Genomic DNA, 57,671 nt, shown 5'->3' with positions numbered 1-57,671 from the left:
CTTCTGCGGCAGGCGCAGCGCGGCGGCCCCCTCGTGGCGCCCGAGCGGGAAGGCCGGGATGGCGCCGCCGGCGTCGAGTCGGCGCAGACACTCGCGCAGGTCGGCCGCGAGGCCGCTGGCGCTCTGGTAGCGCTCCTCGGGCGCCTTGGCCAGGAGCCGCATCACCAGCGCCGACACGACCTCGGGCACGTCGACGAGCTGCCGCGGCGGCGTGGGCACGCGGGCGATGTGGCCGTGCACGAGCTCGAGCGGGTCGTCGCCGGGGAACGGCGGGGCGCCGGTGAGCATGTGGTAGAGCGTGGCGCCGAGCGAGTAGAAGTCGCTGCGCAGGTCGAGCGAGCGGTTCATCCGCCCGGTCTGCTCGGGCGACATATAGGCGAGGGTGCCCTCGAGCGCGTCGAGGCTGGTGGGCCGCTGGGCCTCGACCGACAGCCGCGTGGCCAGGCCGAAGCCGATCAGGTGGACCGCGAGCGGCTCGCGGCGGACGACGAGGTTGGCCGGCTCGACGTGCTTGTGGATGATGCCCCTGGCGTGGACGCCGACGAGGATGTCGGCGACGGCGGCGGCGATCGCCAGCGCCTCGCGCACGGGCAGCCGACCCTCGCGCAAGACAGCATCGAGGGGCTCGCCGGGCGGCGAGGCGAGCACGAGCGCGAGGCGGTCGCCGTGGTGCTCGAGCGCGTGCGCAGCGACGACGCCGGGGACCGCGAGGCCGCGGAGGATCGTGTATTCGTGCTGCAGCCGGGCCAGGTCGCGGGCCGTCGGCGGCGAGCGCCGCAGCAGGCGGAGGGTGACCGGGGCGCGGTCCTCGGTGCGAAACCCGCGATACAGCGCGGTCTCGGCGTCCTCGTGCATCGGTTCGACGATCGTGTATTGACCGAATGTGGGCATGCCGGCTCGTCTCACCGAGGCGCGCTCCGAGGGAGCGCTCGCAATAATGCCAGGACCCTACTCGTCATCCTCGGGCTGAGTCAAGCCTCGGGGGCGAGGGCCGCGCCGGCGGCCGGTGCCGAGATTGCTTGTCGGTCCGTCGCGGATATCATGGCACTCGTCGCCGCCGCGCCGGCCCCGCTGCGGCCGCGCAGGCGCCAGGAGGGCCGCTACGCGGGCTCTGCAGCCGCGACGCCGGACCGGCGCCCGGCCGCGCCGGCCGGCTCGCGCGGACCAGGTCGGCCCGCGCCGCGAGGATTGTCGAGCTCCGTATGCTGCCACTCCTCCCAGTCGGGCGGCGTCGGATCGCGCGCCCGCGGCAAATCACGGCGGGCCTGGAAGACAGGGGCACGGATCGCGAGGCGTCGGGCGACGCAATTGGGGGTGGACCGGATAGCAGGTTGCCGCGCGGTGGATCGCGGGCCGCCCGTGTCGGCGTCTGCAGCGGGTCACGGGTTTGCGGGCGAGGTCGCGCGAACGTGCGGCCTCGGGCCGAGCCTTCCGGCGATCGGCGAGGGTTGCCCTGCGGTCCCGCCCTCGCGGGTCCGGCGAATCCTCGGGAGCTCGGGCGGACGCGCGTCGCGAGATCGTCGCGACTCCGACGAATCAATGGGCGTAGCCGCGCGGGTGGCCGCGCAGCCACGTCCACGCCGATTCGACGATCGTCGCCAATGCGCCGAGTCGCGGCTGCCACCCGAGGTCGTGCTGGATCCGCGCGGAGCTGGCCACCAGGACAGCCGGGTCGCCGGCCCGGCGCGCGCCCAGTCGCACCGGGATCGCCGCGCCCGTCACCGCGCGCGCGGTGTCGACGACCTGGCGCACGCTGTAGCCGGCGCCGCCGCAGCCGAGGTTGTAGATGCAGCTGCCGCCGTCCAGGCCCGAGAGCGCGAGGACGTGGGCGCGGGCGAGGTCGACGACGTGGATGTAGTCGCGGACGCAGGTGCCGTCGGGGGTCGGGTAATCGTCGCCGTAGAGCGTGACGTACGGGGCGCGGCCGAGGGCGACCTGCAGCACCAGCGGGATCAGGTGGGTCTCGGGGTCGTGGCTCTCGCCGCAGCGGGCGCTGGCCCCGGCCGCGTTGAAGTAGCGCAGCGAGGCGGAGCGCAGGCCGTAGGCGCGCTCGTACCAGGCGAACGCCCGCTCGAGGGCGAGCTTGGTCTCGCCGTAGGGGTTCGTCGGCCGCGTCGGCGCGGTCTCGTCGATCGGCTGGGTCTCGGGCTCGCCGTAGACCGCGGCGGTCGACGAGAACACCAGGCGATGCACGCCGACCTCGACCATGGCGTCGAGCAGGCCGAGCCCGGCGACCACGTTGTTCTCGTAGTATTTGGCCGGGCTCTGCACCGATTCGCCGACCAGCGAATCGGCGGCCATGTGGACCACCGCCTCGACGCGGGCGTGGCGGAGCAGCCGGCGCACCAGGTCGGCGTCGCGCAGGTCGGCGCGGACCAGCTCGACCCCGGCGGGGACGGCGTCGGCGTGGCCCTTGCTCAGGTTGTCGATCACCGCGACCTCGTGGCCCGCGGCCAGGAGCTCCTCCACGACCACGCTGCCGATGTAGCCGGCGCCGCCGGTGACGAGTACGCGCATTGGTTCACACTCCTCGCGGGACGGCCGCGTCGATGGGGCCCGGGCAGGGGCCGCTGGGGTGGCGACGCGCCCGCGCCGGCGGGTAGTGCAGGCGCGACGCCTGGCGCCACCAGCCGGGCGCGGCCAGGGCCGGGTGGCGGGCCGCGGGCGCGGCGGCGAGGCCGGCGAGGTAGCGCGCGAGCTCGGTGGGGCGCGGGCTGCCGTCGCGCACGTCGAAGGCGCCGGGCTCGTATCGACCTGTCTCTTGGGTCACGAGGCAATGCCAGTCGTAGGCGCCGAACAGCGACCACGCAGTGACCGCGCGGACGTCGATCCCGGCGGCCCGGCAGCGCTCTGCGGCCCGCCACAGCTCGTCGAACCAGCGGATCTGCTCGTCGACGTCGCAGGCGAGGTGGGCCTCGGTGACCGCGACGGGCAGCCGGTAGCGACTGCCGAGCTCGTGGAGCAGCTCGTAGGCCCACGGCATGCCGTCGTCGCACACGCGGACGGCCTCGACGTCGACGTAGCGGTGGCGGCCGTTGCCGCCGGCGGGGAGGTGGGGGTAAAACTCGAGGCGGTCGTCGAGGAAGCGGACGCTGGTGATGTAGTGATTGGCGCCGAGCAGGTCGGGCGGCGGATGATCCCGCAGGACCGCCAGCTCGTCGTCGGCGATCCCGGACGCCCGCAAATAGGCGTACATCGGGTGCTCGCGGTCGACCCGGCCGCACAGCAGATCGTGCGAGAGGAAGCGGCGCTCGTTCTCGAATTGGGCCTGGTAGAGCAGCGCGGGGGCGGCCAGGACGGCCCCGAGGTCCTCGGTGTGGACCAGGCGCGCGCCGGGCTGGACGCGACGGATCTCCCGCATCGCCGCCTGGGTCGCCAGGCATTGATTCACCAGAGCGCGGCAGAACGACGCGTCGCTGCGGTGATGCGGGTACCAGTGGCCGTACAGCCCGCTGAAGCGGGCGGTCGTCAGCGGCTCGTTGACCGGGGTGTAGAGCTCGACCCACGGGTAGCGGCGGGCCACCTCGCCGGCGAAGCGGGCCAAAAGGCGCGGGAATTCGCGGTCGAGCAGGTCGGTGTGCGGCGGCCCGCTGCCGTGGTGGAGCAGGCCGACGATCGGGGTCAGGCCGCGCGCGCGCAGCAGCGCGAGGCGGCGGTCGGGCCAGGCGAAATCGTGGCACCCCGGCGAGCGCTCGGTCCGCTCCCACAACACGGGGTAGCGGACGACGCGGACGCCGAGGTCGGCGATCGCGTCGATGTCGGCGTGGCGGTGGTGATGGCCGCTGGCGACGAGCTGGTCGTGGAAGCGGTCGCCGACGCGATTGACGGTGCATTCGACGCCGCCCCACAATTCCAGGGGGGCCGGGGTGGGCGTGGGCTCCATGGCGTCCTCGTCACCCGCGCAGCCGGGCGTAGAGCGTCAGCGCCTGGGCGACGACCTGGTCCATGTTGTAATAGCGGTAGGTGCCGAGCCGGCCGGCGAAGTGGACGCCCGGGGTGGCGTCGGCGAGGGCCTTGTAGCGGCGGTACAGCTCGGCGTTCTCGGGCCGCGGGACCGGGTAGTACGGGTCGCCGTCGTCGCACGGGTACTCGTAGACGACGCTGGTCTTGGCGTGCTCTTGCCCGGTGAGGTACTTGAACTCGGTGATCCGCGTGTACGGCTGCTCGTTGGGGTAGTTGACGACCGGGGCCGGCTGGAACACCGGGCGGTCGTGGGTCTCGTGCTGGAACCGCAGCGAGCGGTACGGCAGCGGGCCGAATCTGTGGTCGAAGAACTCGTCGACCGGGCCGGTGTAGATCATCTCGCGGTAGGCGACCTCGCCGACGACGTCGCGGTAATCGGCGCCCAGCAGCACCTTGATGCCCGGGTGGGCCAGCATGCGCTCGAACATGCGGGTGTAGCCGTGGCGCGGCATGGCCTGGTAGGTGTCGCTGAAATAGCGGTCGTCGCGGCCGAGGCGGACCGGCACCCGCGCGGTCACCGAGGCGTCGAGCTCGCCGGGGTCGAGGCCCACTGCTTGCGCGTGTAGTTGCGGAAGAACTTGGTGTAGAGGTCGCGGCCGACCCGGCTGACGATCACGTCCTCGGAGGTGCGCACCGCCTCGACGGGCTCGGCGCGGGCGGCGAAGAACTGCTCGAGCTCGAGCGAGGTGAGGCTGAGGCCGTACAGGCGATTGACGGTGTCGAGGTTGATCGGGATCGGCAGCAGCTGGCCCTCGACGCTGGCCAGGACGCGGTGCTCGTAGGGCCGCCAGGCGGTGAAGCGGCCGAGGTAGTCGAACACCTCGCGCGAATTGGTGTGGAAGATGTGCGGGCCGTACCTGTGCACGAGCACGCCGGCGTCGTCGTAATGATCGTAGGCGTTGCCGCCGATGTGCGACCGCCGATCGACCAGGAGCACCCGCTTGCCCGCGCCGGCCGCCAGCCGCTCGGCGAGCACGCTGCCGGCGAAGCCCGCGCCGACGATCAGGTAGTCGAACATGATTCGATCCTCGGGGCGCCGGTCGCCCAATTGGCACGCACTGCGGCGCCGATCAGCGACTCCATCTGCGCCCACGTGTGATCCCACGAGCCGCTGGCGAGGAAGGCGTCGACCTGCTGCAGCCACTCGCCGCGCCGCGTCGATTCGAGGGCGCGACAGGCGGCGGCGACGAAGTCGGCCGGCGCGTCGGCGATGGCGACCAGGCCCTCGCGGCCGTAGGGCTCGACGACGTCGCGGATCGAGGTGGACACGACCGGCCGTCCCGAGGCCAGGTACTCCGGCGTCTTGGTCGGGCTGATGAAGCGCGTCGAGTCGTTGCGGGCGAACGGCATCAGGGCGACGTCCCAGCCGGCGATGTAGGCCGGCAGCTCGGCGTACGGCTTCTGCCCGAGGTAATGGATGTTGGGCCGGCGCGGCAGGGTGGCACGATCGATCTTGGCGACCGGGCCGACCATCACGAAGGTGAAGTCCGGGCGCAGGTCGGCGGCGGCCGCCAGCAGCTCGAGGTCGAGGCGCTCGTCGATGACGCCGAAGTAGCCGAGGCGCGGCCGGCCGAGACCCGCCTGGTCGGGCGGCTCGGGCTGCAGGCCGCGGGCCTGGCGGAAGTGCGAGGCGTCGATGCTGCTGGGGAACAGGTGCGCGCTCGGCCGCAGCGCCCGCTTGGCCTCGTAGAGGCTGCGGCCGCCGGTGAACACCAGATCGGCGCTGCGCAGCAGATCGCGCTCTCGCTCGCGCAGGGCCCGGGGGGCGCCCCAGAAGCCCGACAGCTCGTCCATGCAATCGTACACGGTGGCCGCGGGCACGAGGTGGCGCGTGAAGCCGAGGGCCATCGGCGTGTAGTACCAGAGCACATAATTGCCGAGCCGCTGATCGCCGATCAGGTCGTCGACGAGGCTGCTCAGGATCATCTCGGTCTCGTCGTCGTCGAGGTCGCGCGGCACGTGGGGGACCACCACGGTCACGCCGCAGTCGCGGCGGCTGCACTCCAGCCGCGGCAGGGCGTCGCCGCGGACCGGCTCCTCGACGAAGAAGACCCGCCGCGCCCGGGCGCAGCGCGACAGCAGGTGCTGCGGGCGCTGGTAGACGAAGTCCCAGCGGAGGTGCGACAGACACACTAGATCGTAATCGTAGTCGGTCGCTACCCAGGCCGGGTCGACGCCGCGCCGCGGTGCGGTCCGGTCTTGGTCGAGAGCGCTCATGATTCGAGGTTCATGGGATGGTTTTGTTGAGCGTGCAACCATGGGAGAATGACCACTGGCTCGCGGGGCAGGATCGCCGAGTACGCGGCGACGACGTCGAGCGCGACCGCGGCGGTGTGGGCGTGTGCGGTGAGGATCACGACCGCACCGCCGAAACCACCGCCGGTGAGGCGCGCGCCGAAGACCTCGGGGTGGCGGCGGGCCAGGGCCACCAGCAGGTCGATGGCGGGCAACGAGACCTCGAAGTCGTCGCGCATCGATCGGTGTGATTCGTCGAACAATCGCCCGAGCGCGGGCAGGTCGCCGGCCGTCAATGCGCGTACGGCGTCGAGGACCCGCTGGTTCTCGTGGACGACGTGGCGGGTGCGCCGCGCCAGCGGCTCGGGGAGGCCGGCGATCCGCGGGTCGCTGGCGTCGACGTCGCGGAGCTGCCAGACGCCGAGCAGCGCCGCGGCCTGCTCACATTCGGCCCGGCGGGTCTTGTAATGACCGGTGCTGTGATCGTGCGGCACGCCGGAGTCGATGACGACGAGGCCGAGCTGCGGCGGCAAGGCGATCGATTCGACGACCCGAGAGCGGGTGTCGATGAACAGCGCGGAGCCCTCGTCGCCGCGGCTGCAGACCAACTGGTCCATGATGCCGACCGGCGCGCCGACGAATTCCGTCTCGGCGCGGTGGGCCAGGGCGGCCAGGACGTCGTCGTCGAACGCCAGCGAGAACAGCTTGCGCAGGCCGCGGAGCAGCGCGACCTCGAGGGCGGCGCTGGACGACAGGCCGCTGCCGACCGGCACGTCCGAGTCGACGTGGAGCTCGAAGCCGGCCAGCGGGCGCCCCTCGCCGGCGAGGATGGCGGTGACGCCCTGCACATAGTCGACCCAGCCGCCGGTCTTGCGCTCCGCGCCGAGCTCGTAGCCGACCACGCCGGGGCGCTGGGCGCTGGCGGCCCGCACGGCCCGATCGGCGCGCCGCTTCAGCTGCACGCGGGTGCGCTGCGGCAGCGCGGTCGGCAGGACGAAGCCGCCGTTGTAGTCGGTGTGATCGCCGATCAGGTTGACGCGACCGGGGGCGCTGGCGCAGACGTCGCTGCCGTGGCCGAACAGCGCGGCGAAGACGTCGCGGCCCGTCATTCGAGCTCCACCTCGACGGCCCGCAGCTCGGCGGCCTTGAGTTCGGGCAGGGTCTCGGCGGTGAACACCCCGGCGCCGAGCTCGGTGCCGGCGAGGTACTTGAGCCGGCCGGGCATGCGATACGGCGGGTAGAACTCGATGCGCAGCTGGGTCTCGGGGTGCAGCTCGCCGTCGCTCGGGGCCTGGTAGCAGGCCATCACGTAGGGGAAGGGGCGGCCCCACAGGCCGTCGTACTTGAGCAGCGTGGTCTTGAGCGCGCGCGCGAGGTCGGCCCGGATCTCGGTGTCGAGCGCGAGGAGGGACGGGCAGGGCACACGCGGGGTGACCCACACCTCGTAGGCGTAGCGGGCGCACACGGGCACGAGGGCGACCGCCCGCGGGCCGCGGTAGAGCACCCGCTCGTCGGCCGCGAGCTCGGCCTCGAGCAGCTCGAGCGCGAGGGGGCGGCCGTGCAGGGCGTGGTAGCGCTCCTCCTGCGCGAGCACGCGGGCGGGCAGCGGCGGCACGAAGGGGTAGGCGTAGATCTGGCCGTGCGGGTGGTGCAGGGTGACGCCGACCTCGACGCCGCGGTTCTCGAACGGGAACACGTAGGCGAGCTCGCCGCGGCGGCCGAGGTCGGCGGTGCGGTCGGCCCAGACGTCGAGGATGAGCTCGATCTGCGCCAGCGGCAGGGTCCCCAGCGATTGCCCGGGGTCGCGCGAGAACACCACGACCTCGCAGGCGCCGACGCCCGGGGCGGTGTCGACGATCTGCGGCGGGGGGGCGCCCGCGTCGGCCGACAGCGAGGGGTACAGGTTGTCGAACACCGCGACGTCCCACGCGCTGCCGGGCACCTCGGTCGACTGATGGGGGTCGCTCGAAGGCAGCAAGGGGTTGTACTCGGGCGGCGGCAAGAAGGTGCGGGTCTGGCGATGGGTGGCGTACACCACCCATTCGGCGCGCAGCGGGTGCCAGCGCATGTGCGAGCCGCCGTGCCCGCCGCGCGGCCCTTCGACGTCGCACTCGGGCGGCGGCGAGGTGCGGCCGTAGAGGTGGAGCAGGCGACCGTCGGGCTTGACGAGGCTGCGCTTGAACACGCTAGACCTCCTGCCCGTGGTGGCCGTGGTCGTCGTGCGGCGTCGGCGGCCCGAGGCCGTTGAGCGCGGCGATCCGCTCGATCGGCAGCTTGGGCGTGCGGTCGGCGAACAAGAGGCCGTTGGCCTCCTGATAGGTGTCGGCGAACTGCGTATAACAATAGCCGGCGAGGATGTCCTGGGCGCGCACGACGGTGAAGAGCGCGTGCAGGCGGCGCTCGAGCTCGCCGACGTCGTTCGAGCGGCTGTAGCCCCAGGTGCCGCGGCGGTCGTCCGAGAAGGCGATGCCGCCGAACTCCGACAGGACCACGGGGTGGTCGAAGGACTGGAAGTTGCCGAGGACGAGCTCGCGGCCGCCGAAGCGCTCGCGCTCGTAGAGGTTGTTGCGCACGTTCGGGGCCTGGTAGCGCAGCAACATCCGCGCCGGGTCGACCTCGTAGTCGTGGATGCCGATGATGTCGGTGGCGACGCTCTCCCACCCGTCGTTGCCGACGACCGGCCGGTTGGGGTCGAGGGTCTTGGTGAGGTGATACAGCGCGGTGACGTAGTGCCGCTCGGACGGGTTGTCGGGCAGGTTCGGCACGCCCCACGACTCGTTGAACGGCACCCACGCGACGATGCAGGGGTGGCTGCTGTCGCGCGTCAGCACCTGGATCCACTCCTGGATGAGGGCCTGCACGGACCGCCCGGTGAAGCGGTAGGCGCTCGGCATCTCCTCCCACACCAGGAGGCCGAGGTGGTCGGCCCAGTAGAGATAGCGCGGGTCCTCGATCTTCTGGTGCTTGCGCACCGCGTTGAAGCCCATGGCGAGGACCAACTCGACGTCGCGCCGCAGCGCGGCGTCGTCAGGGGCGGTGATGCCGGTGTCGGGCCAGTAGCCCTGATCGAGGATCATGCGCAGGCGGATCGGCCGGCCGTTCAGCAGGATCTGGTCGCGGTGGACCGCGATCGTGCGCAGGGCGGTGTAGCTGCGCACCGCGTCGACGACGACGCCGTGGTCGTCGACGAGCTCGAGTTCGGCGTCGAGCAGGTTGGGCGAGCCCGGGCACCACAGCAGCTCGTTGCGCGCGTCGTCGATGCCGGGATCGGAGAGGGGGATCCGCCGGTGCAGCTCGTTGTGGGTGCACTGGTACTGATCGTCGACGAGAAGGCGGCTGCCGCTGAACAGCCGCAGCCGCAGGCTCAGGGTCGCCGGCACGAGGCCGGCGAGCTGCGCCGAGAACCCGATCTCCCAGCGGAAGAGGTTCGAGGTCCAGCGCAGGTGCGCGACGTGGACGTGAGGCACGCGCTCGAGCCAGACGCTCTGCCAGATGCCGGTGGTGCGCGGGTACCAGATCGAGTGCGGCTGCTCCTGCCAGTCCTGCTTGCCGCGCGGCTTGGCGAGGTCGTGCGGGTCGTCGATGGCGCGCACGACCAGCTCGATCGGCTTGCCGGCGCCACCCATTCGCGTGACCTCGACCGAGAACGGGGTGTAGCCGCCCTCGTGGGTAGCCACGTGGGCGCCGTCGATCCACACGGTGGCGGCGTGGTCGACCGCGCCGAAGCGGACGAACAGCCGCTCGCGCGGCGAGGCGGCCGGGAGGATCAGGTGGCGCCGGTACCAGCAGGCGACGAAGTAGCCGCGCTCGCCGACGCCGCTGCGCTCGGTCTCCGGCGCGAAGGGGACCTCGATCGAGCCCTTCCAGGCGACCTCTGCGGGGTGCCGCCATTGGCCCGTGCGATCGATCGCAAAGTCCCACGCGCCGTCGAGGCTGACCCAGCTGTCGTCGGCCCGCCGCAGCAGCGGGCGCGGATAGCCGCGGCCCGTCGGCGTGAGGTCGGAGTTCGTATGCGGGGGGCCGGGCACGTTACGCTCGTCGACAGCACGGGGCGGATCTCGAGGCGCGCCGCGCCGGGGCTGCGCGGACGGCCGCTCGCCGCGGCGCTCGCAGTCTTGCTCGCTCGGCGCCGCGGTCCGCCGAGCATGGGCCAGCTTCGCGCGCTGACAAGCGAAGCCGGGCGTAAAAAAGTGCGACGAGGAGCGAGCTCCAGGGTAAGTCCCAGGGCGCCGCGGACGCGACGATTGGCGCCTGTCATGACAATCGCAGTCATTCATGGGTGCGACGGATCCAGCGACGAATGATGCCTGGCCGCCGCCGCGAGCATCGCGGCCTCGGCGGCGGCGAGGGTGCGATCGATGTCGTCGTCGGAGTGGGCGGCGCTGACGAACCAGAGGTGGCGCGGGTGCAGCAAGATCCCGCGCTGCAGCATCTCGGTGTAGAAGGTCGCCGCGGCCGCGTCGCGCACGCGCGGGTCGGGGTGGGTGAAGCGCAGGAACGGCATCGGCGGCAGCGGCTCGCCGTAGGCCACGGCGGGCACGCGGTGGCGCTCGGCGGCGGCCTGCAGGCCGGCGATGAGGCGCTCGCCGAGGCGCCACACGTGGCCGGTGACGTCGGAGCGGTCGAGGACGTCGAGGACGGCGAGCGCGGCGGCGAGGCCGGTGGTCTCGCCGTGGTAGGTGGCCGACATGTGAAGCTCGGCGCCGTGGCGCATGACGTCGCGGCGGCCGACTACCGCGGCGACGGGCCAGCCGTTGCCGAGCGCCTTGCTGAGGGTGGTCAGATCGGGGACGACGCCGGCCCACTGTTGAAAGGAGCCGGGGCGAATGCGCAGACCGGTCTTGATCTCGTCGAGGATGAACACGGAGCCGTGCTCGCGCGCGAGCTCGGCGAACCGCTGGGCGAGCTCGGGGCGCGAGGACGGCATCATCTCGGGCGCGAGGATCACCGCGGCGACCTCGCCGGGGTGGGCCCGCAGCAGCTCGCGCAGCGACTCCGGCTCGTCGGGCCGGAACTCGAGGACCTGGCGGTCGAGCCCGTCGGGCACGAAGTCGGCCAGCGGGAGGCACCAATCGTGCCACCCGTGATAGCCGCAGCGTGCGACGCGGCGCCGACCGGTGGCCCGCCGCGACAGTCGCAGCGCGGCAGTGGTGGCGTCGGACCCGGTCTTGAAGAAGGCGCCCATCTCGGCCCCGGGCAGCCGCGCGACCAGGCGCTCGACGAACTCGAGGTGCAGCGGGTGGTTGAGCGTCAGCAGGTTGCCGCGACGGGCCTGCGCGAAGGCGGCGCGGTCGACCTCCTCGTGGGCGTAGCCGAGGAGGAGCGGGCCGTATGCCATGACGTAGTCGATGTATTCGTGGCCGTCGACGTCCCACACGCGACTGCCGGCGCCGCGCTCGAAGTACATCGGCGAATCGGCGGGGGTCACCAGCGGCCGACCGGACAGGTGATAGCCGCCGGGGATCAGGGCCCGCGCGCGCGTCAGAAGTTGTTGCGAGGTCGTGAACGTGCGCGACGATGACGAGAGGGCGAGGTCGTGGTGATTCACGGCGACGGGGTGTGTCAGCGATCGCGCGCGACGCATCCCGGGCGCCGCCACACGCCGATGCACGCCGCGGACGCCCCGCGCACCCGTGAGCCCGGCCGCGTGCGCGGGCCCGCCGCCGTCGGACCAGAAGGCTTGCGCCCGCCGAGCGGCCCGGCGCGGGGGTCGCTCGAGCCGGCCGACGACCCGTGACTCGCGTCGCAGTTCGGAGCGACGCGAGTCCGGTGTCGCCGAGCTCGATGAGGATCGACGAGGCCGAGGGGTCTGCCCAGGTCGTCGCTGCGGTCCGGAGGGCGCCGCGGTCCGGGCGAATCGGCGCACACGCTCGATATCGATGCTCGCGCTGCAGCGATAGCGAAGAGCGGGCTCTCCGCACGAATGGTGGCAGTCGGGGGCGAAGCCGGCGCGACGATCGGGGACGGGCTACAGCGCTGCAGGGAGCGAGCGAGTGGCGGCGGCGAGGGTCGGTGTTACCGGATCGAACGCTCCCCACGACGCGCGGTGCGAAACAGCGCGTCCACAGCGGGGATGAAGGAGAGTCTCCATGGGCTTCAATCCGCTCGCCGAGAAAGGGATCCCGCTCGAGAAGCAGATCCGCAACTGGTCGGAGCTCAACGTCCAGCCGTTCGACAAGCGCGAGGTGCATCCGTACACGCGCGCGCGCGTGATCGTGATGAACGGCATCGAGGTCGAGTCCGTCATGTTCTCCCACCAGTTCGCGCGCCACACCGACGACTGGGCGGTCAAGCGCCAACTCGCGCTGGTGCGGCGGGTCGACCAACAGCAGCAGAAGGCGGTCAACTGGCTGCTCCCCGGGGACCAGAGCGTGCTCGAGACCACCCTGGCCTACGAGCAGGTGGCGATCGATCTGACCGCGTGGCTGGCCCGCACCGAGCCGAACCCGTACCTGCAGCAGGTGCTGCACTTCGGCCTGCTCGAGGACTTCGATCACCTGTACCGCTACGCCAACCTCATCGACCTCGTCGAGGGGCCCAAGCGGGTCCACGAGATCGTCGGCAACCTGACCGAGGTGATGCCGGGGCGGCCGACGGTGGTCGAACACCGCCACCCGTACGACGAGGTCCGGCGCCACTTCGAGACCCACACCGTCGACCCGCTGTCGCGGCTGCACTCGATGACGATCGTGGCGGCCGAGCAGCAGACCATGAACTTCTACATGAACGTCGGGCCGACCTACGTGCCGCCGCTGGCGCGCGGCCTGTACCTCGAGATCGCGGAGATCGAGGAGCAGCACGTGACGCAGTACGAGTCGCTGCTCGACCCGCTGGACTCGTGGTTCGAGCGCGAGCTGTTCCACCACTACAACGAGTGCTACCTGTACTGGTCGTTCATGAAAGACGAGGTGGACCCGCGGATCCGCAAGCTGTGGGAGCTGCACCTGGCGATGGAGATCGAGCACGTCCGGGTGGCCGGCGAGCTGCTGCGCCGCCACGAGGGCACCGATCCGGCGGAGCTGCTGCCGGCGGAGCTGCCCGAGCCGACGCGCTTCCAGGAGAACAAGCAGTACATCCGCAAGGTCCTGGCCGCGGAGATCGACCTCACCTCGGTGGGGCTCGACTTCGTCCCGCTGACGGCGCTGCCGACGGACGCGCGCTACTTCAAGTACCAGGCGGCGGTGAACGGCGGGATCAAGGTGCCGAGCGAGGAGGTCATCGATCGCCACGTGGAAGAGTTCGGCGACGACTTCCGCCTGACCACCGAGGGCCCGCACCCGATCCCCGCGCTGCGCTCGCGCCCCCACGCCGATATCGAGGACGTCGCCGACGAGGCGGAGGAATAGGAGGACCCATGGCAACCTTGACGGTCACGAAGGACAAGGGCGGCGTCAGTCGACGCGAGGGCATGACTGTGATCGAGCCGGCGCTGGTGGTGCCGCTGGCGAAGCTGAAGGCGATCGGCAAGCAGGCCGGGCTCGACGGGGTGTTCGTCGCCGACTTCGTCAGCGCGCTGGCGATGCACGAGCGGCACGCGGCCCGCGTGGCGATGGCGGCGGCGGAGCAGACCGAGCGGCCCAAGCGGCGCAAGACTTACGAGAAGCTGGCGCAGCTGCACGCGGAGCGCACGGGGGCGTTAGAGGCGCTGCTGGCCAAGCTCAAGCTGCCGGCGCTGTACGTCAGCCCGGCGAGCCGCGCGGCCGGGCACATGGTGGCGGCGCTGGCCCAGGCGCCGCTGCTCGCGGGCTCGGTCGACGCCGAGGGGCGCGAGTGCATGCTCCTCGACGTCGCGTTCTTGCTGGCCGAGCAGTCGCTGGCGAACACCGAGGCGCTCACCGCAGTGGCGGCCGCGGCCGCGGCCTCGACGACGCGGACGACGCTGGTGAAGACGGCCAAGCTGCTGGCGGCGAACGTGGCGCTGTTCGAGAAGGTGCGGGCGCTGCGGAAGGCGTCGATCGTGCAGGCGGCGCGCAAGAAGTAGGCGCGTCAGGGCCCGGCGACGAAGTCGACGTCGACCGCGTCGCCGGCGGTGATGTCGACGGCCTGGCTCTCGGAACATGTGAGAATCGCGTGGGTGCACGCGACCTCGCGCGGGCCGGGGAGCAGGCCGAGGAGCGCGTAATAACCGTGCGCGTCGGTGCGGGTGACGTGCAGGCCCGAGGCGACCGCCGCGTCGGCGACGCCGTGGCCGGCGCCGTCGACCACCCGGCCGCGGATCGCGTGCGTGCCCGGTCGCGCGGCCACCGTGGCGAACAGCCACTGCTGCGCGGCCTGGCGCGAGGCGGCGTCGTCGGCCATCCAGGCGTCGGTGTGACCGACGCCGGGGACGGCGAGGCTGGTCACCGGATAGCCGAACCCGGTGAGCAGCTCGACGCCCTTGAGGCTGTTGGCCGCGCCGCCGTCGTCGACTGCGCCCCACGACAGCCAGGCGGCCCGGCCGCGCACGCGCTGCATTCGCGTCGCCGAGCCTGCGCCCTGGTCGGGGGTCAATGGCGTGACCACGTCGGCGTGGCTGTGCATCACGAAGCCGAGCCAGGCGTCGGCGATGGTGGCGTCATTCAGGCCGACGAAGCTGGTGCCGATCGCGCCGCGCGAGAAGCCCGCGACCACCACCGCGCCGGGATCGAGGCCAAAGGCGTCGACCGTGCGGCCCAGCTGGGTCTGCCAGTAGGCGATCGTGGCCGGCACGTCGCCCCAGCCGTAATCGAGGTTGGCGCCGCCCTCGATGTAGGGCAGGACCAGCCAGGCGTAATGACGACAGCCGGCGAGGTAGTAGCCGAGAGTGGCGTCGTCGACCTTGCCGGTGAAATCGCCGTACTTGTTGCACGGCGACTCGACGATCACGGGGTAGCGCCGTCCAGGCTGCCAGTCGGGCGGCAGATAGAGGCCGTGGTAGATGCCGGTGCCGCGGTGCTCGGGGGCGACGACCTTGACGAAGGCGCCGGGGGCCGGGTCGCCGTCGGTCAGCGGCGGGCGCGGCGGACAGCTCGGCGCGTCGTCGACGAGCTCGACGGTGAGCTGCGCGGTGGCCTGCAGGCCGGCGGCGCTGACGAGGATGTTCGCGGCGCCGGCCGCCGTGTTGCTGGCCTGGAAGGTGCCGCCGTGGCGCGTGATCGTGCCGAGCGCCGGCTCGGCGAGGCTCCACTCCGCCTCGACCGGGACCTCGTGGCCGCGCTCGTCGAGGCCGACCGCCGTGAACTGCGCGGGAAACGACCAGCCGCTGGCGACCGTGACGACGACCTGCGGTGGATCGATCTGCAGCGCGACCACGGCCCCGTCGGGCCCCGTCGAGGTGTCACCGGTGACGCTGCTGTGGTGCTCGAGGTCGTCGAGGTCGTGGCGGTCGTCGTCGAGGTCGTCGTCGAGGTCGTCGTCGAGGTCGTGGGCTCGGGGGCGAGCGAGCCGCCGGTGGTGCTCGTGCTCGAGGTCGTGTTCGCGGCGGGCTCGGTCGCGGTCGCGGTCGGGTCGGCCTCGCTGGTCGGGCAGCCCGTGAGCGCCTGCAAGGCGACGCCGCCGATCGCCCACCACCCGGATGCTCGCATGTCCGGCATCGTACATCAGGGCGGGCGCGGCCGGTGACATGTCCTCTGGGACATGTGCATTTGCGGGCGCTCAGCGCCGGCGGCGGAGGCCGGGGACGAGCAGGAGCGCGAGCGCGAGGCCGAGGACGTCGGGGCCGCTCGCACCGGTGCTACAGGCGCAGCCCTTGTCGCCGTCGGCCGGGTCGCCGCCCGACGCGGACGGGTCGTCGCCGGTGGTGCTGCCGGTCGAGTCGGTGCCGGGGCCGTCGCCGGTCGCGGAGCTGGTGGGGGCGCTGCCGGTCTCGCCGGTCTCGCCCTCGGTCGCAGAGCCGCTGGCGTCGGTGTCGGTCGCCTCGCCCTCGACGACCTCGATGATGACGACCGACTGCTCGAGGGCGCCGCCGGGCCCCTCGCCCTGGGCGCTCAGCATGTACTTGTCGGGCGCCAGGGACAGGTCGAGCATGCACGGCGACGGTCCGGCGGCGCACACGTCGTCCTTGACCTCGGTCCACGGGCCGTCGCCGTCGAGCCGGGTCTTGCTGACCAGGTGAATGTCGGCGCCGTCGAAGGTGGGGTCGAACTCGATGATGACCTGGACCTTGGCCTCGGGGGCGCCGACGAAGACGTCGTTGGTGGCGGGCTCGACGATGGTGATGAGCTGCGGCGCCTCGCCGGTGGTCTCGGGGAAGGTGTCGGAGTCGGATTCGCTGGTGGTGACCGCGATCGAGGCGGCCGCCGCCGGGGCGACGCCGAGCAGCGAGACGACGAGGGCAGAAATGCGCAAGCCAAGAGACGACATGAAGAGGGGCTACCAACCCGCGCAGGCCCGGTCAACCGCGACAGCGCTGTCACGCTCACGACGGCGCTGTCAGCGGGGCAGCGAGAGAATTCATGGACATGTCCGAAAGGACATGTTTTCGCAAAGGCGCGACGATCGCCGGGGGGCTCGTGCTGCCGGGGGGCGGGTGCGAGCCGCGGCGAGTTGGTCCGACAATTGCTGGATGCAGCGGCATGCCGATTGCTCGTGTCGTCTGCGGTTTTTTGTGCGTCCTGTCGCTCGTGCTCGCCTGCACCGAAAAGAACGACGGCTCGACCGACGGCCCCGAGGACGAGACGACAGGCACCGCGACGACCGAGCCGCAGTCGACCGCGGGCGACTCGACGACCGCGGGCGATTCGACGACCGCGGCGCCCTCCGGGAACTGTGAATGCAGCGAGGGCGATCCTTGCGCGGTGGCGCTGTGCGAGACCGTCGCGTGGACCGACGACGAAGAGGCCGGCGACGACGCGCAGCTCGTTGCGAACCTGAAGTGCGCGCTGGAGGCCCTGCGCGATCGCAAGGTCGGGACCGTCCGCTGGACCTTTCAGGCCGGCAGCGGCCAGTTCGACGAATACGGGCACTACCAGATCTTGGCGGACGGGACCGCCATCGAGTCCCGGGGCGGGGTGGGCGACCTGTGCTGGTGGGTCGAAGACCCGGTCACCCTCGTGACTCTGAAGAGCCCCGCGACGTTCACGGAATGTCTGGCGATGCCGGATCCCGCCGAACACTTCCACTGCCTCCGACTCGCCTCGGAGGCCGACCAGGAGACCTGCATCGAAGGCGAGACGGACTGCGGCGTGTGAGCCGCGGGACCGCGCGCCGGGCTCAGCCGGCGACGAGCGCCTTGAACAGCGGGACGAGCAGCTCGTCGGTGCCCGACGGCGCGACTACGTCGATCCACGGCGCGGGCTGGAACGACGCGGTGGTGCCGTCGCGCACGCCTGTGCCGCCGAGGACCAGCTTGAGCTGCGGGTGACGGCGCTTGAGCCGGCGACCGACGGCGAGGGCGGCATTGGTCTGGAACGATTCGCAGGCGAACCCGATCACCGCGGGGACGCCCGCGAGCTCGACGCGAGCGCAGGCGTCGCGCAAAAACTCGGGGACGACCTCGTCGCGGATCCGCCGCAACCAGCGACGCGGTTCGCCGAGCACCCGCAGGGGACCGAGGTCGGCCGCGAAGCGCTCGAGAAACGCGTCGTCGCCGGGACCGACGCGATCGCCGTAGGCATGGCTCGAGAACAGCCACTCGCCGAACTTGCCGACCCCGTCGTTCTCGCTGAGCTCGCGGTAGGCGCCGCGGCCGATCTTGGCGACGAGCAGGGGCTTCAGATCCAGCACACGGGCGGTGAGGCCGGCGGCCCGGAGCCGCGCGCCGAGGCGATAGGGAGCCAGCGGGACGGGACCTAGCACCCGAAATGGCACGTCGAGCAAAGTGACGGTCCGAGCTGCTTGCATATACCCCCATGGTACCGAATCCACGGGGCGAGCGCTCGGCGTCGACCCTGTCTTCGTAATGAGGAATCGGTCGCGCGGGCGCCCGCGGGCGCCCGTGGGCGCCCGCCCGCGGGGCTCGCTCCATTGGAGGGCGCCCGGCACCTCGCAGGTACGGCCATTGCGGCCCTCACGCCGAGACGCCCTGGTCGGTCGCAAATCCGTCCTCTGCGCAGCTCGCTGGATCGGCCGCGGCGCGCCGGGGGCTGCGGGGCCGGAGGTGGGGCGCGCGGCCCTCGGTGCTCTCGCACCCGCGGCGCGGGCGAGAGCGCCGCTGCGCAGGCGACGAATCATCGGCTCGGATCCAAGGCCGACTCAAGACTCCGATCCATGGCGCGGCCAGACGAGCCCGAGCTTGACGATGCGGCGCTTGAGGGAATGCCGCGTGATGCCGAGAGCGGCCGCGGCGTGGACGAGGGAGCCTGCGGTCGCTAGCGCCTGCTCGCAGAGGCGGCGCTCGGCGGCCTCCAGGTTGAAGCTGTCGAGCACGACCGGCTGCGAGGCCCGGCTCGCCGCATTCGCCGCGGCCGGCGGCGAATGTCGTGAGGACCCCGCGGCGGGCCGGCGCGAACGACCGGGCAGGAGACCGGCCGCCGCCCATTCGTGAATGATCCGAGTCGCCACCTCGGCCGCCTGCACAGGCGGGTGGGGGATGCTCGTGTACTGCATGTTTGTGCAGTACCATGGCGCGTCGGACGCTGGAAGCGTGAGCGCGCCTCTGCCTGCACAAACGTCGACTGGACGCATCTACAGGCCGCGCCGGGACCGCCGCGCCCGGGCAGCCGGCGAAGTTCGCCCGCGGCGCCGACCGGCGCGGCGGGCGGCAGGCCGTCGCCGAGCTTCGCGGCGCCGACCTCGATTGCATCTTCGCCGCCTGTGACGACGGCCTCATCCACAGCGCCGCGGGCGAGCACGGCAACTCGCCCGAGATGACGGCTGCAGCTCGAGCCGGGCACGTGCGGCCCGCGGGGCGACCCTGTCGACGCGGGCTCTGCCGTCGACGGGGCCGACTCAGCGTTCGTAGGGGCCGACGTCCGGCGCCACGCCCTTCGGGCGGGACTTGCCGTCGAAGTCGAAGGCCGGGGCGTATTCGGGGCTGCCGGCGTCGATCATCGGGCTCGTCGGGCCGAGGTGGAAGTCGCCGTCGGGGTCGAGCGCGTAACCGACGAGCTGCGGATCGTCCGTCGTGGGGTTGTCGCCGCTCGGCTCGGTCAAATAAAAGTTGTTGTGGGAGACCAGGTGATTCGGCCCGTCGTACAGCACGATCCCGACGCGGTCGTCGTACAGGATATTGTTCGTCACGTAATAGTCGGTGAACTCGCAGGTGATCTGGCCGCACGGCGAGTCGCCGTTGCCGAGCACGATCCCCTCGGTGTTCGAGGTCAGGTTGTTGGAGACGGTGACGTAGTTGGCGTTGTGCCAGCCGTGGATGCCCCAGCCCGAGACGTTGTAGACGATGTTGTTGTAGATCTTCGCGTGCGGGTGCGAGACGTAGATGCCCTGGACGAGCCCGGCGTTTTCGCCGGGGTTGCCGATGTCGTGGACGAAGTTGTTGAAGATCTCGACGTCCTCGCCCTGATACGGCTTCTGCGACACCCAGCCGGCGGAGAGGATGCCCGCGCCGCCGCTGCCGCCGCGGGTCTTGGCGACGATCCCGTACACGTGGTTGTTGAAGATCCGGCAGTGGTTGGCGAGCTGTCCGTCTCCGTTGGAGATGCCGAGGCCGATGCTCTCGTCGGTGGTGGTGACCTCGAAGCCGTCGATGTCGACGTAGTCGCCGACGTTCTGCAGCGGGATCGTCGGGGCGGAGACCTTGGCCTGCCAGCGCTCGACCGAGACGTAGTGAATGCGCGCATCCGCGGTCCCGTGGGCGGTGTTCTTGAAGGCCCCGTAGTCGCCGGGGTAGACGCAGACGGTGTCACCCGCGGCGACGATGCCGGTGGCTGCCTTGATCGTGGCGAGCGCCTGGTCCTTGGCCTTGCCGGAGTTGCCGTCGTCACCGGTGAGCTGGTCGACGAAGAGGGTGCAGCCGCGCTCGTCGAAGGTGGTCGACGGCGGCTCCTCGTCGTCGCCCGAGGTCGTGCTGCTGCTGCTGCTGTCGCCGGTGCTGTCATCGTCGCCGGTCGACCCGCTGGTGGTGCCGGTGACCCCTTCGCTGTCGGAGGTGGTCGGGCCGGAGGTGCTGCCTTCGCTGGTCGTGGTCGTGGGCGAGAGGCTGTCGTCGGCCGTGCTGCTCCCGGTGTCGGCGGTGGCCGTCTCGCTGCCGCCGCTGCTGCTACCGGTGCTCCCGTCGTCGGTGGTGTTCGGCGAGGACGAGCAGGCGAGCAGCGTCGCGCCGATGATGCAGGTGAAGATCGACGAATGGTTCTCTCGAGCCAATAGTGACATGGGGGCGAGAAGCTATGGGCCGACCGAATCGGTGTCAATATGAGATCGGGATGGGTGCCGAAGGCCGCAGACATGCCCGCTGTCGCTCACGTGCTCCATCAATTGGGCGTGGAGACCCTACGGTCCGCGCGCGTCGCCGTCGAGGCAGCGTCGAATGAAGATCGGGGAGCCGGTCGCTCCAGGGGGACTCACTCGTCGATCACGATCCCGCGGGTGCGTTCCAAGGCGGACCACCCTCGGTTGGTAGCCGATACCGCGGCATCCGCACTCGCCGAGCTCGAGCGCCTTCTCGCACGCAGGAGGTAACTCGCGCCGATCCAGGGGGTCGAGATCGATCCGCGGACCGAGGGTCGCTTGCGCACTGCGGACGCCTGCGCGCACCGTGGCGGTGCGCGCCTCGCTCCAGGCGACCCGCATCGCCTGGCCGTGGAGACATGACCTTTTGGCCCTGCCCCAGGGGCCAGGCGAGGCCGCCGGCCGCGGTTCAGGCCAGCGAGACCACGTCCGAGACGCCCTTGTCGGGGGCGTCCTTGCGCTCCGGAACGGGCTCCGCGAGGCCGGCGGCCGTGTCGGTGAACAGGCCGATCAGTCGCGGGAGCTCGCTCGCCTGGCGGGCCAGGAGCTCGCGGGCGGTGTCGGCGGCCGCGTCGCCGCGGGGGCTGCGGGCCAGGAGGTGGGCGGAGATGGTGACGACGTGGAGGCGGTTGCGCAGCTCGTCCTCGAGCGCGGCGAGCAGGGTTGCCATCGTCGGGTTGGAGTCGCGCAGGGGGTTGAACGCGGCGGCGCTGTCGTATTCGACGCGGGTGCCGTCATTGCGCTCGCGGGCCACGATCGAGGTGCCGACGATCTGGCCGTGCTCGTCGCGCAGAGGCGAGACGGCGAGGACCACCGCGGTGAGCAGGCCGTCCTTGCAGCGCCGCTCGGTCTCGAACGGCGGGAGCGGGTCGCCGGCGCCGATGCGCGCAGTGACCTGGGCCTCCTCGTCGACGCGCTCCGCGGGCACCAGCAGGGTGATCGGGCGGCCGACGACCTCGTGCGCGAGGTAACCGAACAGGCGCTCCGCGCCGCGGTTCCACGACAGGATGGTGCCGTCGAGCGACTTGCTGAGGATCGCGTCGTAAGCGTCCTCCACGATCGCTGCGAGGCGGGCACGGGCGTCGGAGCGAGATTCGGACCCGGCGTTGCTCATCGACCGCGGCGAGAATAGCATGCCCCCCGCCGCGTGCTCGAAAGGCCAGCCAGCGCGGCAGAGAGGCCGGTCCGGGCCGTTGCGGGCCTCGCGCGGCGCGGCCGGGCGCAGGCGGGCGGGCGACATACCCCAGCGCCTGGCTTCCGAACTGACGGCTGAGGTCGCTGGTCGCCGGCCCGCCGCGGCGAAGGCGCTGTGTGGTCATGGCTCGCCATGCGCACCGCGAATCGTCTGCTAGGTTTTCCGCGAGATGCCCACGATTCTCATCATCGAAGACGACTCCGAAATTCGGGGAATCACGGCTGTGCTGCTGCGTCGCGAGGGCTACGTCGTCGAGGAGGCGAGGAGCGGCGACGAGGCGCTCACCTACCTGCGCCGCTCCGACCGCGATCCCTGCCTGATCTTGGTCGACCTGATGATGCCGATCCTCGGCGACTGGGACGTGGTCGACATCCTGCGCGACGAGGACCGCATCCTCGCGCTGCCGGTCGTCGTCCTGTCGGCCGCGCACCCCGACAAGGCGCCGTCCGGGGTCTCCGGGTTCGTCCGCAAGCCGATCGACTTCGACCTGCTGCTCGGGCTCGTACGACGATACTGCGGCCCCGCGCCCGCGGGCTGAGTCCCGGCCCGGCCGCGCCGCATTCGTGCTAGTTGCGGCCGGCGTCCGAGCGACCGTGCAGCTGCGCCAGCGCGGCGTAATCCTCGAACCCCGACGCGCGGCGGCTGCTGTCGTTGCGCGCCAGCTCGTCGCCCCCGGCGACGACGAAGCCCGAGAGCTGCTCGGCGCCCATCAGGTGGCGCCAGAACGGCAGCTCCGCCGCGGGGACGTCGAGGAACAGGATGCCGCTCTCGCGCGACAGCGCGGCCCACATCGTCTGCACGAACAGCCCGAGGAGGACCGGCCGCTCGGCGGCCTCGAAGGCGCCGGTCAGGCCGTCGAGGACGTAGACGTCGGTCACCGGGTGCCAGAAGCAATCGGCGATCTCTTCCTGGACGTGGCCGTCGCGGGTGAGCGCCTCGTCGCAGACCCGCACCAGGTATTCGCTGCCGATCTGCGCGGCAGCCCGGGGGTAGTGCACGTCCCCGGCGCCGAGGCGCACTGCGTACACGTTGGCCGCGGCGCAGGTGACGTCGTCGTCGCGCACGAGCTCGCCGAAGAACAGGTCGAAGGCCCGCCGCCGTCGCTGCCCCAGCGAGAGGATCGGGCTGCGCAGCGTCAGGCGGAGTGAATAATGTTTGAGGGGGTTTTGCATGCGCGACAATCGCCTGTTCCCGGCGGCGGCGCGCGCGAGCCCCAGGGTGGAAAGATGGAGCCCCGATCTCTGCCTCAGGGCTCTTATGACGATAGCGTGGGGGGCGACACTGCGTCAAGTCGCGCCCCGGGCGGCGCCAATATCAACAGACCGAGGGCCGCGATTTCGCCGGTGAACAGCGAACCCCGGCCGCTCGGAGCCGACGAGGACAACCTTCTACAACCAGGACAGACATTGTACAGACGGGCCCGGCCGCGCGCCGCGCCGGGGCCTCGCGGACGCTCGCGCCGCGGGCGAGCGGGCGAGCCAGCGGCCCGGCCGCGCGGCGCGCCGCGAACCTGGTCCTCGGGCCATGTCGCCGGCCTATCGAGGCACGCTCGCCGCGGGGAATTGTGAAGAGAGCGCGCGCCGCCGATGTGACATGTCGCGGGGCCATGGTGCCGCGATTGACCGTGATGATAAGACCACCTCGCCGCGGCGATTGCCGCGATCGAAGCGCGAATGTCCCGCGCGGCGGTCGAGTTCGTAATTCCTCGCCAGCGGCCTCGGCCGTACGCTTCAGCGCGGTTTCAACCGCCACGTTGGACGAAGCGGAGACAAACCTTGCACGGCGGCGCGATCACGCCGGCGACGGATCGGCGGCTGCGCGGCCGGCTTGCAAGTACATGGCATGGGGGGCAGCATGCTCTCGTCCCATGGAGTCCGCTCTTCCGCTCACGCGCCCCGAATTGCTCGCACTCGCGTCGCCCGCCAACATTCGCCCGCGGCCGCGTCGCTACGTGGGAGATACGGTGGTCGCGTCGGTCCACGACCTGGCGCCGGGCGACGCGCCGGTGGTGCGGCGGATCTACGAGTTCTTGCGGTCGCTGCAGCGGATCGTGCAACGCCTCGACGAGCCGAAGGCCGGGGTCCCGCTGCTGCAGGCCGAGCTCGCGCGGCAGGACTACCGCGAGCTGTGCGAGCAGATCCGCGGCCTGGGCGCGGCGCTGGTCGCCGAGGACACGCCGATGGCGGTGCGCAAGGTCTATCACGACGTCCGCGGCGGCAGCTTGAGCGGGCTGCTGATGCACCTCGACCTGTGTGAGGCCGACGAGGCCGAGGCCGAGGACGTCGAGCGGGTGTTCTTCCTCGTCCGCGACCACCTCAAGATCATGCGCAACGCGCTGCCCGACCTCGACCCGGCCGGCTACGCGGTCGACCTGTCGCCGGCCGAGCACGACACGTCGCTGCTGGTAGAGAAGTGGGCCGGGATCGCGTACGGAGCGGCCGACGCCGGGCGCGTGCGCATCGAGCTGGCGTGCGACTTCAGCGGCTCGGTGTCCGAGTGCTGCATGGAGTTCGCGGCGCTCGATCGCGTGATGTACAACCTGATCAACAACGCGTCGCGCTTCGCCTCCGACGCGGTGGTCCACGTCGAGATCTTTCCGCTCGCCGAGTCGGAGGACACGGACCTGCGCTTCGTGGTCAGCAACCTGGTCACGCCCGAGCACCGCGCCCGCCTGCTCGCCGACCTCGGCGACGACTTCAGCCGGATCTTCGCCAGCCGCTATACCACCGACGGCCACGGCATCGGCCTGCAGATCTGCACCGACATCGTCAGCCACGGCTACGGCCTCGATTCGACGCGCGAGGCCCTCCGCGAGGCGTATCTCGGGGCCAAGCTGATCCGCGATCACTTCGTCGCCTGGTTCCACTGGCCGGCACGCCGCCCGGCGTAGGCGCTGCCGAGCACGGTGCACGACTCGCCGAGCGGCGACGGGTGGGACTGCCATGATTCTCGGGTCGGACGATCCGCGGGCCATGGTCACCTGATCGTCGACGGTCGGAGGGTGCTGCGGTAGCAGCGATTCGGGCCGGATCTCCGCCTGGCGTGTACGCGGGTGCCATCATTAAGTGGGCCGACGATGACTCCGACGATTCGCGGCACGACCTGTCGCTCGTGATCTTCGGCGACATCCTCGGGCAGACGGAGTCGACGCGGGACGACCCGACCCGAGGACCGGCGCGCCTCCACTGCGTCGAGGACCGCGCGGTGCTCGCCCGCGGCGGGGTCGTCGACCCCCGCGAGTCGCAGCAACTTGCAGACGTCGCTGCCTCGCCGACGTGCGCGGCGGGGTGCCCGGTGGTTTCTTCCGTGAGTGACGGGTGTGAATGTTCACCTGCGCGATGCGATGTTTATGCGCGCCCGCGCGCCGAGCATTCGCAGACGTATCGTGGCGCAGCGGCGCGGGCTCCTCCGCGCAAATGGCAGCAGGGCGCGGCGCGTCGCAAGTCTGCATCGCCGTGGGCGGCGTGGGCGGGCGCTCGTGGGCGCCCGCGCGTGCGAGGGCGGCGGATCCGAATGCTTCGACGCGGCTTGACGGTCGCTCGGGCCGCGGACTAGGAGTAGGAGGACTTTCCGTGGGGCAGGAGCGACGTGAGGCGGCAGAGCGCGCGATACGATCGTGGAAGTTCGTCGTCGAGTGACGGCGCCTCCACGCCGTTCGGGCTCGGGGGTCCGCCGCCCGACGCAGCGACGGAGGAGCTCGCGTTCAGCGGCGTGGACGACGAGCGGCTGTTCGCCGAGCTGCGGTCGCGGCTGTTCGCCCGCGGCGAGGCGGCTCGGATCGGCCGCTATCGCCTGCTGCATCGCCTCGGCGCCGGGGCCATGGGCGAGGTCCACCTCGCGGTCGACGACGAGCTCGACCGGCCGATCGCCATCAAGCTGGTCCACCCGCACCTCGCCGATCCTCGCTCGACTGCGCGGCTGCGCGGCGAGGCCCGGGCGCTCGCGCGGCTGGCCCACCCCAACGTCGTCCACGTGTACGAGGTCGGCGAGCACGACGGCCGCACGTACCTGGCGATGGAGCGCATCGAGGGCGGGAGCCTGCGCGAGTGGCTGGGCGGCCGGCCGGGCCCGCGCTGGGAGCAGGTGCTGGCCGCGTACGTCGACGCCGGGCGCGGGCTGGCTGCGGCGCATCGGGCCGGGGTGATCCACCGCGACTTCAAGCCCGACAACGTCCTGCGGGCGGCCGACGGGCGGGTGGCGGTGGTCGACTTCGGGCTCGCGGCGCTCGAGCGCGGCGACACGGCGCCGGGCGAGTCGCACGCGGGCACGGGCACGGCGTGGCCCGGCCTGGGGCCGACCCTCGATCGCACCAGCGAGATCGCGGGCACGCCGGCCTACATGCCGCCCGAGCAGTTCCGCGGCCACGCCGACGCGCGCGCCGACCAGTTCGCGCTGTGCGTGTCGCTGTACGAGGGGCTGTGGGGCAACCGGCCGTTCGCGCGGCGGACCCTCGCGGACGTGCTGCACGGCCGCGTCGACTGGGTGCCCGCGGAGCCGCCGCGCGGGGCCGTCGCGGCCTGGCTGTGGCCGATCCTCCGCCGCGGCCTGCAGTTCGAGCCGGGGCGGCGCTGGGACGACGTCGACGCGCTGCTGGCCGCGATCGAGGCGGGGCTGGCCGGGCGGCGGCGGCGGCGGCGGGTGGCGCTCTCGGGCCTCGCGGCGCTCGGAGTCGGGCTGCTCAGCGGGGCCTCGGTCGCGTGGTGGGGGACGGCGCCGGTGGTCGACGACTGCGCCGCGCTGGAGCGCGAGCTCGACGACACCTGGGGGGCCGAGGCGCGCGCGCAGCTCGGGCAGCGCTTCGCGGGCGCGGGGGCGGCCGAGGGCATGGCCTGGCTGGCCGACAGCGCCGCCCCGGTGCTGGCCGGCCTCGACCGCTGGCGCGGGCGCTGGCTGGCGGCCCGTGGGGCGCTGTGCCGGGCCCGGGCGGGCGGGGACCCGGTGGTGCTCGACCGCCTCGGCCGCTGCCTCGAGCGGCACCGTGGCGCGGCCCAGGCCCTGGTCGCCGCGCTGCAGGGCGGCGAGGCGGCGGTGCTGCGCGCGGCGCCCCGGGCGGTGCTGCAGCTCGAGGACCCGCAGGCGTGCGAGGCCGAGGCCCGCCAAGGCGGCCCGCCCGCGCCGCCGGCGGCCCTGGCAGCCGAGGTGCAGCAGGTGCGGGAGCTGCTGGCGCGGGCCGAGGCGGAGCTGCACACCGGGCGGGTCGAAGCGGCCTGGGCGGGCGCGCTCCCGCTGGCGGCCCGGGCCGAGGCGCTCGGCCACGCCCCGCTGACCGCCGAGGTCCAGCTGGCGCTGGGGCGGGTCGCGGTGGCGCGGGGGCGCAGCCAGGACGGCCAGGAGCGGCTCGAGCAGGCCGCCGACACGGCCGAGGCGGCGCACCACGATCGCGTGGTCGCCAGCAGTTGGCGCCACATGGCCATGGTCGCGGCCACCGAGGCGCCCGACCTGGCGGCGGGTCGGCAGTGGCTGCGCCGCGCCGACGCGGCCAGCGCCCGCGTAGGGCTCGACGCGAGCACCGCGGCGCGCCTGGAGGCCACCCGCGGCGGCCTGTCGCTGCTGGCCCGGGAGTTCGACCTGGCAGTGACGCAGCTGCGGGCCGCCGAGGCGGCGCTGACGGGCCAGGGCGACCTGCTGCACGCCTCGCACGCGGCGTCGAACCTCGGCTCGGCGCTGCTGGGGCGCGGCGAGACCGCGGCGGCGCGCGAGGCCTTCGAGCGGGCCCTGGGGCAGCGCGAGCGGGTGTTCGGGCCGCGCCACCCCGAGGTCGCGCGGGCGGCCTACAACCTGGCCCAGGCGCTCCGCGGGGCCGCCGGCGCCGGGGCGGACCACGAGGCGCTGGCCGGCGAGCTGCTGCGCCGGGCGGTGGCGATCTGGCAGGACACCGACGAGGCGCGGACTCTGGACGCCGGGCGGGCCGCGTTCGTCCTGGCGCAGCTCGAGCTCGACGCGGGTCGGTTCGAGCGGGCGGTGGCGCTGGCCGAGGACGCCGAGGCGGTGTTCCGCGAGGTCCTCGGGCCGGCGCGCATCGAGCACGCGGAGGTGGCGGCGCTGCTGGGCACCGGCCACTACTTCCTCGGCCGCCCGGGGCCGGCGGTGGCCGGGTTTCGCCGCGCGGTGGCCGGCTACGCCGCGGCCCACGGCGCCGACGACGCCTACACGGCCTCGTTCCGCGTGGGCCTCGGCTGGGCGCTGCTGGCCGCGGGCGAGGTGGCCGAGGCGCGCGCGGAGCTCGAGGCGGGGCGCGCGGCAATCGAGGCCGGGGCGGGAGCGGGCAGCGAGGCGAGCGCCGACGCGCGCCTGGGGCTGGCGGCCGCGGCGCTGGTCGCGGGCGAGCCCGCGCGGGCGGCCGCGCGACTGGCCGAGTTCGCCGAGGCGCCCGCAGGCGAGCTCGACCGCGTCACCTTCGCGCTGCTCTCGGGCCTCGTGGCCGCGCGGCGCGAGCCCGGAGGCCCGCAGGGCGCGGCGCTGCTGGGGCGCGCGCAGGCCCACGCCCGCGCAGTCACGGGCGGCGAGGCGATGCTCGCGGTCCTGCTCGACAGCCTCGGCGCCAGCGCGAGCGAGCGCCGACTCGCCGCCGGCTGAGGCGCGCTCGACTCGACTTCCGCGAAGCTCAAATCCACCCCACCCAACCCCCCTCAGCAAAAGCCACGAGAACTCGTCCCATGCCGCAATGCCTCACCGCCCATCCCACCCACCTCGAGGTCACGAGCCTCGAAGAGGGCGACTCCGCCTACATCGTGGTCGTCAACTCGACCGCGTCGTCGCTCACGGTCGTGTTCGACCCGCCGGTCCTGCGCGACGCGAGCGGCGCGCCGATCTCGACGGGCAGCGTCACCGGCGTGTCGGTCAATCCGTCCGGGCCCGTCTGCGGCACGAATCAGATCGTGTTCACCACCGCCGGCCTCAACACGGTCTACACGGTCACGGTCACGTACACCGAGCCGCCGCGGATCGACACGATGGGGCCGCCGCTCGATACCCCGACGAAGTCGCCCAAGTTCAAGCCGCTGACGTCGTGCCCGCCGAGCGCGCCGTGACACGGCGGCGGGGCTCGCCTATCATTGCAGCTCCGTCGCGCCCATGACCCCGTCTCCCCCGCCGCAAGCCCCCGAGGGGCCGTCCGACGCCGACCTGCTCGAGGCGTGGCGCGGGGGCGACGCCGCGGCGGGCGAGCAGCTGTTCGCCCGCCACTATCGGCTGCTGAAGCGGTACTTCCGCAACAAGGTCGGCCCGCAGCACATCGCCGACCTCATGCAGGAGACGTTCGTCGCCAGCGTGGCCAGCCGCGAGCGCGTGGCCGACGCCAGCCGGTTCCGCGCGTATCTCCTGCGCATCGCCTATCACACGCTGTGCCGCCACTTCGGCCGGCGCTCGCGCGACACGCCCGCGGTCGACCTCGACGAGGTGTCCGTCGAGCAGCTCGAGCCGGGCGCGGTGTCCGTCATCGCCCGCACGCAGGAGCAGCGGCTGCTGCTCGAGGCGCTGCGATCGATCCCGGTCAACTACCAGGTGGTGCTCGAGCTGCACTACTGGGAGGAGCTCAAGACCGATCGGATCGCCGAGGTGCTCGGGGTGCCGGCCGCCACGGTGCGCAGCCGACTGCAGCGGGCCCGCGACGCGCTGCAAGCGGCGATGGATCGCCTGGCCCGCTCGCGCGAGGTGCTCGTGAGCACGCTGACGCGCCTCGAAGATTGGGCGGCCCGCTGCGGGCAGGAGCTCGGCGGGGCCGAAGTCGAGTGAACCAGGCTTCGGCTCCGCGCCGATGAGCGCGCGAAAGATGTCTCGACGCTGCTTGGAGCGCGACGAACGAGGGGTCGCTCTCTCGCGCGGGTGAGGCCCGGACTCATGACATTGGAGGCGCGGCGATTGCGAATCTCGCGAAGTCACGCGCGGGAGCGTCGGCTGGTGATCGTCGAATCTGCGAGTCTGTAATGTAATGAGGAGCGGGCCGCGTTCGGCGAATGCACCGAACGCCGATCATGCACGGAGCGCGGACGCTCGGCGAGCGCTCGGCGAGCGCAGCGTGCGAGGCGGGCTGAGCGTGGAGCGAGCGGGCGCGCCGTCGACGCGGGCGCTCTTGACCCCGATCCGTCGCCGATGTTACCTGCGCCCCATGAGCGAGATGTCGGTCGTCTTCGCCGGCGGCGGCTGCCGGACCTTCTGGGCGCTCGGGGCCTACACCGGGCTCGCCGGGCTCGCCAGGACGGTCGAGGTCGCGGGCGTGTCCGCCGGGGCCGCGATGGCGCTGGGGGCGGCTCTGGGCCTCGAGGAGGCGCTCGTCGCGGCGTTCTGCGCCCGCACTGCAGTCAACCCGCGCAACGTGTACCCCGAGCGGGTCCTCCAAGGTCGCCCGGTGTTTCCGCAGGAGGCGATGTACCGGGCGACGATGCACGAGATGCTCGGCGACGCGAGCCTGCAGCGCCTGGCCGAGGGGCCGCGCGTCCGGATCCTCCAGGCCTGCGTCAAGCCGGGGTGGCTCGTGGCGCCGACGGTGGCGAGCGCCTGGTGGGCCTACGCGGCTCGGCGCCGCCGCGGCCTGCTGCACGGCCCCGAGGTGCCCCACCGCGGCGTCGCGGCCGAGGTCGACACGGCGCAGGACGCGAGCAGCGTCGAGGAGCTGGCCGAGCGAGTGCTGCGCTCGTCGGCGAGCCCGCCGGTGACGCCGATCTTGCGCGCCCCGGGTCGCATGTACTTCGACGGCTGCCTGGTCGACGCGGCCCCCGTGCGAGCCCTCGGCGCCCAGGCGCGGGCCGGCGCGGTGCTGGTGCTGCTCAATCGCCCGCACCCGCCGCAGGCCGCGACCGGCAACGTCCGCTACCTCGCGCCCTCGGAGCCGGTGCCGATCCACAAGTGGGATTACACGAACCCGACGCGGGTCCGTCAGGCGTTCGACATGGGCCGCCGCGAGGGCGAGGCGGCCCGCGGCGCGGTCGAGCGGTTCCTCGCCGAACGTCGGGCGTGAGCGGCCGGCGGTCGCTTCACGGGCGCGGCTGGCGAGGGCCGGCGCGCGGCAGTTCGACGGCGAAGGTGGAGCCGACCCCGACTGCGCTCTCGACGTCGACCTGACCGCCGAGCGCCGATACGATCTCGCGGACGATGAACAGGCCGAGGCCGAGGCCGCCGTACTGGAGGGGCGAGGCGGCGTGTTCGAAGCGACGGAAGATCCGCGGCAGCTGATCGGGGGCAAGGCCGATGCCGTGGTCGCGCACGACCAGGCGACCGTTCGCGCCCCGGCGGGCGACCTCGACCTCGATCGGCTTGCCGGCGCCGAACTTCAAGGCGTTGTCGAGCAGGCAGGTCAATGCTTGCTCGAGCCGGCCGCGGTCCCAGCGGCCCACGACCGAGGTCACCGCCTGCAATGACAGCGGACAGCGGGCCCGCTCGAAGCGCTCGGCGAGGCGCTCGGCGACGGCGCGCACGACGGCGGCGAGGTCGACGTCGGCGAGCACGAGGAGCATCTGGCCGGCGTGGATCCGGGCCACGTCGAGCATCTGCGCCACGAGGTGGGTGAGCTGCCAGCCCTGCCGCTCGACGACGCCGAGCATGCGCCGCACGTCCTCGGGCCAGGCGGTCACTCGCTTGTCGCGCAGGAGTTTCTGGATCGCCAGCTCCATCGCCGCGACCGGGGTGTTGAGCTCGTGCGAGGCGACCATCACGAACTCCTCGCGCAGGCGGATCGCGGCCTGGGCTTCGCGGTAGAGCCGGGCGTTGTCGAGCGAGAGCGCGGCGCGGCGCGCCAGCTCCTCGGCGAGCGCGAGGTCGGTGGCGCCGTAGCGGCGGCCGACCGCCGCCGAGCCGAGAGTGAGCACGCCGAGGGTCTGGCCGCGCGCCGCCAGCGGCACCGAGACCGCCGTGCGGGTGCCGAGGACGGCCAGCAGCCGGGCGTGGCGGGCGTCGATGGTCAAGCTGCGGATCAGCGCGTCGGACAGCTCCGACAGCAGGAGCGGCCTGCCCGTGCGCAGCACGTAGGCCGCGGGGTGGACCGAATCGATGCGCGGCGGATAGCGGGCCTGCAGCTCGAGCAGGGCGGGCTCTTTGGCGGCGTCGGCGTGGGCCCCGGCGATCCGGCGGATCTCGCCGGTCTCGGAGATGACGTCGATGACGCACCAGTCGGCGAGCATGCGCACGCTGAGGCGGCCGATCCGCGTCATCGTCTGCTCCCAATCGAGGGACTCCGACAACAAGGCGCCGGCCTCGGCCAAGAAGGCGGCCCGCCGCTCGGCCGCCTCGGTGGCGGCGCGCGTGGCTCGCTCGCGCTGCAGCAAGCGGGCGTTGTCGAGGGAGATGGCGGCCTGGGCGGCCAGCAGCTCGAGCGCGCCGAGCCGTTCGGGGGTGAAGACGCCGGTGGCGAGGTCGTTCTCGAGGTAGAGGAGCGCGACGACCTGGTGCTGGCGCACGAGCGGCAAGCACAGCACCGAGCGCGGCTTGCGAGCGGCGACGTACGGATCGGCGGCGAAAACAGGGGAAGCTGCGGCGTCGTCGAGGCGGACGGGCTCGCGGGTGCGGAGGGCGTAGCGGACGATCGCGGCCGGGACCTGCGTCGACGCGGGCCCCAGCGGCTGCGCGGGCAACAGCGTGGCGTCGACGCCGTGCTCGTCGACCGTGGCCCTGGCCGCGAGCGAGAGGGCGTCGCCGCGCGCGAACAGCAGATACGCCGCCTGCGCTCCGCTCTGCTCCAACACCACCGCGAGCAAGGTGCGCACGAGCTGCTCGACGACGAGCTCGCGCGAGATCGTCTGCGAGGCCTTGACCACGGCCAGCAGGTCGAGCTGCTCGGCGCCGACGGTGACCGCGCTGGCCGGTGACAGCGGCTCGGCCCGCCTGAGGGTTTTTAAAAATGAATAGCGCTCGTCGAGCTGGCGGACCTTGGCGTCGGCGCCCCAGCGGACATACGCGGCCCGGGCGGCGCGCAGGTGCTCCGCGGCGAGCCGCTCGAGGTCCCGGGCGCGGTAGAACTGCGCGGCGAGCTCGTGGGCGAGGGCCTCGTACTGGACGAAGCAATTGTCGCCGGCGGCGCGGATCGCCTGCTCGTACAGGCGCACCGCGTCGAAGTCGCGGCCCTCCAGCCGCGCGAGCTCGGCGGCGACGAGGGCGTGGGGGCTCGAGTAATTCTCGGGGCAGCTGTCGGCGAAATGCTGCAGCGTCCGCAGGTCGTCCGCGACCGCAGTGATGCGGTCGCGGGCGGAGGCGCTGGAGACCTCGGGGTCTGCGGTGGCCAGCGTCAACGCGCGGAAGAAGTGGAACTCCGGGATGAGAGGGGTCGCAGTCACAGTGCGCAGCGTCGGGGCCGCGCGCTCGCTGGCTGCGATCGCCTCGGCGTGCCGGCCGAACATGAAGGCGCCGATCATTTCGGTGATGTGAACGTACGCGGCGCCGGGGCCGAAGCCCATGCGGTCGAACGTCGCCAGCGCGCGCGCGTCGAAGTCGTCGTCCTCGCGACTCGCAGGGGACGGGGCCGGGCCGCGGAGGCGCAGCACGACCCGTTGCACGAGGTGGATCAATCGCTGGATCCCCTCGTGGCGGAGCTCCTCGGCGAAGACCGCATATGTCTGCGAGAGGCGCAGCACCTCGGCGAGCGGCACGCCTGTTTGAAAGGTGGTCATGAGGCGCGAATAGGCGGCGAACCCGGCATAGAGGAGGTCGCCGCACTCGAGGCAATCTGCACAGGCCTGCTCCAGCATCGGGATCGACGTGGCGAAATGCTTGCGCCTGTGGGCGATGAAGTTCACGTGGATGAACAACAGCCGCCCACGGACCTTGCGGTCGTCGAGCTTCGCGTTCAGCCGCAGCGACATCTCCGAGAATTCGAACGCCGACCCGACGTCGCCGAAGTCGGCGGCGCGCAGGGACGCGAAGTAGCTGTAGGCGATGCAGGACTCGGCGGCGTTGCCGTGGCGCAGCGAGAGGTTCACGGCCTTTGCGGTGAGGAGCGGGTAGAGCTCCGGGCGGGCGATGAACGCCGCCGACAGCCCGTCGCCGAGCAGGCCGAGCACCATGGCCATGTCGGGATCGCGGACCGGCGGCGCATCGACGAGGTCGGCGATCGCGCGACCGCGCAGGTTGCCGGCGACCTCGCGGAGCTCGGCCTCCGTCGCCGTGCGCAGCTCGGCCTCGGTCGCCGGGACATCCACGTCGAACAGGCGCAGCGCCGCGAGCAGGGCCGTCACCGCGTCGGCGTAGCGGCCCGAGAGCTGGTGCATGCGCATGCGCAGGCGATACGCGCGGGCGCGGTCGAGGTTCGTCCGGGCGCGCGCGAGCAGCAGCTCGATGCGCTGCTCGGACGCGGCGAGGTCGCCGACCAGGTGCTCGCATTCGGCGCGCTCGAGGTGCAGCGTGAAGGTGTCGGCGTGGCGCCGGTCCCACGCGTCCGCAGGCAGCAGGGACGTCGCCTCGCTCAGGTAGCGCAGCGCCGCTGCGTGGGCGGACGCGGCCTTGGCCTTCAGGCCGGCGGCGACGTTCAGCGCGCAGAGGGCGTCTCGCTCGCGTGAATCGGTGACCAGCGCGAGCCCGCGATCGAGCTGATCGACCATGGCGAACAGGCGCCCGGGCAGCGCCTCGGCGGGCGTGTGCGCCTGCAACGATCGACCGATGCGCAGGTGCGTCGCGGGCCGATCCTGGGCCGGGATCAGCGAATACGCGGCCTCGCGCACGCGATCATGGACGAACGCATAAGCGCCGTCGTCGTGCAGCAGGAGGCCGGCGCGCACGGCGTCCCACAGCGCGGCGTGGACCTCGGGCGGAGGGCGCCCCAGCGCCAGCGCCAGGACCTCGCGATCGATCCGGTCGCCGATGCAGGCCGCCAGCTTCACCGCCGCGAGCGTGGGCCCGGACAGCCGGCGCAGCTTGCCGACCATGAGGTCGACCACGTCATTCGTAAATCCCCTCGCGCCGATCTGCGCCGCGTCCCAGCCCCAGGTCTGGCCCGCGCGATCGAAGCGCAGCAGGCCGTCGTCGGCGAGCTCGGCGAGCAGCTGGACGGCGAAGAAGGGGACGCCGCCGGTGCGGGCGTGCACGAGCGCGGCGAGCGGCGCGGCGTGGTCGCGGCTGCAGTGCAGCGCGTCCGCGGTGACCGCGGTGAGGTCGTCGACCGCGAGCGGCCCGAGGTGAATGTCGTGCACGACTGCGCCGGTGCTGCGAATGTCGGCGAGCGTGCGCATCAGCGGGTGCGCTGTGGTCACCTCATTGTCGCGGTAGGCGCCGAGCAGCAAGAGGCAGCCGGTCTGCGCGTGCGTGACGAGGTCCGCGAGCAGCGCGAGGCCGGCGGCGTCGAGCCATTGCAGGTCGTCGAGGAACAGCGCGAGCGGGTGCTCGCGGCGGGCGAACACCGCGACGAAGCGGCGGAACGCGAGGTGGAAGCGGTGCAGCGCCTGGGCCGGCGGCAGCGGCGGCGGCGGCGGTTGCGGGCCGACCACGAGCTCCAGGCGGGGCACGACGTCGAACACCAGGCGAGCGCTGGGGCCGAGCGCCTGGCGCAGCCGCTCGCGCCAGATCGCCAGGTGCTCCTCGCCCTGCGTCAGCAGCTGCTCGACCAGCGCAGTACAGGCCTGGGCGAAGCCGGCGTACGGGACATCGCGCCGGTATTGCTCGCACTTGCCGGCGACGAAGCAGCCGCGCTCGTGCACCGCCGGCCGCTGCAGCTCCTGCACGAGCGCCGACTTGCCGACGCCTGTGCCGCCGGACACCAGCAGCAGCGCCGGCGTGCCTCGCTCCATCACCCGGGTGAATGCAGCGCGCAGCGCGTCGAGCTCGGCGGCGCGGCCGTGCAGCCGCTGCGGGATCTCCAGCCGGTCGGGCAGGTCGTGCGCGCCGAGCACGAACGGCTCGATGCGTCCCTCGGCCCGCCACGCCGCCCAGCACCGCTCGAGGTCGTGCTGCAGCCCGCGCGCGGTCTGATAGCGGTCCTCCGCCATCTTGGCCAGGAGCTTGAGTACGACCGCGGACACTGCCGCGGGCACGGCCGGGACGAGCTCGACGGGCGCTCGCGGGCTGCGGGCCACGTGACAGTGCACCCATTCCAGCAGATCGCCGGCGCGAAACGGCAGCTGGCCGGTGAGCAGCTGATAGAACACGACGCCCAGCGAATAGAGGTCGGAGCGGCGGTCGACGGCGCGGTTCATCCGCCCGGTCTGCTCGGGGGCCATGTAGGGCAGCGAGCCCGCGAGCCAGTGGGGCGCGGTCACGGGCTCGCGCGGCAGGCGTGAGGCGAAGCCGAAGCCGAGCAGCACCACCTCGTCGGGCGTGGGCCCGACGAAGATGTTCTGCGGGGTGAGGTTCTTGTGGATGATGCCGGCCTCGTGGACCTCGGCGACCGCCGCGGCGAGCTTGACCGCCAGCGGCAGGAACTCGTCCGCCGGCATGGGGCCGCCGAGCAGGTGCTCGAGCGGCTCGCCGCCGCCGTCGGCGAGCACGAGCGCGGGCATGCCCTCGAAGGTGTCGAGGGCCAGCGGCCGGACGATCGCGGGGCTGTGGAGCGCCTGCGTCGTCTCGTACTCCTGCCTCAGCCGCGCCGCCGCCTCGCCGTGATCGTGGCGCGGGTCGGCGACCTCGAGCACGACCGGGCAATGATCATGAGTCCTGACGCCGCGATAGCGCAGCGTGCCGTGAACTTCGTGCAGCGTCTCGACGATCGTGTACGGCGAACCACTCATGGCCGATGGCTCCGGTGGGGCCGGGAGGATGAACCATGCGCTGCGACGGCGCTCGCGGTCGTCGGGCGCGCCGGCTCCGGCAGGCCCGCCACGGACGGTCTCGCCGGGAGAGACGGCGTGACCGCGGTTCACGTCCCGGCCGACGCGGCGCCCGCCCTGCGGTCCATGCCCGAGGTTGCTTGCGCCGCAGGAGCGAGCGGCGATGTTGGCGAATGTTCGTAGTCTCCGGAAATGCCACCACCGCGCGCTGTCACTTCGGGGCGTGAATTATCAATGACGTGACCGCGGCCACCGAGAGCTCGGCCTGCTCGCGGCCGGCGAGGACTTCACGAAACCGGAGGCCACGATCCGGTCGGGGGGCCCCGGACGACGGCGCGCATGGGCGGCCGCAGACCACGCCTTGCGTCGTGCGCCGCGCACGGACGGCCTGATCCGTGTAACCTCGAATGCGCCCATGCGACCGCGCGTGCCTCGACCCTCGCTCCTCGTCGGCGTCCTCGTCGCGTGTCAGCCCGCCCTCCCCGAGCCGATCTGGGAGGGCGAATACCTGCACTACGGCACGACCACCGACGCACCGGTGTGTCGCGGTTCGTTCGTCCTGCAGGAGCGTCACGCGGTGGAGCTGGCGCGGCTCATGGGCTTCGAATTGCCCGACGTCATCCGCTTCACCCGCCTCAAGCTTCGCCAGATCCGCCGGTACTGCGGCCGGCGAGCTCGCGGCTGCGCGTGGGACGACGAGCCCTACGCCTTCATGGCCGAGAGCAGCTACAACTTCCACGAGATCACCCACGTGGTCGCCAACCTCGGCGGCCTCTCCGGCCCGACCGCGTTCAACGAGGGGTTCGCCGAGGTGTTTCAGGACAACTCCGCGTCCATCCTCGCGGGGACCCCGCTCGCGCAGGTCCTGCACGGCGACGTCGACGACGTGATGGACTATCACACTGCGGGGCGGTTCGTCCGCTTCCTGCTCGAGCGCCACGGCCTCGAGCTGTTCGTCGAGTTCATGCGCTCGACCTGGCGCGACGCCGAATATGACGAGTTCGCGCCGATCTTCGCCGAGGTGTTCGGCGAGCCGATCGAGGCGGCGATGGCCGACTTCGCCGACTACCCGAATTGCAGCAGCCGGAGCAACCAGATCGCGCTCCTCGACTGCGCCCTGCCGCCGCAGCCGTGGGACGGCGCGACCCTCACCCTGGGCGCGGAAGTCTCGTGCGAGCAGGACGACGTCCTCGGGCCCGACAAGCTGGGCGGGATGTACACGAGCCGCGCCTTCGAGATCGCCGAGGCCGGGAGCTACCGCGTGACCGCGCCGGCCTCGACGGAGTGGTCGTTCATTTACGTCACCAAGTGCGGCTCGTGCCGGGACAGCGTCGAAGTGCCGATCGAACCCGGCACGTCGGAAGCTCACGAGCTCACGCCGGGCCGCTACTACGTCGAGTTCGGCCGCCGGGTCGGCGAGCCCGCCGAGCTCAGCCTGCAGATCGAGCAGCTCTGAGTCGTCCCCGCCGCGCTTGCCCGCGAAGGCGCGACCGCGCGGACAATCACCAGAGCTGCCCCGAAGGCCAGCTCGAGCGGTAGCGAGCCCGGGCTCCGGCGCGCCTTCGTGCGTGCGCCCGCAAACGCCGACCTCTCCCGGGCGTCTGCGTTCGGCGTACCGTCGCGGGTCATGGCCCGCACCGTCGCTTATCGCACCGTACCGCTCCTCCTCGCCGCCGCCTGCGCCACCCCGACGGCCCAGACCACCGACGCCACGACCGACGCCACGTCCACCGGCACGAGCGACGGCAGCGAGACCTCGACGATCCCCGGCACGACGACCGCGCCGACCACCGGCACCACCGATACGCCGACCACGGGCACCACCGACGCGCCGACCACCGAGACCACGATCGCGCCGACCACCGAGACCACCGAGACGACCGAGGGCACCTCGACCACCGAGGCGACTTCCACCACCACCGAGGCTACCGCGACCACGCAGGAGCCCGACACGACCACCAGCGGCACCACCGGCGAGGCCGACCCGTACCTCGAGGCCGAGCCGCTGTTCGCCTTCGGCGCCATGGCCGAGTTCGACATCACCCTCTCCGACGAGGCCATCGCCGACCTGAACGAGGACGGCAAGAAGTACACCAAGGGCGACCTGGTCGCGGTGATCGACGGCCAGACCTACGAGCTGCCGGAGATCGGCGTGCGCCTCAAGGGCAACTACGGCTCGTACCGCACCCTCGATCAGAAGGCCGCCTTCCTCCTCAACTTCGACCGCTACGTCGACGACCAGCTGCTTTTGGGCCTCGAGAAGCTGGCCGTCAACAACATGGTCCAGGACTGCAGCATGCAGCGGGAGATCCTCGGCTACTCGCTGTTCCGCGACGTCGGCATCCCCGCGCCGCGCGCCGGTCACGTGGTCGTGCGCGTCAACGGCGAGCCCTACGGCCTCTATACGGCGGTCGAGTCGGTCGACAACGAGCCCTACCTCGACCACTGGTACGGCAGCGACAAGGGCAGCATCTACGAGGGCGCCTACGGCAGCGACATCCGCAACGAGCTGGTGCCCTCGTTCGACCAGGACAACGGCGACGACGTCGCCTTCGCCGACCTCTACGAGTTCGCCGCCGCGCTCGACACCATGCTCGACCCGGCGAGCTTCACCAGCGACGTCGCTGCGATCCTCGACCTCGAGCGCTACCTCGACTTCGCGGCCACCGAGATCTACCTCGGTCACTGGGACGGCTACGCGTGGACCCGCAATAACTATTACGTCCACCGCCTGCAGGAGGACGGGGCGCTGTGGACGTTCATGCCGTGGGGCATCGACCAGATCTTGCGCGACCACCTCGATCCGTTCGGCGGCGGCGGACGGCTGGCGCAGATGTGCGCGGCGTCGCTGCCGTGCCGCGAGCTGCTGGCTGACAGCTTCGACCACGTGCTCATGCGCGTCGAGGCGCTCGACCTCGCGGGCGCCGCCGCCGAGCTCGGCGCGAGCATCGCCCCGGCGGTCGCCGCCGACCCGCGCAAGGAGTGCAGCAACGGCGACAACACCGCCGAGATCGCCGGCAACGTCGCGTTCTTCGAGCAGCGCGCCGCGACCGTCCAGGCCGGGCTCGCCTGCACCGTGCCGAGCGACGTCGACCTCGACGGCGACGGCTTCTCGGCCTGCATCGACGATTGCGACGACAACGACCCCGCGGTGCACCCGGGCGCGCAGGAGATGTGCGACCTCGACGACGACAATTGCAACGGGATCTGGGACGACGATCCGCTGTGCCCCCATTGCGTGGAGAAGGACCTCCCGGGTCCCGGCACCGCGCAGCTCTGCTTCGTCGCGTTGCCGTTCGCCGAGGCCGAGGCCGATTGCGTGGTCCAGGGCGGCCACCTGCTGTCGATCCCGAGCCAGGAGATCCAGGACTGGGTCGTCGCCGAGGCGTTCTCGATCGCCAACAACGACTGGTGGATCGGCCTCAACGACGTCGACGCCGAGGACGACTTCGTGTGGACCGACGGCACGCCGCTCGACTTCACGGCGTGGAACGAGGGCGAGCCCAACAACAGCGGCGAGGAGGACTGCGTCAACGTGCCGGCGTGGGCCGGCGGGCTGTGGAACGACCTGGCCTGCGACGCGCCGCGGCCTTACATCTGCCAGACGCCCTGAGGCTTGGCGCCGGGCAGCTCACGTCGACTCGCCGGCCTCGCCGGCGGCGACGCGGGCACGCGCTCGGCGCGGGAGCGCGTGCGGCCCCTGCATCGCGGTGCGACGGCGAGCCCTCGACGAGCGCGGCATGTCTATATGGCGAGAAGGACAGGTCCTGTCGGACATGTCCTTCAGGACCTGTGCGAAGATTTTCCGCCGGCCCGACCTTTGGCCCACGCGGCGGCGAGCGCGACGATTCGCGCGTGCTCGGGGATCGCCGTCAGGTAGCTCGCGCGCAGCTCGGGCGCGCCGATCCGGGCCGCGCGGGCGGACAGGTCGGCGTGGGCCGCCGCGAGCGCGGCGCGGGCCTCGTCGTCGCGGCCGAGGGCGTGCAGGGCCTCGGCGCGGATCAGCAGGGTGGCCGGCTGCTGCGGCGGGCGCAGGTCGTGGGCGGCGCGGGCGGCCAGCACCTCGTCGACCTGCTCGAGCGCCGCCGCGGCCTGCCCGGCGCCGAGGAGGATCGCGGCCAGGGTGGTGGCGGCGAGGTGGCGGTCGCCGGGCATCGGCGCCAGCAGGTGGCACGCGGTGCGGGCCTCGGCCTCGGCGCGGACCCGATCGCCCTGGCGCGCCAATGCCTCGGCGAGCTCGCGGCGCAGCAGGCCGACCCCGATCGGCCCCAGAGTGTGGGCGCCCTCGCGGCCGGCGATGAAGGCCTCGGCCTCGCGCACCGCCTCGGCGAGCGCGCCCTGGCCGACGAGCGCGGCGATCACCGCCGCGGTGCGGTAGACCGCGTAAGGCCCGTAGTCGACGCCGACCACGAAGGTGCTGCGCAGGGCCGCCTCTGCCGCCGCGTACTGACCGAGCAGCGTCAGGTTGAGGCCGATGGTGATCCGGCCGGCGAGGGCGCCGCGGCGGTGCTGCATCCTGGCGAACGCCGCCTCGCCGCGGCGACCGGCGGCGAGGGCCGCCTCCGGGCCGGCGACGTCGTGGGCGTCGAAGATCGCGTGCGACAGCCAGCGCCAGGCGTCGGCCAGCGGCTCGTCCGCGGCCAGCGGGTCGAGCAGCGCGTCCTGCCGGCGGACGATCGGCGCCACGCGCGGGTGCTCGCCGGCGAAGGTGAACAGCACCGTGATCGCCATCATCGTGAACGACAGGTTGGCCAGCGCCGCCGGCTCGACGCGGACGCTCACCAGCTGGTCGCCGAGCTGTCGCGCCCGCGCGAGGTCGCCGGCGAACAGCGCCGCGCTGAAGCCGGCCGCCAGGGCCGCGGTCCAGGCCACGCTGCCTGGCACGCAGCGGGCCAGCAGCTCGATCGCCCCTGCTTCGAAATCGCCGCGCCAGCCGTGCTCCTCGACGATCAGCGCCTCCAGGGCCACGCGCTCGGGGTCGGGCAGCTCGCAGCGCAGGCCGCGTTCCGCCAGGGCGATCGCGGTCGCGGGGTCGCCGGCGTAGCGCGCCAGCTCGACCGCGCGCACGTAGTAGAGGCCCGCGCGCGCCGAGTCGTGCCCGCGGGTGAAGTGCTCGGCGATCACCATCGGGTCGCGCTCCCCGGCGCGCTCGAGGTAGCTGGCGGCGAGGCGGTGGCCGAGCACCTGGTCCTCCGCGGTCAGGAGGGCGTAGGCCGCGTCGCGCACCAGCGCGTGGCGGAACGCGTACTCGACCTCGCCGGCCAGGCGCGTGTCGCTGCGCCGCTCGAGCAGCTCGGCGTCGAGCAGCGCCGCCAGCTGATGGTCGAGCTCGGCGGCCGCGCCCTCGCCGACGAGCGCCGCCACGCCGCCGCGCCAGAACGTCTCGCCGAACACGCTGGCCGCGTGCAGGGCCCGGCGCGCGCCGGCGTCGAGGCGGAGGAAGCGGACCTGCAGCATCGCCAGCACCGTCTCGGGCAGCGCCTCGCCCTTGTCCTCGGCGACGGCGCGGATGAGCTCCTCGAGGAACAGCGCGTTGCCGCCGGCCTGCTCGACCACGCGGGTCAGCAGGGTCTGGCTGACCTCCGCGCCCAGCACCCGCTGGATCAGTTGCTCGCAGGCGCGGCGGCGCAGGCCGCCGAGCTCGAGCTGCTGGCGCTCGCGGCCGTCCCACAGCCGCGGGAACAGCTCGCGCACCTCCGGTCGCGCCAGCGCCAGCACGAGCAGCGGCCGGTCGTCGAGCTCGCGCAGGGCCACGTCGCACAGGCGCACGGTCAGGCGGTCGCTCCAGTGCAGATCCTCGAGCACCAGGACCACCGGCTGCGCCGCACACTCGGCGCGCAGGAAGTCGAGGAAGGCGCGCTGGATCTGCTCGCTCATCAGCTCCGGCGCCTGCCTGGCGGCGCGCAGCGGCAGGTCATCGGGGTCGGCGAAGGGCACCCCGCACAGCTCGCCGAGGAAGCGGACCAGCCGGGGCGCCTCGTCGGGCGGCAGGCGGCGCCCGAGGCCGCGCTCCAGGCGGGCCTGGCTGTCCGCGTCGGACAGGCCGTCGCGCACGTCGCAGTGCTGGCGCAGGGCCCGGGCCAGCAGGCCGTACGGCGCCCCGGCGCTGATCGGGTCGCCGCGGCCGACCAGCACCGTCAGCTCCGGGCGCTGGATCCGCGTCCGGCGCAGGAATTCGTGGCGCAGGCGCGACTTGCCGACCCCGGGCGGCGCCGTGATCAGCATCGCCCGCGCGGCCCGGTCCTCGATGCACCCGGCCAGCAGCATGTCGAGCAGCGCCAGCTCCTGCTCGCGGCCCACGCACGGGGTCGGCTTGCCGAGCAGCGGCCGGGTCTCGTCGAGGCTGCTGCGCTCGCCGAGCAGGAGGTAGCAGCCGGTCGCCACGCGGTCGATCGCGTAGGCCGACTCGACCAGGCCGGCGGTCACGTCGTCGAGGCGGAGGCCGAGCTGCGCGACCGGGCCGGGCGCCAGCGGAGCGGCGACGAGCCGGGCCGCGCGCGACAGCGCCTCGCCGACCGGCAGCGCGCCGCGCAGGGTGCCGCGGCTGGTCACCAGGGCGATGATCGCGTGCGGCCAGCGCTCCTTGATCAGCAGGGCGCAGCGGACCGACTGCACCGCCTGATCGGTCGCGGTGCGGTGGCCGGTCTGGGCCAGGGTGGCGACGATCGAGCCGTCGGCCAGGCACTCGATCTTGAAGCCCTGCGGCAGCAGCTCGGCGCGCAGCTCGGTGTACTCGACGCGCGCGCGCTCGGCAGTCAGGGTCGCCTGGGTGTCGACGGGCGCGTGATCGGGGACGGCCAGGATCACGCTCAGGAACTGCAGCTCCGTGCCCGCCAGCGCCGGCGCGGCCGTGGGGCGCTCGGCCGGCCTCGGCTCGACGGTCCGCAGGGCCGCCAGCTCGGCCAGCTCGACCGCCAGCAGCGCGGCGTCTCGCGGGCGCTGGGCCGGGTCCTTGGCCAGCATGCGGGCCAGCAGCGCCTCGAGCGGCTCGGGCAGCTCGGGCCGGCGCGTGCGCAGCAGCGGGGCGTCCTCGAACAGGATCTTGGCCAGCAGCGCGGCGACGTGGTCGGCGACGAACGGCGGCTGGCCGGTGAGGCACTCGAACAGGACGCAGCCGAGCGAGAAGATGTCGGCGCCGGGCCCGAGCTCGCGCTCGCCGCGGGCCTGCTCGGGCGCCATGTAGCCGGGCGTGCCGATGGCGATGCCGGTGCGCGTCATCGGCGGCGACAGCGACAGGTGCGCGACCCCGAAGTCGAGCAGCGTCACGCGCTCGACGTCGCCGTCGCGGAGGAACAGGTTCGACGGCTTGATGTCGCGGTGGATGACCCCGGCCCGGTGCGCCGTCGCCAGCGCCCCGGCGATCCGATGGGCCAGGGTCAGGCTCTCGGCCAGGCCGAGCGGCGCGGCGGCGAGGCGGCGCGCCAGGTCCTCGCCCTGCAGCCACTCCATCGCCAGGAACGGCTGCCCCGCCGGCGTGTGCCCGTGCGCCACGTGAGCGACGATCGCCGGGTGACGCAGCGCGGCCAGCAGCTGGCCCTCGCGTTCGAACCGCTGCATCTCCCGCGGGTCGCGGCCGCTGCCGTGCAGCAGCTTCAGCGCGACCGTCCGGCCGGTCGCGTGGTCGCGGGCGCGGTACACCATCGCCATGCCGCCGCTGCCCGCGAGCGTCTCGAGCTCGAAGCGGTGCAGGATCATCGTGCCAGCGAGTTCGGCAGGCGGCATCAGGACCCAGAAGAGTGACCGGAGGCCGCGGCGAAATTGCGGGCGGCGAGAGAAATCGGCGCGGCCAGGGGCGCACCGTAACACAGCCATATGGCCACGAGCCGGCCGTTCCCGCCGTCGCGCGATGGGCGCTCCATGAGGGCTGCCGCGCGCGAGCGGCCGATGCAGGCCCGGTCCACGGCCGGCGCCGGCATTTTATACTCCGCGGGTGCATCACGGCGCGACGATCGGCCGCAGCGAGGTCCGGGGCCAGGGCGACGCCCCGGGAGAGCCGCTCCCTGGGCTCGTGTTGGTGTTCTCCGAGCGTCGGCCCCGGCTCGCCGCGCTGCCGCTGACCTCCGAAGGCCTGGTGATCGGGCGCGGCGAGTCGCTCGGGGTCACCCTCACCGACGCCCGGATGTCGCGCCAGCACGCCGAGGTGCGCCTCGACGGCGAGCGCATCAGCGTGCAGGACCTCGGCAGCCGCAACGGCAGCCAGGTCGACGGCGAGCAGGCGCGCCCGCGCACCTGGGTGCCCGCGCGCCGGCTCGTGCGCCTCGGCGACTCGCTGTTCCTGGTGAGCCCGGATGTCCGGCCGTTCCTCCGCGCCGAGGTGCTGCAGACGCCGGACGGCCGCGTGATGGGCCCGTCCACCCAGGCCATCGCCGCCGCGATCGGCCGCGCCGCCCAGGCCGGCGGCACCGTGCACATCTCGGGCGAGAGCGGCGTCGGCAAGGAGGCCGCCGCGCGGTCGTTCCACGAGCTCGGCCCGAGCGCGCGCGGCCCCTTCATCGCCGTCAACTGCGCCGCGATCCCCGAGGGCATCGCCGAGCGCCTGCTGTTCGGCGCCCGGCGAGGCGCCTACTCCGGGGCCGCCGGCGACGCCGAGGGCTACGTGCAGGCCGCCCACGGCGGCACCCTCTTCCTCGACGAGATCGGCGACCTCGATCTCCAGGTCCAGGGCAAGCTGCTGCGCGTGCTCGAGAGCAAGGAGGTGCTGGCCCTCGGCGCCACGCGCCCGCGCCCGGTCGAGCTGCGCGTCTGCTCGGCGACGCACAAGGATCTGCGGGCCCAGGTCGCCGCCGGTCGCCTGCGCGAGGACCTGTACTTCCGCGTCGCTCGGCCCGAGATCGTCATCCCCCCGCTGCGCGAGCGCCTCGAAGAGCTGCCGTGGCTGATCGCCGCGACCCTGGAGCACGTGCGCCCCGAGCTGGGGGCCGACGCGTCGCTGGTCGAGACCTGCCTGCTGCGCCCGTGGCCCGGCAACATCCGCGAGCTGATCACGGAGATCCGGGCCGCCGGCCACGAGGCGGCAGTCACCGGCGCGACGAAGGTCCTGCCGGCCCACCTCGGCCCGCGCGCCGGCCTGGCGTTCGCGCCGGCCCCACCGACGAGCCCCGAGCCGGCGAGCCCCCGCCCGTCGCCGCTGCCCGCCGACCCGCGCGCCCCGGAGGCCCGCCCGATCCTGCTGGCGGCCCTGCGCGAGTGCAACGGGAACGTCTCGGGCGCAGCGCGCCTGCTCGGCCTGCACCGCACGCAGCTGCGCCGACTCATCGCTCATCACGCGATCGACGTCCGCGAGTCCGCCGCGGCCTCCGAGGAGTGATGGCGTGGTCGTGTTGATGGCAATGAGGCGGCGCTCGCGGAGCAATGCGCAGACTCGTGTCTCGTGAGCGATCCTCGGGCAGGGCGGTGCTCGGGGTTGATGTGCAGAGTCCGCGAGCGCCGAGCGCGGGTCCATACATTTGCAGCATCCTCGTGATTCTGCCCGACGCGGCGGCGAGCGCGACGCTCACAGCGTGGTGGGCGTCAGGGTGACGCTGTACCAGGCGTGATCGCGGGCCGGCGCCGGGGCATTGCGCAGGGTGAAGGTCGTGTCGGAGCCGGCGGCGATCGGGTACCCGGAGGGCACGGCGTCGGAGAGCACGTACCAGGTGATGCTGCCGGTCCAGTAGGTCTGGGTGCCGGTGGGCGGGGACAGGTCGAAGGCGATGCCGAGGTTGTCGGAGTTGCTGGTGGAGCGGTAGAAGGCGGCGGGTGGCGCGACGTTGACGGGGGTCCACATCCAGCTGGAGAGGTAAGCGGGCATGGTGAACTCGGCCAGGGCGCCCGCGACCGGGAAGCCCGGCACCGCGCCCGACGGCAGCGGCTGGGAGCCAGCCGAGCCGTCGATGCGCAGGGTCGCACCCGGCGAGGCGGCGTCGATTGCGGCGAGGAAGCTGGCGGGCAAGCTCCAGTGCTCCTTGCCGCCGAGGTAGCCCGAGAAGGCGGTCTTGGCCGACAAGGTCGCGGCCGAGTGACTGACGATCCCGTCGCTGACGGTCAGCTCGTACACGGAATAGATTTTAAAACCCGGATCGAGCTGAAACGCCTGCAGGGGAGCGGCAGCGCCGAGGAGGATCGCGGGGACGGACAAACAAAGCAGACGACGGGACAGATGCATGGCAAAGACTCCGGGGGTCGCGGCCGGGTCCATCCCGGAGCTCGCGCCCACAGCATGCTCAGCAAACCGCGTGCCACTCGCCGCATGCGTTCGCGTACGCCTCACGAGGTCGCTGTGCCGTGATTCGCCTGCCGCGACCGCAAACCGCCGCTCGTCCTTTCCGTGGCACAGTGCCGGCACGGCCTGGCACAGTGCCGGTCGCTCGTGGCCGCGGTCAGCCCGACGCCGTTCGGCGGCAGGGGAGGGCACGTACCTCTGTCACGTCAGGATCTCGACGTACCCGTCCGTCCCGTGCACGCGGATGCGTTGCCCGTCGCGGATCAGCCGGGTCGCATGCTCCACGCCGACGACGGCCGGCAGGCCGTATTCCCGGGCGATCACCGCGCCGTGGGTCATCAGGCCGCCCACCTCGGCCACCAGGCCTTTGATCGACACGAACAACGGCGTCCAGCTGGGATCGGTGAAGGTGGTGACCAGGATGTCGCCCTCCTCCATATGGGCATCGGCCATGTCCGCGAGGACGCGGGCCCGCCCCTCGACGACGCCCGAGGACACCGCTTGCCCGACGATGGCGCCGGCGGGCAAATGGTCGCGTTTGTACGCACCTGCCACGATCTCTCCCTCGGACGTGATGACGCGCGGTGGCGTCAGCTTCTCGTGGAGCTCGTGCTCGGCCTTGCGGTCGCCGACGATCTGGCCGTCCAGCTGATGCGTGCGCACGACCTCGCGGAGCTCGCCGAAGGTGAGGTAGTGGATGTCATCGGCGTCGAAGATCACGCCTGCCTGCACGAGCCGCTCGGCCTCTCGCTTCAACGCCTGCTTGTAGACGAAGTAGCGATTGACGAGGTCGTACTTCGGATACTCGCGATACCCGGCGAAGTTCCGCAGGCGATCGATCATCCGCTGGGCTTCGCCGGCCTTGTGCTCGCCATCCGGCAGCCGCCTCGACCTGTCCAACAGAGCTTGCGCCTGCTGCAGGGCCTCCTGCCGCCCCTGGGCGAACTTCCGCGCCCCGGCGCCCGGGGTGAAGTTCTTGATGTTGCTCAGGATCAAGGGCACCAGGGCGGTCGGCTTCTCGCTCCAGCGGGCCCTCGTGATGTCGATCTCCCCCGCGCACCGCATGCCGTACTTGTCGAGGTAAGCCCGGATGGCGTCCCGGGCCTCCTGCCCGCCGTCGAGCGCGACCAACTCGTCCAGGAAGTCCTCGTGCTTCACGCGCTGCAATCGAGCGATCACCTCCGGATACGGGCGGATCGCGTCGGCGACGTCCAGCAGCGCCAGGCCCATCTCCGAGGTGATGTTGTTCGCCACGGACTGGGACAGCGTATCCGCGACGTTCTTCTCGCCCAGCCACGTCGACATCTTCTCGTTCAACCACGCCGAGGCGTTCATGCCCGCCATGATCGCGCCCATGCTCCGCGGCTCGAGCATCGACTTCTTCCATTGCTGGATGTCCTCGACGATGAAGTCGAACAGCGCAGTCCCGGCCTTGGTTCGGATGTCGCGCTTCAGCGCCGCGAGCGCGGCCCGGCTGCGCTCGATCAGCTCCGCGACGATGGCAGGATCGTCGTCGATTTGCGCACCGGAGCCCGCGAGCGCCAAGACTTGGCTGCCCTGGCCGGGCGGCGAGGGCGTGGCGTCGTCGGGCAGCGTTTGGATGAAGTCGCCCCGCTCGATGAGGGTCTGGAGGGCGTCTCTCATGAGCGGATGGGTGCGCCCGAGCATGTCCAGGAAGGCGTCCCGGGTGGCCGGGGAAGCCAGCTGCTTCGCGGGATCGACGAACAACCTGCCACCCGCCGGGTGCATGGGCCCGCCCGCGGCCAGCTGGAACACGGACAGCCCCAGGGGCTTCATGGCGTCGGTCATCATCTGTTGGTGGCCGACCGAAATGTAGACACGGTTGGCTCGTTCGCCGCCTTCGGGGATGGGGTACAGCGTGGTGATCGGCCGGCTCTGGACGATGTGGAACTCGTCCTCGACGAGGCACCATTCGATGTCCTGGGGGTGGCCGAAGTGCCTTTCGATCTGCCGACCCAGGCGCTCCAGCTGCAGCATCTGGGCCTCCGTCAGCACCTGTCCGCGCTGCCGTTCGGGGTCGAGCGGCCGTTCCTCGGTGCCGCCCTCGTCCAGGGCGTACGTCGCCAGCGTCTTGGTGGCGATCGTCTTCTCGATGATCCGGCCGTCCCGCAGCTTGTAGCTGTCGGCGCGCGTCAGACCGGCGACCAGCGCCTCTCCCAGGCCGAAGCCGGCGTCGATCGACGTCACCTTGCGATTCGACGTGACTGGATCGGCGGTGAACAGGATCCCCGCCGCCTGCGGAGAGACCATCTTCTGCACCACCACCGCCATGTGGACCTTGCGGTGGTCGAAGCCGTGCTGGATCCGGTAGGACACCGCCCGCTCGGTGAAGAGCGACGCCCAGCAGCGGCGCACGTGCGTCACGATCGCCTGCGCCCCGCGGACGTTCAGGAACGTGTCCTGCTGGCCCGCGAAGGACGCTCCCGGCAGGTCCTCCGCGGTCGCGCTCGACCGTACTGCGTAGGCATCGTCCGCGCCGAGCCTGGAGAGCGCCTGGCTGATCGCGTCTCGCAGGTCGTCAGGGATGGCCGTCGCTTCGATGATTCGCCGCAGCTCGCCGCTGAGCTCCCGGATCGTGTCCCGGTCGCTCGCCGCGAGCGACGACAGTCGATCGAGCAACGCTCCGATCGGCGGCGCGTCTCCGACGATCCGCTGAAAGGCCTCGGTCGTGACGCAAAAGCCGGCGGGCACGCGAATGCCGGCGAGCCTGGCGAGCTCCCCCAGGTTCGCGCCTTTCCCCCCGACCACTTTGGCCTTCGTTCGATCGACCTCCTCGAGGCCAAGCACATCGGTCCGCGTCAGACCCGTCGACTGGTTCCCGGCGATCACCACTGCCTGCTTCGTCGTCGTCATGGCCGAGGACTCTGCGGCATGCACGGGGGCTTGCTGCAAGCCCCCGTGTCTGATATAACCTGGACATGGAGAGAGACGCGAGTCGCTCTCCTTTTTCGTTTCGCGCGTGCCGTCTGCAAATGCAGACGTGCGCTTCGACGCTCACCAGTCAGATGAATCGCAGGCCCTCGTCGGCGAGGCGAATGACCTCGGTGCATGATATGGATGAGGCGGGTCCATCGCGCGCCGGCGAGGGCATCGGCGCGCGATGGGAGCGAGCCGTAAGGTCCCTGCGCCCGCGCAGGCGCTCACGGGGTCAGCCGAGGCACCAGTCACCCAGCGGAGCCATGTGTGCGATCCAGGTCGGGTCGGCGGCGCGGAGGCGCAGGAGCCGGTGGACCCCGCCGATGCGAGAGAGCTCGACCTCGCGGACGATGCGTGGGGCGGCCTCGCTGAACTCCCACCAGTCGTCATCGCTCGCGTGCTCGCGTCGCGGGCGCGACACCTGTGCGAGCCGGTCGAGCTCCGCTGCGTGTGCGTGGCCTTCGACCGCGGTGATCAGCGTCGGCGTTGTGTGTGGCCTTTTGCTAGCGACGGTCCACTTGGCGTCGGTCCAGAACCCGACGATGCACTGGAGGGCGACGAACTCGAGCGCGTTGAAGCAGTCGAGGTCCCACGAGTCGGCGCCCTCGCCGTAGCTGGCGAGCACGACCTCGAGAGTCACCCGATCGCCCTCGCTGGCGACGACCCGCGCGTCGCCTCGGGGCTTCCAGAAGTACGTGCGCCGGGACGACACCGGCCGATGATGTCCGCGCCGAGGTGGGGGCGTCAACGCTGGTCGCGCCTGACGCCCCCGGCGACGCGCGAACGCGGCCCGGCAAGTGACCGGCGACCGGTGATTTGGTGTCGGAGACTTCGTGCATCCCTCGCGCGACGTGCCGAGCGAGTCGTGCGATGATCGCGGCGCCTGATGTCACAGCAGCTCGTGATCATGATCGATTGGTCCGCGTCCTCGACGAGAGGCCCGGCCAAGGAGTCACCGGACCGCTGCTGGCTCGCATGGGGCCGCCGTGGACAGGCCATGCGCCCGCCACCGGTGTACTGCAGAACGCGCGGCGACTGCATGGACCAGGTCGAGGCGCTGTTGCGCGAGCACCCCGGCGGGGCGCTGATCGGCTTCGACTTCCCGATCGGCTACCCGCGCGCCGAGGATGACCGGCCAGTGCTCCCCGAAGGCCGTGCGCTGGTCGAGACCATCGCGGCGCAGATCGTCGACCGGCCTGACGGGACCAGCAATCGCTTCGCCGTCGCCGCGGCGCTCAATCGGCAGATCCGTCAGCGCACCGGTCGCGCGCAAGGCCCGTTCTGGGGCGTACCGGCCGCGCAGGCCACCGCCGACGTTACCGTCAAAAAGCCGCGTGAGACCGGCGTCGCCGAGTACCGCCCGGTCGAGCGGATGCTGCGCGACCGCAGGCGCAACATTCAATCCGCGTGGAAGCTGCTCGGCGCTGGCTCGGTCGGCTCGCAGGCGTTGCTCGGCCTGCCGGCTGTCGCCCGCGTGCTGCGCCTCGCCGGCCCGCGCGGCCGCCTGTGGCCATTCGAGGCGGTCGACCGCGAGGACGCCCTCGTGGTCGCAGAGATCTGGCCGACACTCGGCGATTTTCTCAGCAGCCGCTACTCTGGTGTGGCGATCAAGGACGCGCGGCAGGTCCTGGCGATGCGCGACGCGGTGCTGGACGAGCCCGAACGCATGCGCGCCGAATTGCTCGCGCCGCCCTCCGAGCCGACCGGCTGGATCCTCGGCGTACCGCGGTGACGTGAGAGACGGCGCGAAGCCGACGCACCATTGCCGCGGTGAGACGCTCCCTCGTCGGCGAGGGTTGCATCCGGGCCACTGTTGCCGAGCCCGGTCTCGATCCGCCCTCTCCCGGCCTCGGCACGAGCTCGCCGTGCATGCAGATCTCGAGCTTCCCGGGCGCTGGATCGGGTACGATGACATCGAGGCCTCCATGCTCTCGTCGTCGCTGTCTTCGTCCGCCCCGCATCGTCGACCCGCCCGCTCTCGTGCCGCTCGGCGCACGGCTTTCCAGCGTGGCGAGCGCGTACGCCTGCGCGCCCATTTCCGCGAGGTGATGGCCGAGCTGCGCGCGCGCGACGTTTCGGAACTGAGCGACGCGCAGCGGCAGGCCCGGGCGCGGCTGATCGCGGAGCTCGAGCGCTACGCCGCCGCGGGGCGGTTCCCGCACAACCACTGCGTCCCCGGTCACCGCGTGCCGGTGTTCGTCGATGGTCACGGCACGCGTTGCGCAGTAGCCCACCTGATCGAGTCGACCGGACACGCTGCCCTGGTCGCGCGGGTGGCCGCGAGCCGCAATCTGGGGTGGATCCACGAGATCGCGGCCGACGCCGAGCTGCGGCGCTGGCTCGACGAGTGCGGCATCTCGGCGGCGGAAGCCGGGCGGATCCAGCCGAGCTATTGCTTCAGTACCAAGGCCGAGGCTTGCTTCTGCAACGGTCAGGACGACGCGGTCGGCGTGATCGAAGCCACGTACCTGGCGGAGGGCGCCGAGTATACGTTCACTGCCCGGGTCGACGCCGTACACGGCGGAGTCAATGCGAAGGTCGGGGACGAGATCGTCGTCACCGAGTACGGCGAGCTCGACAGCGATTCGATGCTCATCGTGGTGGGCTGGGGCGACGAATCTTATGACTCGCCGAGCGCGGTGCGAGCCGACGGGACGGTCGATCCGGGCTGCTATTACAAGGTGCCGCCGCTCCGGAAGGAGGATGCGATCGACGCGGTGCTCTCGGGCGACTGCGTCGCGCACCTCGGTGAGCTCCATCGCAAGTGGTCGCAGTCCATCTGCCGCAGCAATGGCTGCGACTGCGCTCAAGACGACAACCCAGACCCCTTCAGCGTGGCGCTGCTGGCCACGCTCGTCGGCTGGCGCACGATGCGACGCCGACGCGATCGCAAGCGACGGAACGGCGTCGAGGGAAAACCTGGCCCTGGTTGATCGAGGGCCGCCGGGCCGCACGGCGGCGGCACGTTTCTACCTCGAACCGGTAGACGGCGCCTGATCCGGCGATACGAGTCATCGGCGATCCGCCCGGCCGGAGACGGCACGGACCCGGGCCTTGGCGACGCCGTGGCCCGCGGCCGTGTTACCTTCGCGCGTGTCGATCGACTTCACGATCCTCTGCACGCAGTCCCCCGAGCGTTTCCTGCGCAAGCGAACCGAGTGGCTCAAGTGGAACGCCCGCCGCCGGTCGGGCAGCTTCGGCGGCATGTCGCTGTCGTGGACCGACCTCGAGGATACCGATCCGCTGCCCGAACCCGAGTGGGCAGAGCGGGTCGTCGCGGTGATCCGCGCCGACGGCCGGCTGAGCGACGACACGTACGACGACTTCGACAGCTGGACGGCGGCGCTCGCCGACGCGACTCACGGAGCGGTGTATAGCCACCCGTCCGGCCGCTTCACTCACATCTGGGCCGACGCCGACCCGAAGCGCACGGCCGCGCGCACGCGCGAGCTGCTCGACGCCGGTGACTTCGCCGGGCTCGCCGCGTGGATCCGCGAGCTGGTGGCGGCGCAGCAGCGGGCGGTCAACGCCGCGGGGTCGCAGCTGCACTGGATCGGCGAGGTTGCGATTCCGGAGCTCGAGCGGCGAGTCGCCGCCGGGGACGCCGCCTCGGCGCCAGCGCTCGTCGCCCTGCACGACGTCCTGGGCGGCCGACCCGACCCCGGGCAGATCGACGCGCTGGTGCTGGCCGCCGCCGCGCTGCCGGAGCTCGCGGGCGACACGGCGGTGCAGAGGAAGGCCGCCGCGCTGCAGGAGCGGCGGCTGCGGGCCGAGGCCGCGGCAGCCCCGTTGCCCGCCGATCTCCCCGCGCTCCAGCGGCTCCTCGATGACGCGCTGGGCGGAGATCCGGCCGCCCTCGCGCGGCTCGATCGCTTCACCGGATACGAGCTCGACGCTACGGCCATTCGGCAGAAGCTCGTGATCGAGCTGGCGAAGTCCGGCCGCGGGCTGCCAATCTCGCTGAGCTGCCGCCTGATCGAGCACGTCTATCACGTGCCTGAGCTGCAGAGCGCGGCGAAGCGGGAGGCGTTCGCCGCTTACGGTTCGCTGGCGCGTCAGATCGCCGAGCGCCTCGCCGAACAGGAGCGTCGCACGCAAGAAAATCGCCGCGCGCGGACCCAGCACATCGCCCAGCGCACGGCCGAGTACGACGCGCTCTACGGCCGCGATCGCAAGCGTCCGCGCATGCCGGACGACCTCCTCGCGCTGATCCGCCGCGGCCAGCTGACCGCGGCGCTCGCCGCCTACCGCGAGCGCTTCCCGGCACTCGCCAATCAGGCCGCTCAGGCGATCGAAGACGCTCGCGCCCACTTCGCGCCCAAGACGGCGCCGCTGGGGTGAGCCGGTCCCCTTCGCACCGAGACTGACGGGCGAAGAGCGACTGGATGTCCCAAAGGCCAGGACCGAGGAGTCGGGGTGATCCGATCGGGAGACAAGATTCCGAGCAATCGTCGGTGCTCGGAATCTTCGATCGACTTCCTCCTGCTCTCACTGTTCGAAGCAGTAACTACGCGGATTTGCCAACTCTTTGATCGCACTCGCCTTTCGCCCCAAGTCCGCGTCCTGATTTACAAATTAGCGCTCTAATCGAACGCCCGCGAGTCCCCACGGATCGCGGGCGTCGACCTGTGTCGGGGAGACGTCGGGGAGACGCTCCAGGTCGGGACGAAGCCCCTGGCGGGACTGCGGCCCAGACCCGCTCAGGGAAGGTCGGAGCAGTAGCTGTGGAACAAGTTCTAAGCTTTAGCAAACCCCGCGCCAAGGACAGCGCAGCCCTGAATTCTCGAAAATGCGCGGGGGGTTGCTGATGCTCGGTTTGTTCTGCGGTTATCTGCGTCGTTCCGGTTTCGTCCCAGAGTCTGTCACAGGTCCCGACCTGTGACAGATTCTTGCGCTAGCGAGCGTTCCGGCTCCGCTGTCGAGGCGGAAACGCCGTCTCCTCCGCGGACAGTTCCGTGGCGGCGCGAGCTCGGGCCCGCCGGATCCAGCGCGTCCGCGGCATCGCCCGCGTCGATCACCCATGGGCCTCCGCGGTCGTTGATCGCCGCTCCGCTGAGGAGGTCCGTCGCCGATGCCGTGAAGTCGACTTCGCTGTACGCCTTGTCGATCCGGATGACCCAGTTGACCGGCGCGCACGCACGCGGCTCCCCCGGCTTCGCCGAGCGACGCGACGGCACCCCGGTCGCGGCGGTGTCGACAACGGCGCCCGCTACAATCGGACAGGAGCGAAGGAACATCGCCGCGCCGGCGCTGCCTGCGCATTGAAAGGCCGCGCCACTCGAGGCAGTGATGAGCAGTGGTGTGCATATTCGCCCGGGGGCGCGTCATGACGTATCCCGGCGGGAAGACGGCGCAGCGGGGAGAGCGACTGCGCTTATTTGCCGACGCGCGGCTCTGTCGACGACGGCGCGCGCGGAACGGCCGTGCGCACCATCCAGAGTCCCGCCGAGCCGCGCGTACGATTTTGCGCGGCGATACGGGAGGACGCCGCGCTGGCGCCCAGACCCGCCTGGACCAGAGTGCCCGGGTACACCACAGGAGAAGCCATGAAAGCGCTCGTATACCGCGGCCCACGCGACGTCAAGGTGCAGAACGTGCCCGATCCCAAGATTGAGGATCCGAAAGACGTCATCATCAAGGTCCACACTACCAACATTTGCGGCTCCGACCTGCACATGTACGAAGGCCGGACGACGCTCGAGGAGGGGCGGGTCCTCGGGCACGAGAACGTCGGCGAGGTGATCGAGGTCGGCAAGAACGTCTGGAAGCTGAAGAAGGGCGACTGGGTGTGCGTGCCGTTCAACGTCTCGTGCGGCGCGTGTGCGAACTGCGAGCGCGGCCTCACCGGGTACTGCCTCGTCACCAACACCACCGACCCGCACACCGCAGGGGCGGCGCTCGGCTTCGCGGGCATGGGGCCGTATAATGGCGGGCAGGCCGAGTATCTGCGCGTGCCGTTCGGCGACTTCAACTGCCTGCGATTGCCGGAGGACGCGCCGGAGCGGCAGATCGACTACGTCATGCTCGCCGACATTTTCCCGACCGGTTATCATGCGACCGAGCTGGCGCGGATGCGGCCCGGGGACTCCGTCGTCATCTATGGTGCCGGGCCGGTAGGCCTGATGGCGGCGTACTCGGCGGTCATCAAGGGCGCCAGCAAGATCATGGTCGTCGATCGTCACTCCGACCGGCTCGCGCTAGCCGAGAAGATCGGCGCGATCCCGATCGACTTCTCCAAGGTCGATCCAGTCGAGGAGGTCCTGAAGCTCACCAGAGGCAGGGGCGCCGACAGCGGCTGCGAGTGCGTCGGCTACCAGGCGCAGGACGCGGCGGGCAACGAGCAGGCCAACATCACGCTGAACAACCTCGTCCACTCGGTGAAGTTCACCGGCGGGATCGGCGTGGTCGGGGTCTTCGTTCCGGAAGATCCGGGGGCCCAGGACGAGCTGGGCAAGCAGGGGAAGCTCGTCTTCGACTACGGCATGTACTGGTTCAAGGGCCAGTCCATGGCGACCGGCCAGACCAATGTGAAGGCGTACAACCGCCAGCTCCTCCGGCTCGTCACGTCCGGCAAGGCGCTGCCGTCTTTCGTGGTCTCGCACGAGCTGCCGCTTTCGTCCGCGCCGGAGGCATACAAGCACTTCGACCGGCGCGACCACGGCTGGACCAAGGTCTGTCTCAAGCCCCACCTGTAGTTGCGGGAGGGCGACCGCGATCTGCGAGAAGATCACGCGGCTGCAGATCGACCAGGACAACGTCACGTCGGGCAAGCCCGAAGACTGGTATGCCACGGTCCTGGACGCCGGCCGGTCGCCGGCCATCAGCGGTAGCGCCCCAATGTCCAGGGCTGTCAAGGACGAGGAGGCGATCAATCAAGGTGACGCTGGAGTAGCCTGGGGATGTTCAAGTGCGGCGCTCGCGCCGGAGCTCCCGGGCCCTCGCCGCCCTGGCCGTGTGCGCCCATCAGCGAGGAGTAGCGCGAACAGCTGCGGCGGCGCCTCAAAGGCGGCTGTGGGGATTCGACCCGTGTTCCGACACCGGCGACCCCGGGCCGACCTGCGGCTCGGTCCGAGCCAATCGCCGTCTCGTCACCCGTGCGCCTGGAGGCGCTCGGTCGGGTCCATCGTCAGCGCCGCGAGCAGCGAGTCGAAGTCGTGCGCGCCGTCGTGTCGGCGCCCGTTGATGAAGAACGTCGGCGTCCCGCCGACCCCGCTGATCGCCCCGCTATGAACATGGGCGCGGATCTTGCCGAGGTGACGGTGGGAGCGCAGATCGTCGGCGAAGCGTTCCATGTCGAGCCCGAGCGCGCGCGCGTGTCGCTCGAGGTGCGGCAGGCTCAGCGCGCGCTGGTCTCCGTACAGCAGATCATGCATGTCCCAGAACTTCCCCTGCGCGCCCGCAGCCTCGGCGGCCTGGGCGGCGAGCTCGGCGTGGGGGTGCGCGCCGACCAGCGGGAAGTGGCGGAACGCGAAGCACAATCGGTCGCCGAGCGCGGCCCTCAGCGCCGCAATGGTCCGGTGGGCTTGGCCGCAGTACGGACATTCGTAATCGCCGAACTCGACCAGTTGGATCGGCGCCGACAACGGCCCGCGCAGGTGATCGTCGGGGTCGAGGGTTGGCTTGAGCGTGCTCATGGGTGTGTCTCGTGTTGTTGTCGGGGTCGCGTCTGGGGCGGCTCGCCCGGACGCAGCCGCTCGAGCGCCGCGAGGATCCCGTCGGCGCCGGGGTTGACGCCGCTCGGCGACAGGTAGCTCCACGCGATCCGCCCATCGCCGTCGATCACGAACAGCGCCCGCTCGCAGACCCCTTCCCTGTCGTCGTAGGCGCCGTACGTCCGGCCGACCGCCCCCTTGGGCTCGAAGTCGGCGAGCAAAGGGAAGCCGAGCCGGCGGTCGCGGGCGAACGCGAGGTGGCACCACACGCCGTCGGTCGAGATTGCGAGCAGTTGCGCGTCGTGGGTGCGGAACTCGTCGAGGATCTGGTTGTAGACGCTCATCTGATCGCCGCAGACCGGGCTCCAGTCGGCCGGGTAGAACGCGAGGACGACCGGCCGGCCGCGGAAGTCGGACAGCGAGACGGTCTGATCCGGCGTCGCCTTGAGCGTGAAATCGGGGGCCTCCACACCGGGCTGGAGAATGGTCGATCGTTGCACGCGACAAAG

The 57,671-nt window shown here is 71.9% G+C and carries 40 protein-coding genes and 1 pseudogene (1 of these 41 running past the window's edge); 18 read left to right on the top strand and 23 right to left on the bottom strand.

What is annotated here, in order from left to right; all coding sequences use genetic code 11:
• From OV090_RS07720 to OV090_RS07675, 9 genes and pseudogenes are all read right to left on the bottom strand, one after another.
• Positions 1-891: the 5' end (the start) of an AAA family ATPase gene (locus OV090_RS07720; RefSeq protein WP_267702863.1), read on the bottom strand. Its footprint begins 4,125 nt before the window's first position; only the first 891 of its 5,016 coding nucleotides appear in the window; the start codon lies at positions 889-891; the stop codon falls past the left edge of the window.
• Between the two features lie 645 nt (positions 892-1,536).
• Positions 1,537-2,517: a UDP-glucose 4-epimerase GalE gene (gene galE / locus OV090_RS07715; RefSeq protein ID WP_267702862.1), complete on the bottom strand. Its 981-nt coding sequence runs from the start codon at positions 2,515-2,517 to the stop codon at positions 1,537-1,539.
• A gap of 4 nt (positions 2,518-2,521) precedes the next feature.
• Positions 2,522-3,883: a family 1 glycosylhydrolase gene (locus tag OV090_RS07710; RefSeq protein ID WP_267702861.1), complete on the bottom strand. Its 1,362-nt coding sequence runs from the start codon at positions 3,881-3,883 to the stop codon at positions 2,522-2,524.
• 10 nt (positions 3,884-3,893) lie between these two features.
• A pseudogene (gene glf / locus OV090_RS50540) lies at positions 3,894-4,981 on the bottom strand (UDP-galactopyranose mutase).
• Positions 4,966-6,180 (bottom strand): glycosyltransferase family 1 protein, encoded by a 1,215-nt coding sequence (locus tag OV090_RS07695; protein WP_267702858.1) that lies wholly within the window; start codon positions 6,178-6,180, stop codon positions 4,966-4,968. The pseudogene glf and the gene OV090_RS07695 overlap by 16 nt, the downstream one beginning before the upstream one ends.
• Positions 6,177-7,307, bottom strand: coding sequence for a galactokinase (galK, locus tag OV090_RS07690; protein ID WP_267702857.1), 1,131 nt, complete (start codon positions 7,305-7,307; stop codon positions 6,177-6,179). Before galK ends, OV090_RS07695 begins: the two co-directional genes overlap by 4 nt.
• Positions 7,304-8,383: a galactose-1-phosphate uridylyltransferase gene (gene galT / locus OV090_RS07685; RefSeq protein ID WP_267702856.1), complete on the bottom strand. Its 1,080-nt coding sequence runs from the start codon at positions 8,381-8,383 to the stop codon at positions 7,304-7,306. The genes galK and galT overlap by 4 nt, the downstream gene beginning before the upstream one ends.
• A 1-nt stretch (position 8,384) precedes the next feature.
• A complete protein-coding gene (locus OV090_RS07680; RefSeq protein ID WP_267702855.1) occupies positions 8,385-10,226 on the bottom strand; it encodes a glycoside hydrolase family 2 TIM barrel-domain containing protein in 1,842 nt (613 codons plus the stop codon).
• Between the two features lie 245 nt (positions 10,227-10,471).
• Positions 10,472-11,746, bottom strand: coding sequence for an aminotransferase class III-fold pyridoxal phosphate-dependent enzyme (locus OV090_RS07675; protein ID WP_267702854.1), 1,275 nt, complete (start codon positions 11,744-11,746; stop codon positions 10,472-10,474).
• A 541-nt stretch (positions 11,747-12,287) separates the two neighbouring features.
• Between OV090_RS07675 and OV090_RS07670 the strand changes: the two genes are divergently transcribed.
• On the top strand, positions 12,288-13,544 hold the full coding sequence (locus OV090_RS07670) for a hypothetical protein (RefSeq protein ID WP_267702853.1): 1,257 nt from the start codon (positions 12,288-12,290) through the stop codon (positions 13,542-13,544).
• A gap of 8 nt (positions 13,545-13,552) precedes the next feature.
• A complete protein-coding gene (locus OV090_RS07665) occupies positions 13,553-14,179 on the top strand; it encodes a hypothetical protein (RefSeq protein WP_267702852.1) in 627 nt (208 codons plus the stop codon).
• Positions 14,180-14,184: 5 nt separating this feature from the next.
• Here OV090_RS07665 and OV090_RS07660 read toward each other — a convergent pair whose 3' ends face one another.
• Positions 14,185-15,468 carry a carboxypeptidase-like regulatory domain-containing protein gene (locus tag OV090_RS07660; protein ID WP_267702851.1) on the bottom strand — a complete coding sequence of 428 codons (1,284 nt, stop codon included), beginning with the start codon at positions 15,466-15,468 and terminating at the stop codon, positions 14,185-14,187.
• A gap of 45 nt (positions 15,469-15,513) precedes the next feature.
• On the opposite strand from OV090_RS07660, the gene OV090_RS07655 reads away from it, so the two are divergent.
• On the top strand, positions 15,514-15,777 hold the full coding sequence (locus tag OV090_RS07655; RefSeq protein WP_267702850.1) for a hypothetical protein: 264 nt from the start codon (positions 15,514-15,516) through the stop codon (positions 15,775-15,777).
• 33 nt (positions 15,778-15,810) lie between these two features.
• Here the strand turns inward: OV090_RS07655 and OV090_RS07650 are convergent, their stop codons facing one another.
• Positions 15,811-16,518, bottom strand: a complete 708-nt coding sequence (locus OV090_RS07650; protein WP_267702849.1) for an MYXO-CTERM sorting domain-containing protein — start codon at positions 16,516-16,518, stop codon at positions 15,811-15,813.
• 212 nt (positions 16,519-16,730) lie between these two features.
• On the opposite strand from OV090_RS07650, the gene OV090_RS07645 reads away from it, so the two are divergent.
• On the top strand, positions 16,731-17,345 hold the full coding sequence (locus OV090_RS07645; RefSeq protein WP_267702848.1) for a hypothetical protein: 615 nt from the start codon (positions 16,731-16,733) through the stop codon (positions 17,343-17,345).
• 22 nt (positions 17,346-17,367) lie between these two features.
• On the opposite strand, the gene OV090_RS07640 is transcribed toward OV090_RS07645, so the two are convergent.
• The 4 genes from OV090_RS07640 to OV090_RS07625 all read right to left on the bottom strand — a co-directional run bounded on the left by OV090_RS07640 (position 17,368) and on the right by OV090_RS07625 (position 21,610).
• Positions 17,368-17,997, bottom strand: coding sequence for a hypothetical protein (locus OV090_RS07640; protein WP_267702847.1), 630 nt, complete (start codon positions 17,995-17,997; stop codon positions 17,368-17,370).
• Positions 17,998-18,348: 351 nt separating this feature from the next.
• Complete coding sequence (locus OV090_RS07635) at positions 18,349-18,672, bottom strand: helix-turn-helix domain-containing protein (protein WP_267702846.1); 324 nt, start codon at positions 18,670-18,672, stop codon at positions 18,349-18,351.
• 372 nt (positions 18,673-19,044) lie between these two features.
• On the bottom strand, positions 19,045-20,421 hold the full coding sequence (locus OV090_RS07630) for a right-handed parallel beta-helix repeat-containing protein (RefSeq protein WP_267702845.1): 1,377 nt from the start codon (positions 20,419-20,421) through the stop codon (positions 19,045-19,047).
• 484 nt (positions 20,422-20,905) lie between these two features.
• Positions 20,906-21,610, bottom strand: a complete 705-nt coding sequence (locus OV090_RS07625; RefSeq protein WP_267702844.1) for a PAS domain S-box protein — start codon at positions 21,608-21,610, stop codon at positions 20,906-20,908.
• Positions 21,611-21,860: 250 nt separating this feature from the next.
• Here OV090_RS07625 and OV090_RS07620 point away from each other — a divergent pair, with 250 nt between their 5' ends.
• Positions 21,861-22,229 (top strand): response regulator, encoded by a 369-nt coding sequence (locus OV090_RS07620; protein ID WP_267702843.1) that lies wholly within the window; start codon positions 21,861-21,863, stop codon positions 22,227-22,229.
• A gap of 28 nt (positions 22,230-22,257) precedes the next feature.
• Here the strand turns inward: OV090_RS07620 and OV090_RS07615 are convergent, their stop codons facing one another.
• Complete coding sequence (locus tag OV090_RS07615; RefSeq protein WP_267702842.1) at positions 22,258-22,863, bottom strand: hypothetical protein; 606 nt, start codon at positions 22,861-22,863, stop codon at positions 22,258-22,260.
• Positions 22,864-23,558: 695 nt separating this feature from the next.
• On the opposite strand from OV090_RS07615, the gene OV090_RS07610 reads away from it, so the two are divergent.
• From OV090_RS07610 to OV090_RS07590, 5 genes are all read left to right on the top strand, one after another.
• Positions 23,559-24,581: an ATP-binding protein gene (locus OV090_RS07610; RefSeq protein ID WP_267702841.1), complete on the top strand. Its 1,023-nt coding sequence runs from the start codon at positions 23,559-23,561 to the stop codon at positions 24,579-24,581.
• 698 nt (positions 24,582-25,279) lie between these two features.
• Positions 25,280-28,267 carry a serine/threonine-protein kinase gene (locus OV090_RS07605; protein WP_267702840.1) on the top strand — a complete coding sequence of 996 codons (2,988 nt, stop codon included), beginning with the start codon at positions 25,280-25,282 and terminating at the stop codon, positions 28,265-28,267.
• 80 nt (positions 28,268-28,347) lie between these two features.
• Positions 28,348-28,722, top strand: a complete 375-nt coding sequence (locus tag OV090_RS07600) for a hypothetical protein (protein WP_267702839.1) — start codon at positions 28,348-28,350, stop codon at positions 28,720-28,722.
• A gap of 43 nt (positions 28,723-28,765) precedes the next feature.
• Positions 28,766-29,425, top strand: a complete 660-nt coding sequence (locus OV090_RS07595; RefSeq protein WP_267702838.1) for an RNA polymerase sigma factor — start codon at positions 28,766-28,768, stop codon at positions 29,423-29,425.
• 373 nt (positions 29,426-29,798) lie between these two features.
• Entirely contained in the window at positions 29,799-30,647 is an 849-nt protein-coding gene (locus OV090_RS07590; RefSeq protein WP_267702837.1) for a patatin-like phospholipase family protein, read from the top strand.
• A gap of 16 nt (positions 30,648-30,663) precedes the next feature.
• Here OV090_RS07590 and OV090_RS07585 read toward each other — a convergent pair whose 3' ends face one another.
• Positions 30,664-36,333 carry an AAA family ATPase gene (locus OV090_RS07585; RefSeq protein ID WP_267702836.1) on the bottom strand — a complete coding sequence of 1,890 codons (5,670 nt, stop codon included), beginning with the start codon at positions 36,331-36,333 and terminating at the stop codon, positions 30,664-30,666.
• Positions 36,334-36,799: 466 nt separating this feature from the next.
• Here OV090_RS07585 and OV090_RS07580 point away from each other — a divergent pair, with 466 nt between their 5' ends.
• Positions 36,800-37,828, top strand: coding sequence for a hypothetical protein (locus OV090_RS07580; protein WP_267702835.1), 1,029 nt, complete (start codon positions 36,800-36,802; stop codon positions 37,826-37,828).
• 171 nt (positions 37,829-37,999) lie between these two features.
• Positions 38,000-39,985, top strand: coding sequence for a CotH kinase family protein (locus OV090_RS07575; RefSeq protein ID WP_267702834.1), 1,986 nt, complete (start codon positions 38,000-38,002; stop codon positions 39,983-39,985).
• A gap of 170 nt (positions 39,986-40,155) precedes the next feature.
• On the opposite strand, the gene OV090_RS07570 is transcribed toward OV090_RS07575, so the two are convergent.
• Positions 40,156-44,067 (bottom strand): serine/threonine-protein kinase, encoded by a 3,912-nt coding sequence (locus OV090_RS07570; RefSeq protein ID WP_267702833.1) that lies wholly within the window; start codon positions 44,065-44,067, stop codon positions 40,156-40,158.
• A gap of 235 nt (positions 44,068-44,302) precedes the next feature.
• Here OV090_RS07570 and OV090_RS07565 point away from each other — a divergent pair, with 235 nt between their 5' ends.
• The gene (locus OV090_RS07565) at positions 44,303-45,679 is read left to right on the top strand and encodes a sigma 54-interacting transcriptional regulator (RefSeq protein WP_267702832.1); all 1,377 of its coding nucleotides are present in this window, start codon (positions 44,303-44,305) and stop codon (positions 45,677-45,679) included.
• 186 nt (positions 45,680-45,865) lie between these two features.
• Here the strand turns inward: OV090_RS07565 and OV090_RS07560 are convergent, their stop codons facing one another.
• From OV090_RS07560 to OV090_RS07550, 3 genes are all read right to left on the bottom strand, one after another.
• Complete coding sequence (locus OV090_RS07560) at positions 45,866-46,516, bottom strand: hypothetical protein (protein ID WP_267702831.1); 651 nt, start codon at positions 46,514-46,516, stop codon at positions 45,866-45,868.
• A gap of 258 nt (positions 46,517-46,774) precedes the next feature.
• Positions 46,775-49,447, bottom strand: a complete 2,673-nt coding sequence (gene rph, locus OV090_RS07555) for a rifamycin-inactivating phosphotransferase (protein ID WP_267702830.1) — start codon at positions 49,445-49,447, stop codon at positions 46,775-46,777.
• 295 nt (positions 49,448-49,742) lie between these two features.
• Complete coding sequence (locus tag OV090_RS07550) at positions 49,743-50,222, bottom strand: hypothetical protein (RefSeq protein ID WP_267702829.1); 480 nt, start codon at positions 50,220-50,222, stop codon at positions 49,743-49,745.
• A 285-nt stretch (positions 50,223-50,507) separates the two neighbouring features.
• On the opposite strand from OV090_RS07550, the gene OV090_RS07545 reads away from it, so the two are divergent.
• From OV090_RS07545 to OV090_RS07525, 5 genes are all read left to right on the top strand, one after another.
• Positions 50,508-51,242 carry a hypothetical protein gene (locus OV090_RS07545; RefSeq protein WP_267702828.1) on the top strand — a complete coding sequence of 245 codons (735 nt, stop codon included), beginning with the start codon at positions 50,508-50,510 and terminating at the stop codon, positions 51,240-51,242.
• Positions 51,243-51,375: 133 nt separating this feature from the next.
• Positions 51,376-52,443: a hypothetical protein gene (locus OV090_RS07540; RefSeq protein ID WP_267702827.1), complete on the top strand. Its 1,068-nt coding sequence runs from the start codon at positions 51,376-51,378 to the stop codon at positions 52,441-52,443.
• Positions 52,444-52,603: 160 nt separating this feature from the next.
• The gene (locus OV090_RS07535; protein WP_267702826.1) at positions 52,604-53,851 is read left to right on the top strand and encodes a hypothetical protein; all 1,248 of its coding nucleotides are present in this window, start codon (positions 52,604-52,606) and stop codon (positions 53,849-53,851) included.
• Positions 53,852-54,586: 735 nt separating this feature from the next.
• Entirely contained in the window at positions 54,587-54,775 is a 189-nt protein-coding gene (locus OV090_RS07530; RefSeq protein ID WP_267702825.1) for a hypothetical protein, read from the top strand.
• Between the two features lie 281 nt (positions 54,776-55,056).
• Positions 55,057-56,205 carry a glutathione-independent formaldehyde dehydrogenase gene (locus tag OV090_RS07525; protein WP_267702824.1) on the top strand — a complete coding sequence of 383 codons (1,149 nt, stop codon included), beginning with the start codon at positions 55,057-55,059 and terminating at the stop codon, positions 56,203-56,205.
• A gap of 393 nt (positions 56,206-56,598) precedes the next feature.
• Here OV090_RS07525 and OV090_RS07520 read toward each other — a convergent pair whose 3' ends face one another.
• Positions 56,599-57,144, bottom strand: coding sequence for a thioredoxin domain-containing protein (locus OV090_RS07520; RefSeq protein ID WP_267702823.1), 546 nt, complete (start codon positions 57,142-57,144; stop codon positions 56,599-56,601).
• Positions 57,141-57,662 carry a redoxin domain-containing protein gene (locus tag OV090_RS07515; protein ID WP_267702822.1) on the bottom strand — a complete coding sequence of 174 codons (522 nt, stop codon included), beginning with the start codon at positions 57,660-57,662 and terminating at the stop codon, positions 57,141-57,143. Before OV090_RS07515 ends, OV090_RS07520 begins: the two co-directional genes overlap by 4 nt.
• Between the last annotated feature and the right edge of the window lie 9 nt (positions 57,663-57,671).

It is taken from the genome of Nannocystis sp. RBIL2 (genome assembly GCF_026626745.1).
In the GTDB taxonomy this organism is placed as follows: Bacteria; Myxococcota_A; Polyangia; order Nannocystales; family Nannocystaceae; genus Nannocystis.
The sequence above is the reverse complement of the archived record's forward strand: the minus strand, read 5'-3'. Positions and strand labels throughout refer to the sequence as shown.

Bases quoted from the DNA above. Each gene is read 5' to 3' on its own strand.
- OV090_RS07610 (WP_267702841.1), top strand. From the start codon at position 23,559: ATGGAGTCCGCTCTTCCGCTCACGCGCCCCGAATTGCTCGCACTCGCG.
- OV090_RS07640 (WP_267702847.1), bottom strand. From the start codon at position 17,997: ATGCAAGCAGCTCGGACCGTCACTTTGCTCGACGTGCCATTTCGGGTG.
- galK (WP_267702857.1), bottom strand. From the start codon at position 7,307: ATGACGGGCCGCGACGTCTTCGCCGCGCTGTTCGGCCACGGCAGCGAC.
- OV090_RS07585 (WP_267702836.1), bottom strand. From the start codon at position 36,333: ATGAGTGGTTCGCCGTACACGATCGTCGAGACGCTGCACGAAGTTCAC.
- OV090_RS07525 (WP_267702824.1), top strand. From the start codon at position 55,057: ATGAAAGCGCTCGTATACCGCGGCCCACGCGACGTCAAGGTGCAGAAC.
- OV090_RS07670 (WP_267702853.1), top strand. From the start codon at position 12,288: ATGGGCTTCAATCCGCTCGCCGAGAAAGGGATCCCGCTCGAGAAGCAG.
- OV090_RS07630 (WP_267702845.1), bottom strand. From the start codon at position 20,421: ATGTCACTATTGGCTCGAGAGAACCATTCGTCGATCTTCACCTGCATC.
- OV090_RS07590 (WP_267702837.1), top strand. From the start codon at position 29,799: ATGAGCGAGATGTCGGTCGTCTTCGCCGGCGGCGGCTGCCGGACCTTC.
- galE (WP_267702862.1), bottom strand. From the start codon at position 2,517: ATGCGCGTACTCGTCACCGGCGGCGCCGGCTACATCGGCAGCGTGGTC.
- OV090_RS07615 (WP_267702842.1), bottom strand. From the start codon at position 22,863: ATGCAAAACCCCCTCAAACATTATTCACTCCGCCTGACGCTGCGCAGC.
- OV090_RS07625 (WP_267702844.1), bottom strand. From the start codon at position 21,610: ATGAGCAACGCCGGGTCCGAATCTCGCTCCGACGCCCGTGCCCGCCTC.
- OV090_RS07570 (WP_267702833.1), bottom strand. From the start codon at position 44,067: ATGATCCTGCACCGCTTCGAGCTCGAGACGCTCGCGGGCAGCGGCGGC.
- OV090_RS07650 (WP_267702849.1), bottom strand. From the start codon at position 16,518: ATGTCGTCTCTTGGCTTGCGCATTTCTGCCCTCGTCGTCTCGCTGCTC.
- OV090_RS07695 (WP_267702858.1), bottom strand. From the start codon at position 6,180: ATGAGCGCTCTCGACCAAGACCGGACCGCACCGCGGCGCGGCGTCGAC.
- OV090_RS07595 (WP_267702838.1), top strand. From the start codon at position 28,766: ATGACCCCGTCTCCCCCGCCGCAAGCCCCCGAGGGGCCGTCCGACGCC.
- OV090_RS07710 (WP_267702861.1), bottom strand. From the start codon at position 3,883: ATGGAGCCCACGCCCACCCCGGCCCCCCTGGAATTGTGGGGCGGCGTC.
- rph (WP_267702830.1), bottom strand. From the start codon at position 49,447: ATGACGACGACGAAGCAGGCAGTGGTGATCGCCGGGAACCAGTCGACG.
- OV090_RS07520 (WP_267702823.1), bottom strand. From the start codon at position 57,144: ATGAGCACGCTCAAGCCAACCCTCGACCCCGACGATCACCTGCGCGGG.
- OV090_RS07645 (WP_267702848.1), top strand. From the start codon at position 16,731: ATGCCGATTGCTCGTGTCGTCTGCGGTTTTTTGTGCGTCCTGTCGCTC.
- OV090_RS07665 (WP_267702852.1), top strand. From the start codon at position 13,553: ATGGCAACCTTGACGGTCACGAAGGACAAGGGCGGCGTCAGTCGACGC.
- OV090_RS07600 (WP_267702839.1), top strand. From the start codon at position 28,348: ATGCCGCAATGCCTCACCGCCCATCCCACCCACCTCGAGGTCACGAGC.
- OV090_RS07560 (WP_267702831.1), bottom strand. From the start codon at position 46,516: ATGCATCTGTCCCGTCGTCTGCTTTGTTTGTCCGTCCCCGCGATCCTC.
- OV090_RS07575 (WP_267702834.1), top strand. From the start codon at position 38,000: ATGGCCCGCACCGTCGCTTATCGCACCGTACCGCTCCTCCTCGCCGCC.
- OV090_RS07620 (WP_267702843.1), top strand. From the start codon at position 21,861: ATGCCCACGATTCTCATCATCGAAGACGACTCCGAAATTCGGGGAATC.
- OV090_RS07545 (WP_267702828.1), top strand. From the start codon at position 50,508: ATGCGCCCGCCACCGGTGTACTGCAGAACGCGCGGCGACTGCATGGAC.